The following is a 57,671-nucleotide window of genomic DNA, read 5'->3' as shown; positions in this document are numbered from 1 at the left end:
GATCGGTACAAAAGAAAACAGCTCCCTCACTCCGTAATAAGCGAACAAGCAAGCCTCAGCTTCTCTCGACTTATAGAGTAGGGAACTGTTATCACGATCCGTTTCCTTAGCCTTGTTCAGATTGATACAAAAAGCTCAAAGAATCGGTTACAATTTTATTCACGTCTTGAATAACGAGTGCAAGTTGACGCTCTGCTTCGAACAATGCAGTAATGTTTGGGTTCATGCTGATAACTTGGAACAACTTCTCCATTTCTTCCATCTCTTCTGGATTAGGCATTTCACCAGTCATCATTTGCTGTTGCATTTCAGCTTGACGCTTGCGGAAATTATCAAACATCTGCTTCGTTTCTGGTTCAGCAGCAATTGCCTTCATCGCTGTATCAACAGCAGCAGCCTCCTCAGATTGCTGAAGAGCCCGCGCCAAATCATGGGCTTTGTCATATACATTTGTCATAGTCTTTGAAACATTCCTCTCTGTACGCTCATGTACGACATCGTTGTATCGCATTCTGCATCTATAAACCTAAGAGCAGTATACATGAGCTGCATTCCTTTAGCTTGCATCTTTTAATATTACTGGATTACAAGGCGTCTGTCGAACTTGAGCAATCTAGATTAACCGATCGTGAGCAGAATGAAAGCTTGCACACCGCCGATAATACCACCCAACAATACGCCCAACCATGTAATCGCTCGAAATTCTTTACCTGATACACTAAGTATAATTTGCTCCAAACGTTCAATCGGGAATTTTTCGACTTGGGCGCGCACCACTTCTTCCAAACCGATGCTTTTCACAAGCTGATCTAAGTGCTGATCTAGCTTATTCACGCCAAACTGAACGATTCGTGGTATGAACGGTTCCCAAACTTGCCGATATCCCTGTACCCAATCTGCTGGACGCATGTCCGCTAGTCGCTGAGTTAGATGAGCAAAAGGAATTACATCGTTCAAACGCTCCACCACCCACAACTCAGGCTTATCCATGTCCGTTTGACCACTAAGCTCATGCACGAGTTCAGCTGGAGTTTTGACCATCCACTCCTCAAGCTTTCGTTCCACGATTCGCGCTACAGTACGCCGAACATCAGACGACTTGAGCTGTTCAGCCAATATAGGAATCATCCGGCTTACCAGCTTGTCTTCATCCACAAATATGGCAGCCATCGTCCCAAAAAATCCTTGCGAACGATCCATCACTTTGCTTAACATGTTTGCCAGCATACGCTGCCCTTCGAATGACTGAATTTGGCTTCCTACCGCATTTAGCAATGCTTGGGCAGCCTTATCAGCTGCGCGCGTGCGCACTTCAGACTGCAAACCTGGCAAAAGTTCATGGAGCGAGCGTTCACTCCACCGCTCTGATTGCCACAAATGCGCAACACCTTGTTGCGTGATCATTCGCAGCTTCTGCTCCCATTCCTGTAGGAGTACGGTGCGCTCTTCTTCTCCTGCATCTGGATGGATCCATTCCATCAACGTCTTCGGATTAGACGCCAATCGGTCTATGCTTGCAGTCAAGGTCTGTGTCAGCTGCTGCTGCAAACCAGGCTTCTCTAAAACAGAACGAAGCCCGTCTGATGTTACTAAGTACTGTGCCACTACTTCCCCTAACGATTCTGCGATATCTTGTTTGCGCTTCGGAATTAAACCTGGTGTGAAGGGCAATTTCCAAGAACCTATGTAGATTGGGCGCCGCGGATGAAATAACATTTTGATGGCAAAGTGATTAGTAACACCGCCAACAATAGCCGCTACCGCAATGCTAAAAATAATTAATACCCACGCTGACAAGAAAAGTCACTCCTTTTTACAAAATAGGTCAATCACCAAGGATAATATGTCCTCATATGATACATTAACATTTGCGGTTCACCTGTATGCGCATGGAGCGCTTACCACACTCATACGGCATCTGTTGTTGGAAGGAGATCCTTTATGTCTAAGTTGAAACTAACGCTCCAAGTTATGAGTCCAGGACTTATGCGAGAACAGACGATAATGCTCGGTGACGCTTACGTGAAGAAATGGAAAATCCCCGTTAAACAGCCAATCAACCTTCGCTTTGGCTCGCTTAAACTACCCATTTCGGTCACTCCCATTCCCCACTTCGATGGAATACGAATTAGCCAGCAGCTAGCTATAAAAATGGGGATGCATTCGGGCATTAAGCTGCGCACGATGTATAAGCCACAGGAGCGAACACTTAACCTAGGCCCACTGATTGGCATCTTGATAAGCCGCGATCGACCAGATGCACCAGACAAACCATTCGGACAAATTACAACGTTCTGTACAGAACTTGTAGAAGCTAGTCAAGATCAAGGAGCCTTCGTGTGTTTTTTTACACCGGACCATATTCAGGATCATGTAAACAGTATAACAGCATGGGTTCACCGCAGCGGGAATTGGATAAAAACCGAAATGCCCATTCCGAACATCGTCAACAATCGACTCACTTCGCGCAAGACAGAGAACAAACCTAGCGTACAGCATTTCATGAAAGAAGTAAAACTACGTTACCAATCCAGCATTTTCAACGAAAAGTTCCTTGATAAGACCGAAGTGTTCGATGCCTTAAAACATGATCTAAATGTCGCCAAATACTTGCCTGAATCGTACCTCCTTAAATCCTTCAATACCTTGAAAACAATGTGCAATCGTCATTCCCAAGTATTTCTCAAGCCCGCCCGCGGCAGTTTGGGCAAAGGAATTGTCAGAATTTCTCGTTCAGAGGACAATACCTTTTATGCCATGTACTCTACGGTTAACGGGACGAGGAAGCAGCATTTCCCCAGCCTTCTCAAATTGTTCTCAAGTTTAACAGGCAAGATGAAAACAAATCGCTATCAAATTCAACAAGGGTTGCAGCTTATGGAAAATGAAGGCCGACCTGTTGATTTTCGAGCACTTGTTCAAAAAAATGCGACCAATGAGTGGTCCATCACCTCCATCGTTGCCCGCACAGCCGGTACTCAGCATTTTGTATCCAATCTTGCACGCGGCGGCACTCTATCTACCGTAAAAGATGCCGTTACGAAGTCCAACCTTGCTCCCAATTCCCGAACAGATGTATATCTCCGGCTCAAAAATGCCTCTTTGGAAATCGCACAAGGTATCGATATGCACATTCCCGCTCACTTTGGTGAATTAGGCATTGACCTTGCTGTAGACACTTCTGGCAAGGTGTGGCTTATTGAGGTCAATTCCAAGCCTTCCAAAAATGACAACACCCCGCTGCAAGAGAACAAGATACGGCCGTCTGTCCGAAAAGTAGTAGAGTACGCACGCTACTTGTCAGGATTTTGACGAGCGAACGATAGGATGAATACGATGAACAGACTGAATCACAACACACTTGGCGTACTGCAAAAACAATCAACAGCGGCACTGCCGTTTACCGAATCCCATTTCTGCCGTCAACTCTGTATGGCTGGAGAAAAGTATGGCATTCCTGTTATCGTGTTTCACGCTGGTTTGATCGATTGGGACACTCGTACCGTAAGAGCTTATACGTACAAGAAGAACGCCTGGAAGCAACAACATTTTCCCTTGCCGACACTCATCTACAACCGTCTTTCCCGAAGTCATCATGAGCGATGTGAGCAGCAGCATACTCGAAATAGCCTGCAGCAATTGTATCGTGAAGATGTGCAGTGGCTCAGTAGACCGCTGCCTGGCAAATGGAATTTGTATCAAACGTTATCTCGCTTCGATTTTTTAAAGACGCACCTTCCCAAGACTTATCCGTATCATGGGCCAAGAAGCTTGTTACGCATCATAAAACAGCACAATGGATCGGTCTTCCTCAAGCCAAGCGGAGGACAGCATGGACGATCTGTCCTTCATATCGAAGCTTCAGCTTACGCGGCTTCCTCTCCTTGGTCCCCAACTTCAGTTACGATAACGGGGAGAACGAAACAAAATGATCACATTCATACGCATTTCACTACGATGATGGATGCTCTTAATTGGGTTCATCAATTTATTGACGGACGCCAGTATGTGATCCAGCCTTATCTGACACTTCTCAGTCAGCAGAAGGAGCCCTATGATGTTCGCGTGCTTATGCAAAAGGACGGCAGCGGGCATTGGAAATTAACAGGATCAGCTGCTCGCGTGGGCTCCTCAGGACACCTAACTTCCAACCTTCGCGGCGGCGGACGCGCCGAACCTGTTGAATCCTACTTGGAGCAGCAATTTAGCCGTAAGCAAGCAGAAAATATGTTGTCCTCCATTGCACATATCAGCAAGCAAATTCCATCAGCCATTGAATCTTGCTATGGCAGGTTAGTTGAGTTAGGGCTTGATTTTGGCATCGATCAGAAAGGTCGTATATGGCTTCTCGAAGTAAATTCGAGACCAGGCCGTTCCGTCTTCTCCTTAACCGGAAATGAGAAAGCCATCCGGCTGGCGGTAGAAAATCCCATCCTTTACGCACGCAATGTAATGGTCCGACATCTTAGGAGGGTTTGTCCATGAGTTTGACGCTGTGCAACGTGCATTTAACGCCAAATCCAGAAAAAACATTATACGTATCCACTCCATTGCTTAAGCAGCTGAACTTATCCGGCAAGAAACAAATTCGACTGCGTCTCGGTAAAACAAGTGTACCTACTGCCATTAAACCGATTAAAAAATCTGGTAAGCATCTTTATATAACAGCTGGACTACGCAGCCAATTCCGTATTCCGAAAGGTGGCAGTGTTTATGTCCTTAATGAGGTCGAAGGAGGTATCCATATCGGCCCTTTAATCGGCATTATGAGCGATTCTTCCAATCGCACGAGCACAAGTCCTTTCGGAGGAAGAACGAGCTTTATTAAACAAATATTGCGCACCGGAAATAAAAAAGCATTTGTATTTGCCTTCACTCCGCGTGATATCGACTGGCAAAAAGAGAACGTCTATGCCTATTTCCTTAACGATGCAGGCAATTGGGTTCGCCGCACCGTCCCTTTACCTGATGTCGTATACAATCGCCTACCCAGCCGTAAAGCAGAAATATCTTCGAATATGAGCCAGCTTCGCGAAAGGTTCAACCGCAAGCAGATCCCCTACTTCAATTGGAGCTTCTTCAACAAGTCAGATGTGTATGAGCTGCTCGAAGACGAAATGGAAGCCAATCAGCACGTTCCCGAATCGATAACCAATCCATCCCCAGATATGATTAAGGAAATGCTGGATCGTCATCAATTTGTTTATTACAAACCGACGGCAGGCAGCCTGGGCATAGGTATTTATCGCCTGACTTATTTGCCGAAAAAAGGGTACTTTGCACGCTACACCACCAATGGCAAAAATATTTTACTGCGGTTCAAACAGTTCTCTAGTCTTATTCGTACTTTAGAAGCCCGTCATGGCCGTAATCTTCGTGACTATGTCGTTCAGCAAGGTGTCAGATTGGTTGAAATCGACGGCTGCCCAATAGACTTTCGTTTCCATATGCATAAAGATGGAGATAACAACTGGGTCGTAGTAGGTATCGGAGCCAAAAAAGCTGGAAAAGGCAGCGTGACGACCCACGTAAAAAATGGCGGTCAACTGATGACACCCCAACAAGCGCTGGAGCGCGCGTTCGGCACTCGAGCGAAAGAAGTATTGGAACAGGCAAAAGTGACTGCTATCGATCTCGCCGAAGCCATCGAGCGCAATCACCCTCATTTGTTAGGTGAGCTTGGATTCGATCTTGGCATTGATCGAAACGAACAAGTGTGGATGTTTGAGGCGAATGCAAAGCCTGGGCGCTCGATATTCAACCACCCGCAACTTCGCGATGAAGGGCAATCATCTGTTGAGCACATTCTAGATCACTGCCTATACTTGAGCCATTTTCGCAGGGGGGATAACATGTGAGCGGTGCATCCCAACCCAACCTCCCCATTGTCGCTATATTAACGATCGAAGATGAGAAAGATTATTTCCGGGGCAACCGAGGAAATTTTGCCGACTTGCTCTCAACGGCCAAAAAAATGGGGTATACGTCTTACATCATCACGATTAAAGATTTAAAGCTACAAGCGAAAAGAGTAATCGGCTATCGTTATGTATCGGATAAAAATGAGTGGCGGCAGGAATGGTTCCCGCTGCCCCATATCTTATATAACCGGATCCCGCAAAGAGAAGATGAAATGCAGCCTGCTGTCAAAAAGAAACTGCAAGATATTATGAAGCATCCTACCATTCGCATGTTCAATCCAACCTTCTTCAATAAGTGGAAGCTATACAAATGGCTGAACAAGTCTAATGCAACTCGCCCCTATATTCCTCACACCTTAAAACTTACGAATGCCGAACAGTTAGGTAAAATGCTGAATCACCACTCCTATTTATTTCTCAAACCCGTCTCCGGCAAAGCAGGTATGGGTATTATGACCCTTCGTCTCAATCTAGACAACGGATTCAAGTACCGTTTGCGCATTCAAGATAAATCCAAAAATATCTCCTACAACTGCACCTCCATTTCTAAACTATGGTCAAGAATTATGAAACAGGTGGGTAGTGCAAAATATATCGTTCAGCAAGGCATAACATTAGCTTCGATAAACAAGCGACCATTCGATTTACGTGCACTCATTCAAAAAACAGAACAAGGCAATTGGGATATTACAGGTGTCGGAGCCCGCCTCGCGGGCAGCGCAAGCATTACGACACATGTCCCTCGCGGCGGAAGCATAGAAGACCCCTCAAAGCTGTTAACGAGTTTGTTCGGTGAGCAGGGCTCCGCACGTATTTTGGCGCGCATACGTAATACCGCACTAGTCCTAGCCAGGCAGATTGAACAGGAAGCCGGCAAGCCTCTTGGCGAAATGTCGATGGATTTAGGTGTTGACGCAGCAGGCGGCATCTGGTTCTTCGAAGCGAATGCGAAGCCAATGAAATTTGATGAACCTGATATTCGCAAACGCTCCTTGGAGCGAGTATATCAGTACAGTACGTTTTTAATGAAATCAGGCGGATAACAACGTGAAGAAGGTGAAGGCAATTGGCACAACCGGTTCTGGGCATTTTGACTTTATACTTAAACGAGCACAAACATCTTGAAGAGCGTCATATTTATCAAAAAATGATAGCGGCAGGCCAATCCATCGGTCTTCATGTATTTGTGTTTACGCCGCAAGATGTCGATCATAGGAAACATCGAATCTATTCCATGGTATACCATCACGATAAAAACCGCTGGTTTCGGCAATGGACCACCTTTCCGGACATCATATTTGACCGTTGTCGACTGCAGAATAGCTCTCGTTTTGAACAGCTTCGCCGCTTTCGAAAAAGGTACCCGGATCTGCTGTATTTGAACAAACCGCTCCGTAATAAATGGACCATCCACCAAGTACTTTCTGAAGATTCCTATCTGCGTCAGTTCCTTCCCCAAACGAAGTTGTATAACTCCCTTGCTGACGCTCAACAGGTACTCAAGCAGCATTCGCTCATTTACATGAAGCCCATTAACGGTACCGGCGGCAGAGGCATCTTGCGAGTGGAGCGATTGGCTCCTACCTTTATGCTGTATGTGCAAGGAAGAGATCAGAAACGCAAAATTATTAGCCCGCAGCGTATGACATGGTCCCAGCTTGCCACTAAGCTCAACTCTTGGCATGCGACTGGGAGATATATTGTACAGCAAGGGATATCCCTGAACTTGCCGAACGGGCGTGTTCATGATTATCGGATGCTCGTACAGAAAGATGAAACAGGAAACTGGACATTAACAGGCTGTGCAGGCAGAATAGGTGCAGCCAAAAGCATTACTTCCAATCTGCATGGTGGTGGCGAAGCTATTCCTATGGATGAAATGCTGCACAATTGGATTGGAGATGAACAGCTCATTGCAGAAGTGAAACAAGAAGCGGAGAAGATGGGTGTTGAAGTCGCTTCTTATCTAGAACGTAAATATGGAGCATTGTGTGAGCTTGCGCTTGATCTTGCGATTGATAAAAACGGGAAGATATGGATGCTGGAAGTAAATCCAAAACCTTCTCGGGAAGTATTTCAACTCATCGGTGATCAAGATACGTACCATAAATCTTTGCTAAAACCTTTACAATATGCACTCTGGCTATACCAACAGCAGCAACCTTTAATGCGTGGCGTTACTCCTGAAAATCCTCTCCCCGTAGAGACAGTTCAAGATTAAATACGACTCACCACTACGGTGAGGAGCAAATATTGCACCTTGTATGTACGTTCATTGATGTGAATATATAATAAGGCGCAGACACAATCTGAGTGTCTGCGCCTTGCGCTATTTATCATGAATTACAAGACTTGCATTTCTTCACTTGTCTCGTAAAGGTGTACAAGCTCCTTAAAATGCTGAATGAGAATATGAGCACCTTCTAACTCCTCGTCCCCACCGAATCCTGCATATGCACATCCGACGATCCCTAATTCATTCTCTGCGCCTGCTTCTATATCAGAAGAGCGATCACCAACCATCCATGCGCTCTTAATTTGGTGTTCATCTAACAAGATGCGAACCAGATCAACCTTAGATGCAGTCTTTCTTCCACCTGCACTATATAACTCTACAAAATATTCCTCTATACCGTGTGCACGTGCCACACTCTCCACATAAGGTGCAGGACCATTGCTCGCAACGAACAATTTCACCCCGTGCGCACGTAATGCTTGTAGTGTCTCTACTACAGCTGGATATAATTCTGAGCCGCCACTCTCAAGTCCGCGCACTTCTTCTTCTAAGAGAAGCACATCTGCCCTATTTCGCGCTTCCTCAGAAGCATCTGGCATAACACGCTTCCATATTTCCTCTAACAACATACCTAAGCTTCCAAGAATGCGCTCTACCGGAGGCGTCTCTTCTGTATATAGACCTTCTGCACGCAATCGGTCGAACAAACGGTTATAGGCCGGAATCAGTAATGTCTCTGTCTTGAATAATGTGCCGTCCATGTCAAATATAATTGCTTCTGGTTTCTTCATATTCGCATCCCGTCCTCTTCTATCAAGTTCATCTAGACCCCCTTACTATATCATAAATCTTACATAAGAATAGTCTGTATTCAAATTGGATTGTCGTGTTAATTCTGCTCGCTTTTCCTTGGCAATAGAAATTAAACTCGACTTATAATAAAATGACCTATATATTCGTTAGTAAATTATAATTGCATAGTTTGGAGGCATAACAACTATGGTACATCGCGTTATCATTATCGGTGCTGGCCCCTGTGGTCTATCCGCAGCAATCGAGCTGAAGCGTGCTGGCATTGAGGCACTTGTTATTGAGAAAAACTGCCTAGTACACTCTATTTATCGTTATCCGACACATCTTCAGTTTTTCAGTACGCCTGAATTGTTGGAAATTGGAGATTTACCATTTACAACTCCACATGATAAACCTTATCGTCATGAAGCACTCGTATACTATCGTAAAGCTGCTGAACGCTATCAACTAAATATTCGTACGTATGAGGAAGTAACTTCTGTCCATAAAGCAGACGGCAAATTTCAACTAATAACTAAAGCGATTAACGGGCATGAACTACATTACGAGGCTCAAAATGTCGTCATCGCCACTGGCTATTTTGACTATCCCAATATGCTGAACATCCCTGGTGAACAGCTTCCTCATGTTTCTCATTACTTCCAAGAAGCGCATCCATACGCAGGCAAACAAGTTGTCATTATTGGTGCCAACAATTCTGCAGTCGATGCTGCGTTGGAATTAATGCGGGTAGGAGCAGAGGTCACCGTAGTTTCGCGAGGAGCAGAATTATCAGGAAGTGTGAAGCCTTGGGTGAAGCCCATTTTTGAAAGCATGGTGGCGAAAGGCATTATCTCTCTTCGCACAAGCTCACAGGTACAAGAAATATTGCCTGATAAAGTAATCATTCGCGGACAAACACATGACGGCGAGACTTTGTATGAGCTTCCATGTAGCTTCGTGCTAGCATTAACCGGATTTAGACCTGATCGTAAAATGGTAAGCCAACTTGGTGTGCAGCTGCAAGAAGATGGTGATAAACCCGTGTTCGATCCTCATACGATGGAGACAAACATTCCAGGCCTGTATGTAGCAGGTGTCATTGCATCTGGTAAAAATGCGAATGAAATATTTATTGAGACAGGTCGGGACCATGGCAAATGGATCGCCCAGCATTTACTGCTGCAACCAAATATATAAAATGGATAATCCTCTGAATAACAATGATGGACCTAAACAATAACAAATATAGAGCTGTTCCTCTCGTGCTTCATACACTTTAGGAACAGCTCTATTGGTTAGTTAGAATTTTATTTTAATTTCCATTAAGCCAGCTTTTCGGATCGCATTATAAACAATAACGACCAAGGGTCCAATGAAGAAGCCAATGACTCCAACCAATTTGAAACCAACGTACAAACTGACAAGGGCAGGCAAAGCTCCAATGCCCACGGAATCCCCAACTACCTTAGGCTCAATGATACGACGTAATGCAGTAATGACGATGAACATAACCACAAGGCCAATTCCCGTAAATAAATCACCAGTAGCGATACAGTAAACCGCCCATGGCATTAGCGCTGAACCAACACCTAGTATAGGAAGTAGGTCTACGATCATAACGAGCAATGCAATAGCAAGCGGATAACTGGTACCTAGAATCAACAGCCCACATAGTGTAATCACGTAGGTGAACAAACACAAAATAATTTGTGCTCTGACAAAACCAAATACCGAGCTTTTTAGAGTCGTAATGACTTGATTCACTTGATTATGTGACTTGCTATCAAAGAAATGCAAAATAGCTGGACGTGTGCGATCCAAGCTAAAGCTGATGAGGAACAAAGCAACCATAAATACGATAAAGAAAATAAACATGTTCGGAAGTACTCCTGCTAACGACACCGCCTTGGCAGAAACAGTCGCGGCAGCATCTTGCAAATGACCCGACACCGTAACAAACAGTTGTTCAAACATGCCTTCCCAATGCTCAGGCATATTGACTTGCGCTTCAGACATCGTCTGTTCAAGCCATACGCGCACTCCTTCAATATATGTAGGAGAATTTTTGACTAACTCCACTAGCTGTTTAACAATCTGAATGACAATGTAATACATCCCTGACAGTAAAAACAGGGTAAATAATGTACAGCTTAGTACAGCAGCCGGAATACGGCCCCACTTAAACCAACGCATCCAAGCTTTTGTCAACGGCTCAAGCCCCATTGCAATGACACAAGCTAGCAAGAAAGGAGCTCCGACGGTAAACAGCCCGTACAATAATAGAAGCCCTACTGCAGCTAGAAACAAATGTTTGAACGACATAGTTCACTTCCTTTATCGATTCATCTTACAACCACACTATCGTATCGTTCATTTATCGTTGCCTATGTTCTACATCGCTGATCACTTCAGCATATTTCGCTTTATCGCGCCTACACAGAAATGACTGCCTTGCGTTCTTTAAAGTTTACATTCGGATAATACATCTCCGCCACAAGCAGATTCGGCCCACAACAACTAGCTTGCGGACAATAGCAGTCCACCGTTTTTGATAATGGATGTTGGTGAAGCCACTTATCGAATATACCATCGAGCCTATCCTCATAAATACTCCCGAAGGAAGGAATATCAGCAAAGTCTGTGACGAATACTTCCCCATTAAACATATTTACATTCAAACGGTTGCGCCCATCTGGGTCATTACGCACCGTTACATTTTTCTCGCTATACAATCGTTGGAGCAGCCTCGTATCTTCTTCATTGACACTACATCCGTAGAACGGCAGCGTACCAAACAACATCCACATATCTTGATGACGGAAGTCTAACAAGCTGTGAATGGATTGACGCAGTTCATTGATCGACAACACTGGCAAATGCTCAGCAAATGAGCTTGGATACATTGGATGTACTTCATGTCGCTGACAGCCCATTTCATAAATGAGCTGGTGAATGTCATTCATCTTGTCATGTGTTCGATAGTTGATCATGGATTCCGCTGATACGAAAAGTCCACCCTCTACTAAACGACGCGTATTATCAATCATCTGCTCGTAAAATTTGACCGTTAAATTGTTGGACAAATCCCGATCACGATGCACAAATCCAACTTGGCGGAAATCTTCCACATTCGTGTAGTTGAATGAAATATGCATGACATCCAAGTACGGCGCTATCATTTCATACCGTCTATAATCCAAGGTTACGTTAGAATTCAACTGAGAGCGAACCCCTCGCTCTCTTGCATATTTAAGCAATGGGATTACGTAATCTTTTACCGTAGAAAGATGGAATGTAGGCTCTCCACCAGTAATACTAATCGTCTCCAAATGCTCTACTTCATCAAGACGCTTCAACATTACATCAAGCGGAAGCAGGTCTGGCTCTCGCATCACAAGTGTATGGCCAACCGCGCAGTGTTCGCAGCGCATATTGCACACTTGCGCCACAGTCATTTCCACACTGGTTAGTCGATGCTCTCCATACTGTCTCAGTGATCGGATCGGATCCCAAGGGTCATATTGAGGTGTTATCGGTTGTAAGACCGGCGGTGTAATCACCGACACGTTCGCATGCTGTTCTTTACTCATTTCACTCACCTATTCTTCCTCTATTCGACGGTATCCTTCGAAGAAGCGAACTTCGCCCAACGCGGCGCCCACCAATTGGCTCGACCCATCAACTTCATCAGTGCAGGTACTAGGAACAATCGAATAAGCGTCGCATCCAGCAGCACGGATACCGACAATCCAAGGCCAATCGCCTTCATCAATTCATTGTCTGTAAAAATAAATGCCCCTACGACAACAATTAAAATAAATGCTGCACTCGTAATAATACTTCCTGTCTTCTTCAACCCTTCAGCCGTACTTCGTTCATTGTCTCCTGTACGTTCATATTCTTCTGCAATACGAGACAATAAGAATACCTCGTAATCCATAGATATGCCGAATACCACACAAAAAATGATAACAGGCAGCATCGCAACTACAACTCCTGTAGAAGTTACCTGCAATAAATCCGCCATGTATCCATGCTGGAAGACTAGCACGACTACACCCAAGCTTGCGCCTAAGCTAAGCACGTTCATAAATACAGCCTTTAATGGCAATATGACCGAACGAAATGCAATAAACAACACGACATAGGTAACTGCCAATATAAATAGTACCACATAAGGCAAAGCAGATGTAATTCGTTCTACAATGTCTAAGCGGTATGCAGCTGTCCCCGTAACTAATATATCTAATTCAGCAGACTCAAGCGAACGAAGATTACGAACTAGCTCGTAAGCCTCTTCTCCATCTGCACTTACATTAGACACCACACTTAACAACATATACGAATCGTTTACAAGATGGCTAGCTTTCAACTGCTGCTGTAATTGCTCATTTTGTAAAGCCTGCGACTTCGCTTGGGCGTTCGGCAAATCAGACAGTGCTGTTAAATAACTATCCACACGTTGAACACCTTGAACTCCTTTAAGAGATTCAGTCAGTTTAGATACTGTCTCAATCGTACGTTCCTCATGGAAGGGCTGTACAGACTTTACTATCAGTTGAATCGGATTAAGCTCACGCTCATCATAGACCTCTGTCATCAGATCCGAGCCATATCGAGATTCATATTTTGGCGGCAGCATTTTTGCATCAGGTATACCTATATTCATATTCAAAATAGGCCAAACACAAGCAATAAGCGCCGTACAAAGCAGCAACACGATCGGTATCGGCCGCTTCATAACACCATAAGCGACACGTCCCCAAAAAGAGCTGCCATCTCCATTACGATTAGGTTTCTTCCTCCGATTGCGCCATCGCTTAGGAATTACAGAATAACGATTAATCCGCTCCCCGAGCATGCCGAGTAAAGCTAGCAGCAGCGTGTTCCCTACAATGACAGACATCGATACAACGAGAACTCCGCCCAACGCTAAGGAGCGGAATAAAGCCAGGTCAATAAATGCCATCGCAATAAGTCCGATCAGAACAGCTACTCCCGAAAAGAATATGGATTTACCTGCCTTCTGCGCGGTCATAGCAACAGCTTGTCCAACATCGCTCTGCGTGGCAAGCTCTTCTCTGAATCGACTAACCATAAACAAAGCATAATCAATGCCAACTGCCAGTCCCAGCATACTGACCATGTTAGGTAAAAAATTACTCAAAGAATTGGTCCCTAAAGCAATAAAATAAATAATACCTAATGTCGTCGTTACACTCAACATCCCAACGACAAGCGGAAGGACACCTGCAAGCCATGTGCCAAATACAAGCAGCAGCACAATTAATGCAATAGGAAGTCCAATAATTTCAGACTTTATAATATCGCGCTTGCTCGCTTCTTGAACATCATAGAAGACCGCAGAATTGCCTGTAACATAAGCCTTCATATTAGGCGGATCTGGAATGAGATTACGAATCGAAGCAAACTTCTCAATGGCTTCATCTGCCTCAAGATTCATTGTAACGGTAACCACGGTAACATCATTCCGCGCTTCACTGCGACCAACATCTCGGAACGAAACATTTGATACATAAGACGTTTCCCGCAACGTTTGCAACGACACCATAATTTCGGTCCGGTTAGATTCTGATAATAATGATTCACCATTACTGCTCTCATATACAATATCAAGCATCACTGGTGCAATCTGCAACTGCTCCTGCATCAGCTTCAAACCACGATCTGACTCACTGCCAACGGGAGTAAATCCATTATCTTTGAGCATGGAAGGAGCCTGTACCGCAAAGATCCCCATACCTATAAATACGGCACACCATACTCCGAATACGACCCGACGATAACGATAAATGAAATGTCCCCATTTCCAGAAAACCCCTTGTTCATTCGTTTCGCGCAACTCGACTCCTCCCAGTCACTTTATGCTGATCTGCACTTCGTTCCGGCAATCGTTACTTCTATTCTACATCGACCATTTCTACAATCATAATATGAAGAAGCTGTGACAAATCCAGCTCCGTGCCTAAAGGAACTGACGCACCTTCCGCATCATACAACACTCTTATCATCGGGCGCTGCGGATAATCTGCATTGATTTCCGCGACGATACCGATCTCACCTGTGCTCAGCTTAACTGTCATACCAAGTGGATACACAGCAATTCGATCCCTAAATAGAGACAGCATCCACTGCTCATATAGAGTACCAGACCCTGTATACAAAATTTCTAACGCCTCATGAGGCAGCATAGCCGGACGATAAACCCGGTTAGTCGTCATCGCGTCATAAGAATCTGCAATGGCAATCCATTTCGCAAACTCATGAATATTATCAGAAGTTAAGCCCCTTGGATATCCAGATCCGTTCAAACGTTCATGATGCTGATAAGCACAATGAGCAACAATAGTCGGAATATTAGGATCTTTCCTTAGTATGCGATATCCATATTCCGCATGCTTCTTAATCATATCGAATTCAAGCTTTGTAAGCGGACTCGTCTTATTAAGAATATGAGGATCCAAATGCATCTTACCAACATCGTGCAGCAGGGCGCCCATCGACAACATTTTAAGGTCGTCTCTTTCATAGCCATGATATACACCGAATAGCGTCGAATATACACATACATTTAAGGAATGGCGATATACGTAATGATCCGTCGTCTGTATATCATTCAACATTACCATGGCTTTATTGTGCTTCGAAATATCATAAACAAGATTGTCGAGCATTCCCGATACGGATGCATCCATGTCTTGATCAGGCCTACGCTTACGTGCGCGTCCGTCAGACATATGCTGCATGAACTGCTGACGAATTGTTTTGTTAGCCATAATTCTAGTTTCATCACTTAATAGATCGGGAGCTACAATCCCTTCCGTTCGCTCATCTTCTACATAAATATAAGATACGTCCCTTTCAATCAAACGACGAATAAACGTATCCGTCATCTCAACTTGTTCTTGAAGCAGAACCATACCTTCTTCATTATAGATCTTTTTAGCAAGTCTCATGCCGGGACGGCAATTCATAATCGGTATCCACCGCACTGTCAGTCAACCCCTGATTCTTTCAAGATGATATTCGTTCCACTGGCAAGGAGTTATCTTATTATCATACCACATTGTTGCCGACTAAATGGTGATATGATGTTGGTGTTGGCCTTATTTCAATACATAATAATGAGCCAGAATAGGCCGGCGAGTACGAATCGATACATAGCGAAGTATTTCAATTTGATAGCTTGTATATATTTGAGGAATGAAATAACGACAATATAAGCTACTATAAATGAAACGATGAAACCTAATAGAAAGACAGCCAGACCGTCGCCGCTTATATATTGATAATTGTTAAGCAATTCATAGCCGGTCGCAGCAATCATTATAGGTATCGCAATCAAAAATGAAAAATCCGCAGATGCGCGATAGCTTACTCCACTCAGCAATCCACCGGAAATTGTTGATCCAGAACGGGAAAATCCCGGCCATAATACAGATATTATCTGATATACACCAATGAATAACGCTTGCTTATATGTAATTTGATCGATAGTATGTGCTGTTGGTTCTCGCTTGGAACTGAATGACTCAGCAAACCACATAAAAATACCGCCCACAACCAATGCCCACATCACTGTACTTGCACTGAACAACGACTTAATAAAGTCTTTTGCTAGAAATGCAACTACTAACGCAGGTACAATACCTAGCGCTACATGAAAAAGATTCAAAGTAGCACTTCTTGCCCCACCTCTCGCTACCGTGACAGGCCGAAGTCTAAACATAGTTAACAATCGGTCGCGATATACAATCGTAATTGCCAAAATAGCACCCAACTGAATCATAATCATAAACGTCTTTAACAGCGGATTATGTTCATCTAATCCGATAAATGATGCTGTCAAAATCATATGCCCTGTCGATGATACAGGAATAAATTCCGTCAGACCTTCTACAACCCCTAGAATAACAGCGATAAACACAGTCAACATGCGTACTCCCTCTTTCTCCAACAATGTAATAACATCCATGGTTTACTGGGATTTTTTGCAATCTTGGTGTGGATATATCGCCTGTCATGTACATCTAGCGTGCACATGTACAAGCATAGCAGAAAACCTACTAAAACTCTATGAATATGCAAGTTAGCCACAGCCATATAGGCACTTTCTTGTCTATTATTCAAACTTTCATCATTTGACAATTTTTTGATAAATACGACAAGCTTCTATCTTTAATTTGGTAAATGTTGTTGATAGCCACCTATATTATTGATATGATAAATGTATAACATTACGATAGGAACGGTGAATCGCACGATGCGTGTACTTGTGAATGATCTGCAAGCTGGGGACATTTTGCAGCACGATGTCTTCAATCAACATGGTGTTCATGTACTCTCTGCGGGTACAGTACTGAGAGAAAGAGACATCGGCATCCTTATCGGTCATTTGATTGACGATATAGACATCATAGCTTCTACACCATATAACTCACCACAAGAGCAACAAACTCATACTCCTACAACAAGAGATGCACAACTCAATTCTACCCATTCCATTTCAAGCTCTTCGAATGATATAAACAGCTACGAGAAACTATTCCCTTACTATCAAGATGCAGTCAAATCAACGAATCTGTTGTTTCATTATGCACTTACCAATGGGCGCCTAGTACAAGAAGCTGTAGACCTTACAATTACCCCGTTGTTGGAACAATTTCAACAAGAACGGGATGTCGTTTCCTTGCTGCTACGCCTTAACTCACAAGATGATTACACCTGCCAGCATTCTGTCCAAGTCGGAATGTTGTCTTACTATTTAGCAACATGGCTTGGCCATACAAAAGAAGATGCACTGCGTATTGGGAAAGCCGGATATTTGCATGATATAGGAAAGTGCCAAGTAGATCGTGAGATCTTAAATAAGCCAGCCCCATTAACGCAGGAAGAATATGAGCAAATGAAGCTTCATCCTCTTGCAGGTTATCAAATTATTCGTTCTACTTATGACGACAAATGGATCGCAATTGCTGCACTTCAGCATCATGAGCGTACAGACGGATCTGGATATCCAGAAGGGCTTACAAGTGAAAACATACATATGGTAGCCAAAATTGTCTCCGTTGCTGATGTATACAGCGCAATGATATCCTGCCGCACTTATCAAGATAAGAAAGACCTACTGATCGTGTTGAAGCAAATGTACCAGTTGAGCTTCTCAAAGCTCGATCCAGTCATTACGCATACGTTTATCCGCTACATGCTACCTAACTTCCTACATAAACGTGTCAAACTAACAGATGGTCGTGATGGCATCATCGTTATGAATCACGCAACAGATTTTTTCAGGCCACTTATTAGAGTTGGCCAAGAATTTATCGATCTTACGGTCAATCGTGATCTGGATATCGATTATGTATATGCGTAAGGACAAGGAATAAGAAGAATGCAAAAAAAGAATCCGCAGTAAATCGCGGATTCTTTTTCATTTATATTTTGAAAACAACATGGGTAGTTATTAGTAAGAACGTCATAGAATTTCCATCCAAATCTTCACGGCTGTTGCTAAAATTAAGATCCCCAGTATGCTTTGCAAAATTTTCGTATTAACTTTTTTTCCAATAGTAGCTCCTAATGGAGAGGCAAGTAAACTCGCTGCAACCATAATAAGCGAAGGCAGCAACAAAACTTGACCAGTTGCAATTTTTCCAGAAACCGCTCCAATTGATGAAATAAGTGTAATAGCTAAAGAAGAAGCAATCGTCATCCTTGTAGGTATCTTTAACACCACAAGCATTATCGGCACTAAGAGAAAGGCTCCACCCGCACCTACAATACCGGCCCCTACTCCCACGATGAAAGCAAATAACGATGCGAGCCACTTATTAAATTTCACTTGTTCCATAGGAATTTGATCAATCTCTTTTTTTGGAATAAACATCAAAACGACGGCAAGTAAAGCCAATACTCCGTATACAATATTGACTCCACTTTCCGACATGTGGGTAGAGCCAAATCCCCCAATAAAACTGCCCATTAATATACTAATGCCCATGTAAGCAATTAGCGTTTTATTTAAAAACCCACCTTTTCGGTAAGCCCAAACACCACCAATCGTTGCAAAAAACACTTGAATAGCAGTAATGCCGGATACTTCATGTGCCGTAAAATAACCTATTCCTAACATGACAGGAATATATAACAGCATCGGATAATTGATGATGGCTCCACCTATGCCTAGCATCCCTGAAATAAATGAACCTACAAATCCAATTAAAAAAATTGTAAATACAAGATTTATATCCATGTTTTCCCCTCTTTAGAAAAAAGGGAACCTTATTCGGTTCCCTTTTCCTTTCAACCTTTTTTAATCCAAAATGTAAACACTCCATTATCTTCTTCATGTTTCACCAATTCATGCCCTCCGGATTTAGCCCAGGCTGACAAATCACTTTTCGCCCCTTTATCCGTCGTATGGATTTCTAATACCTGACCTGTTTCCATTTCTCCTATTGCTTTTTTTGTCTTTACAATCGGCATTGGGCACGCCAACCCTTTAGCATCTAACACGTTAAAAGATTCCATATTCTAATTTCCTCCTCATTTTTACGATTAACGAACTGCACAGCGGTTTGGACCAATTTCCATCTCACGTTGCTGTTCCAAATCAGGACTAATTTTCCCCATATTTACTTCACGAATCTCTTGAAATGCATGGGGCTGTGGTGGTAAGTTTTCCGTTACTAAGTGTCTAAATTCAGTTTCATTTTCAATACGGAGCCCGTGATTGTTTGTAAATAAGGTGCCTAGCCTTTCTGATACACTTCCATCCTCATTTAGCTCGTCTATGATCATAAAATGTGCCGGTAGCACAATCAGTTCTTCTGACAATTGTCTGTAACGTTCATATAGCGTTTCTCTTAAATCACCTACCCAATCTTCTGCCATGCCTGCCAGGTCAGGCCTTCCGATGGAATCAATGAACAAAATATCTCCTGAAAGCAAAAACTTGTTACCAACCACAAATGAAGTGGAGCCAATGGTATGACCTGGTGAATACAAGGCTGCAATCGAAATAGTTGTGTTACCGATAACTACATCATGACCGTCTTCTAAAGGGCTGTAATCAAAAGTTACTTCTGTTGCATCCTTTGGTGGCAGCCAGTAAGCAGCACCTGTTTTTTCGGCTATGGTACGACCACCAGAAATATGATCTGCATGAAGATGGGTATCAAATACGTTCGTAATTTTCGCTCCTTTGCTTATAGCAAAGTCTAGGTAGATATCTGTCATACGTGTTGCATCAATTACGGCTGCCTCACCATCTGAAACTACCATGTAAGATAAGCAGCCTTTACCGACTCGAACGAATTGATACATTTCTCCACCATCGTCTAAGTCGCCCACTTTCACTGGTTCTATATGTTCGCTCCATGCTTTCATTCCACCCTTAAGGTAGAACACGTCTACCCCGTAATCAGAAAGCATTTCCGCCACCATCACGGATGAACCTTCCTTTGCACAAACAACTAGAACCTCTTTATGAGTGGGGATTTCTTTAATCATTTCTTCTACACCATCAAGCAGCTCAAAATAAGGAGTATTGATGTGCTCGAAGTTCTCTCCTTCTATCTTCCAATCTTTGAAATCACTTTCGTTACGTACATCAACAATAAATAACTCTTCCTTATTAAAAACTTTCATTGTCACTTCTTGTGCAGTCATTGCTTGAATGGTCATTTCTATACCCCCCGTAGTATTATTTGTGTCAAAAAAATATAGCTTCACACGTTAATGCGCGTGTGCATCTATTTCAAATTTTAATGATGTTGCTGCACCAGCATACGACTTGTGTTAGTCGATAATTCCAGTTGTTTCTCCATTCCATTGACTCATACCTGGCACTACATTCACTACGTAAGTAAAACCATTTTCAGTTAATTTCTGTGCAGCTAGGTCACTGCGATTTCCTGTTCGACAAACTACGTAAATTTCATCCTCTTTATTTAATTCATTTAATTTCCCTTCCAATTCACCTAACGGAATGGAGATAGCATTAGGAATATGATTAAAAGCATATTCTGCATATTCTCTTACATCAATGAGTACGATGTTTTTATTAATCTCTAACGATTTCTCTAACTCTTCATTATGAATAACTTTTTGATGTTTTTTTTCCATCGATTCATCGTTAGAGGACTTATGAAGATAATGCTTTAGAACTTTGCCTTCTTCAATTGTCCCTAAATATTGATGTCCTGAACTTTCAGCCCACGCCTTCATGTCGGCTTTAGAACCTTTATCAGTCGCTTGAATTTCTAATACTTGCCCTGGTTCGAGGCTATTCATTGCTTTTTTTGTTTTTACAATTGGCATCGGACACGCTAGTCCTGTTGCATCCAAAGTTAGGTTTGCTTTCAAGTTCTCCATTTCCATACCTCCTATTTTTATACCCCTCAGGGTATTCTTGCTGATAAAAAAATTTATTCCATTTCACCTTCCTAAGTTAGCATCCCACCAGTCATGTTAATCACATTCAGTTACTTCATCCACTTCGCGTACATCAATAATATTTAATGATTTTCCTTCGCTTAAGCATGTCTGTACTTTCATTTGCAGTGATTTGCATCATTTTGTAGCCCTTCCTATTTTAATTGCGCCAAGCCCTCATACCGCCTTTTACATTTGTTACGTTTGGAAATCCTAACTTCTTCAAGATTTTGCTGGCCCCTTGACTTCTCATGCCACTTTGGCATATCAAGACGATTTCTTTGTCCTTTGAAAGTTCTCTCCCTGCTTGTTGCGTAAGCTCATGAAGAGGAATATTTTTAAAACCTTTAATATGGTTCCCTTTATACTCTTCTACTGTACGGACATCAACAAACTGCTTATTCTTGTTATTATTCAATTCCGCTTTTAATTCTGTTGTTGTAATATGCTTCACACCTTTTGCCGGTACAAACCTTTTGAACATAAAAAATAGAAATAATACGATTATTAAATAGTTGATATAATCCATTTGTACCCCCCTTTTTAATAGGAAAAAACCCTAACGAATTCTATATAAATAAATTAACATTACCTTCTTCTGCATCCGCTAAATAGGCAGCCACTCCGGCATATTCAATGTTGTCTAGTAATTCTTCTTCTTTTAAACCTAACAAATCCATTGTCATCGTACATGCTACTAGTTTTACATCTTGCTCATGAGCCATTTCGATTAATTGTGGTAAAGGTATAGCATTATGCTTTTTCATAATATCTTTAATCATTTTAGGACCAAATCCAGCGAAGTTCATTTTTGAAAGCCCCATCTTATCGGCACCTCTAGGCATTAATTTGCCAAACATTTTTTCCATGAAGCCTTTTTTGACTGGAATAACTTCATCTTTACGTAAAGCATTCAATCCCCAAAACGTGTGAAAGATAGTTACTTCATGATCATAAGCAGCTGCACCATTAGCAATAATATAAGCAGCCATTGCTTTATCATAATCTCCGCTAAATAGCACAATAGTTGTTTTCTTCTTTTCTGTCATGTTGATATACCTCCGTGAATTAAAAACTTATACCCATATGGGTATTTTAAAGTTAAGAAAATGTCGTTATTTCACCAAAAACTTTCCTATGACGTTTTTTCACCTATAATACTATTACCCCTACGGGTATATGAGTAGTTAAAATAAAATAGGTATTACTCCTGTCATCTACAAGTATCATATTATACCCCTAGGGGTATAAAGTCAACTGTCATATTTCAACTACATAGAAATGACTACTTTCAGTAGTTTAAAAGTGAAACATAAAAGAAGGCGAACTTCAAAAGTTCGCCTTCTTCGTTAATGTGAATTCAGAGTTGGCATAAAGGTAGCACCGACCCCGAAGATTAGATTGTTTAACTAGTCAAAAAACGTTGTTGCACCAACATTTTTCGTAAGTTACCCGATAGAACCTTCCATCTCAAATTTGATGAGACGGTTCATCTCAACTGCATACTCCATCGGCAATTCTTTTGTGAATGGCTCGATGAAGCCCATAACGATCATTTGAGTTGCTTCATCTTCCGTCAAGCCGCGGCTCATCAAGTAGAAGAGTTGATCTTCAGATACTTTAGATACCGTCGCTTCATGCTCGAGCGTGATGTTGTCATTCAAAATCTCATTGTACGGAATCGTATCGGAAGTAGACTCGTTATCAAGGATAAGTGTGTCACACTTTACGTTCGCCTTAGCGCCATCGGAGTTGCGTCCGAATTGAGCAAGACCACGGTACGTTACTTTACCGCCATGCTTCGAGATCGACTTGGATACGATTGTGGATGTTGTATCTGGAGCCAAGTGAATCATCTTAGCACCCGCATCTTGGTGCTGACCTTTACCTGCTACAGCAATGGAAAGAACGGAGCCTTTTGCACCGCGGCCTTTCAAAATAACTGCAGGGTATTTCATCGTCAGCTTGGAGCCGATGTTACCATCAACCCACTCCATGTTTGCGTTCTCTTCACATACAGCACGCTTTGTAACCAAGTTATAAATGTTTGGTGCCCAGTTCTGAATCGTCGTATAACGAACGCGAGCGTTCTTCTTGACGATGATCTCAACTACTGCAGAGTGAAGGGAGTTTGTGCTGTAAATAGGAGCTGTACAACCTTCTACATAGTGCACAAAGCTATCTTCGTCAGCGATGATGAGCGTACGCTCGAACTGACCCATATTTTCCGAGTTAATACGGAAGTATGCCTGCAATGGAATTTCACACTTCACGCCTTTAGGCACGTAGATGAAGCTACCACCGGACCATACAGCACTGTTCAATGCAGAGAATTTGTTATCTGCGATTGGAACAACAGTACCGAAGTACTCTTTGAAAATTTCAGGATGCTCACGAAGCGCAGTATCCGTATCGGTAAAGATTACGCCCTGATCTTCAAGCTCCTTTTGCATGCTGTGGTAAACAACCTCAGATTCGTACTGAGCAGATACACCTGCAAGGAACTTTTGTTCCGCTTCAGGAATACCAAGCTTGTCGAACGTCTCTTTGATTTCCGTAGGAACTTCTTCCCACGTCTTACCTTGTTTCTCAGATGGACGAACATAATATTGGATATCGTTGAAGTCCAACTCATCCAAGTCGCCGCCCCAACGAGGTGTTTCCATTTTCTCGAACTGCTTCAAAGACTTCATACGGAAGTCCAGCATCCATTGTGGCTCGTTCTTAATGCGCGAAATTTCTTGTACGATTTCAGGCGTTAAGCCTTTACCCGATTGAAATATCGCTTGGTGATTATCGCGGAAGCCATATTTATACTCTTCCATTTCCGGCATTGATTTAGCCATCACCGCATACCTCCTTCAGTAATGTCACCTGAACCTTACTGGTTCAACTGACTTCGATCTATGATTCAATACCTTTGCGCAATGCGTTCCACGCAAGTGTTGCACATTTGATACGAGCAGGGAATTTCGACACTCCCGATAGAGCTTCGATATCCTCGGCTTCGTCCTCAAAGGTAACCTCTTCACCTTTTACCATGGCAGAGAATTTATCAGCCATTTCCAGTGCCTCTTCAAATGTCTTACCTTTAACAGCCTGAGTCATCATCGATGCACTTGACATACTGATTGAACAACCTTCACCCGTAAAACGAGCTTCTTGTACGATACCGTCTTCTACCTTGAGCTGCAAGGAAATACGGTCCCCACAAGTGGGGTTGTTCAAATCGATCGTCACCGCATCGTCTTCAAACAAACCACGATTGCGCGGTTTCTTGTAATGATCCATGATGACGCGACGGTATAGATCATCCAATTGCATCGCTAAAATACTCCTTCGTCTCCAGCAATCCTTTAACGAGCTGGTCAATGTCTTCCTCTGTGTTGTATAAGTAGAAGCTGGCACGTGCCGTCGAACTCACTTCAAGCCAACGCATAAGTGGCTGGCAGCAGTGATGACCTGCACGAATTGCAATTCCTTTCGAGTCAAGAACCGTTGCCAAATCATGCGGATGAACATCATCTAGATTGAACGTTATAAGACCTACACGGTTTGTAGATGGACCGTAGATCGTAATCCCCTCAACCTCGGAAAGTTTATCATATGCAAGAGATGCAAGCCTCTGCTCATGCTCATGAATCGCATCCATACCTACTTCCTGCAAGAAATCAATCGCTGCCGCCAAACCAACTGCACCAGCGATGATTGGCGTTCCGCCTTCAAAACGCGTGGGCGCATCTTTCCAAGTGGAATCGTAAAGATCAACCATGTCGATCATTTCGCCCCCGAACTCAATCGGTTCCATCTTGTTAAGTATCGCCTTCTTGCCGTACAATACACCAATTCCGGTTGGGCCGCACATTTTATGTCCAGCAATCGCAAAGAAGTCGCAGTCCAAATCTTGAACGTCAATCTTCATATGCGGCGTACTTTGTGCGCCATCCACGACCATAACTGCACCATGTCGATGCGCAATCGCCGCAACTTCTTTAATCGGATTAATAACGCCAAGCACGTTGGAAGCATGCGTCATCGCAACGACTTTTGTACGCTCCGTAACCGTTGCTTCCACATCTGCAAGCGTAATCGTCCCATCCGGCTGAAGCGGAATATACTTCAACCTAGCTCCCGTAGCTTTTGCAGCCTGCTGCCAAGGAATAAGATTGGCATGATGTTCCATAGGAGTAATGACAATCTCATCCCCTTCCCCACACACAGAACGTGCATAGGAAGAAGCAACTAGATTCAAAGCCGCTGTAGCACCGCGTGTAAACACGATTTCTTCAGTACTCTTCGCATTAATAAATCGCGCTACTTTTTCACGCGCACCTTCGTAAGCGTCCGTCGCACGTGAACCAAGAGTATGCACTCCACGGTGTACGTTGGCGTTGTCCCACTCATAGTATTTACGTACTGCATCGATAACACTGCGCGGCTTCTGGGAAGATGCCGCACTGTCTAAATACACTAACGGATGCCCATTAACGTTCTGATGCAAAATGGGAAACTGCTCACGAAGTTCGCGTTCTATCATTGTCCTAACTTCCTTTCGATATAACGACGAAGTAGCTTTTGCAGTTCTTCGTTAGGGAGTTCTGTAACAACTGGATCCAAGAAGCCGCGAATAATCAGCTTCTCTGCATCTTCGCGCTTAATACCACGAGACATCATGTAGAACACTTGCTCTTGATTCACTTGTCCCGCAGAAGCAGCGTGACCAGCTGTTACATCATCTTCATCGATAAGAAGGATCGGATTCGCGTCTCCACGAGCTTTAGGGCTAAGCATAAGCACACGCTCTGTTTGCTCACCGTTTGCTTTCGTAGCGCCTTTTTCGATCTTCGTAATTCCGTTAATGATTGAGCTTGCTTGCTCACGCATAACTGCACGCGTAATCATTTGAGAATCAGAACTCTTACCAAAATGTACAGCTTTCGTCGTGATGTTTAGCTTCTGTTCGCCGTTACCAACGCAGATTACTTTTGCATCAGACGTAGAGCCGTTGCCTTTCAAGATAGAAGTCGTCTCGGATACTGCATTACCGTTATGCATTTCACCTACGACCCACTCAATACGGCCATCATTCTCTACATGAGCACGGCGGTAAGAAATATCAGCCGCTTGCGCTCCCATATGGTGAATGGACGCATAGTTCACTTGAGCGCCACTCTTAACGAACACTTCAACTACGCCGTTAATAACGGATGGTTCGCTCATCTCTACAGAGATAAAGTTATCTACATAGTTCACACGACTGTTCGCATCAGCTACGATCAACACATGCGGCGCAAACGTTGCAGATGCATCGTCATGTCCGAACAATGCTTGCAATGGTACGTTTACTTCTACATTTTTTGGCACGTACAAGAATACGCCGCCGTTCCACAATGCAGCATGGATAGCTGCAATACGGTGTTCATCATGAGCTACTGCTTGGAACAAATACTCTTTAACGAGTGCTTCGTGTTCACGTACAGCTGTCTCAAGGTCTGTAAAGATAACGCCTTGCTGCTTCAAATCTTCTTGCAACTGGCTGTAAACAGCTCCTGAGTTATGCTGCACGACAACATTATTCAATTCCGTTGCTTCGTCTTCAAATACTTCACGAATGAAAGCTGGAACTTCGTTCCACGCCGTCACCGCATTTACGCTTGCTGGCGTACCGTATGCTTGAAGATTCCAACGGTCAATTTTTGTTTTTTCCACGATAGGCAGGTTTAGTTCTGCCGCTTTCTCCAACGCCTGCACACGAAGCTCAGCCAACCAGGCTGGTTCGTTCTTGCTGCGGGAGAGAGCTGCGACCGTCTCGCGGTCAACTGGTACGATCATTTCTGTACTCATCGGTCTATCGCTCCTCCTGTCCGTCATTGATTACGACTATTCGTCTTGTCCTACTGTCTCGTCTTCGATACCCAACTCTTCTTTAATCCAGTCGTAACCTTCAGCTTCTAGACGTTGAGCAAGTTCTGGTCCACCAGACTTCACGATGCGACCTTGCATCATAACGTGAACGTAGTCAGGTGTGATGTAGTTCAATAGACGTTGATAGTGCGTAATGATTAGGAAGCCGCGTTCTTCGCTGCGCATAGCGTTAACACCGTTAGCAACAATACGCAAAGCATCGATATCAAGACCGGAGTCGATCTCATCAAGTACAACAATTTTCGGATCCAACAGCATCATTTGAAGAATTTCGTTACGTTTCTTCTCACCACCGGAGAAGCCTTCGTTCAAGTAACGATGAGCGAACTCTTGGTTCATCTCAAGTTCTTTCATTTTGCCTTCCATTTGACGGATGAACTTGATAAGGGAAATTTCATTTCCTTCACCGCGACGAGCATTGATAGCACTGCGTAAGAAGTCAGAGTTCGTTACACCAGCAATTTCACTTGGATACTGCATAGCAAGGAATAGACCTGCACGAGCACGCTCGTCTACTTCCATTTCAAGTACATCTTCGCCATCAAGTGTTACTTTACCATCTGTTACTTCATATTTCGGGTGGCCCATCAATGCGGAAGCCAATGTACTTTTACCAGTACCGTTTGGTCCCATGATAGCGTGCACTTCGCCGCCCTTCATTTCAAGGTTGATACCTTTCAAAATTTCTTTACCTTCAATGGTCGCCTTCAGACCATCAATGACAAATTGAGTCGCCATGTGTGTAGTACCTCCACTAATTGAGAGTAAGTGTTGATTTTATTAAAAATGAGTTGTTCACAAATTATAGAAAGCAAAATTTCTATAACATTTATCACATAGTACTTATTATAAAGTGATTCTCAGTGATTCTCAATATGATTTTATAGGTTTAGGTCATGTATTTCAACTTTTCCAGTAAGCTTTCGCGAATTGAACATATAAGTAGCACTCGTTCGACAATTCCGCCACACTTTCATCCTAAACAGCTACGATACAAGCCAAACCGTCATGTAACTATAACATATACCGCCAACAGATGCTTGTTTACGGTCTATTCTATCAAAACTCGCGATTACTCAACCTTTTGACAAAAATATAGTGCGATATATCACGAATGATGCAATTCACATCCATAAATTAGAAGTTCAGCTTCCTTCAATAGAATATACAGTCTTTATGTAGACATAAAAAAACTCCCTTCATCGTCAAAACGACTCGGGGAGTTCCACTTTATTGATTTAATACAAACCTTTATAAATCATTCGATGATTTCGATCTTGAGGCAACCGATCATTATTTGGATACAGTGCTTTTAGATTTTGAATATGTGCCGCAGTCAATGTGATGGGCTCTTTGAATACGTACCATTGCACCCCTTCACAATAATCCGGCGTTGTTAGCGATCCATTGTAATGATAAAACGTTCCTTCCGGGATTAAATAATTTAAATTAATAACATCATTGAGCGTATAACTAGTATGAGGCACGGTAGGCAAATTATCGAAAATAGCTGCAAGTTCGCCGCTAGAGTTCCCCGCTTCAATAAATACAGCAACAACGACAGTGCCTCGCACTTTATTTGGATTCAATGGGTCTAGAGCTTCTTTATGAACAAAATGAATTTCTAGCGGATACTCTACAGCTGGCTGATGGGAAAGCTTCAGATGATGCTCTGCATTGGAGTGAAAGTGGAATCGCTCCAAAAAATAATCAACATGATTTACTGTGACTTTCCCTGAAGATGAAGGCTGGCTCACATTTTCAAAAATTTCAATCTCCCTACCCGTATTTTCAATAACTGGAGAAAAGGCCGGGTAATAAAACGAAATTTGTTTGGAAGTTGGCAGCAAAGTAAATGCAGGCTCGATAACGATCGGAGATTGAGATTGATTAGTAGGTGGTGTAGAGCATGGGGTTACAGACATTGTTGTTCCTTCTGCGGACACCCCAAACGCAGGTAGCATTACGGTCATCGATAATAAAATAACTAACAAATGAAACTTCGCCCGTTTACCGCTCATGATATCATCCCTTCCATAAGTAAACAATACAGCATCATATAGGTATGAACAGTTTCTAGTTGATATGTTATACACTTTCCAGAAACATCAAAAAGCGCACCCTTAATAAGGATGCGCTCGATATTATTCATATCTATTGAACACCATGCAATGGTAAGTAATGATTCGATTCTGGACTAGAGTTAACCCAAGTAAGCTTCAAACATCCAAATATGCTTCTCGAAATCAGCCTTCATACCTAGGAATACGTCCCCAGTAGCCTCATCATTTGCTTCTTCTGCTGCTTCCATAGCTTGTTCAAACTCGGAAACAAGTTGTTTCAAGTCAGCTACAAGCTGCTTCACCATTTGCTCTGCATTCTCATTACCAGTAGCTTCTTGAAGTGTAGTGTGCTCCACATATTGCTTTAATGTAGAGTGCGGTTTACCGCCAATTGTCAGCAAGCGTTCTGCAACATCATCCATTTTCAATGTGACTTCATTGTAAAGCTCTTCGAACTTCTCATGGAGCTGGAAGAACATCGGTCCTTTAACAAACCAGTGGTAGCTGTGGAGCTTCACATACAATACATTTAGGTTTGCAACTTGTTGATTCAAAAGGGATTTGATGTCTTGTTTTACGGCTGTGTTTGTCATAATGATTACCTCCAGTAATTAAACTCGTTTCTTATTAATAATTATTCTAATATAAAAATAAAACTAATTCAATGCTTTTTTTCATCTTTTAACTTGTAAAATGTTCCTGTCTATTGATACCATGTATATTGTTACATTTCTAGGCTTTGACTTCCCCAAAGTACTGTCATACTAATAGCTCGTGTCTCCAACTCCTATTCTCCCTTACCCGACTACAACTACACTGAAACATTTTTTAAAATATAGTATTCCCATCGGAAATAAAATCCTATATACTATTCCGAAAGCGTGTTTACAAGAAATACCTTTAATCACTGTGTATGATTATAGCTCAGGGGGTGCCGCACAGCCTATGACGGAGAACACATCTGCTTATCATCCGCTTACCGTCGAAGAAGCGATTAACGTGGCTAGGACTGTTACAAATGTATTTTATCCAACTGATGAATTGATATGTGATGAAATTGGTGACGGAAACTTAAATCTTGTGTTTCGTGTACGACTCGCTCATTCGGAGCCTGCTTCCCATACACCAAGTCTTATTGTGAAACAAGCACTGCCGTATGCCAAAGTTGTGGGCGAATCTTGGCCACTAACATTAGAACGCGCACGTATTGAAAGTGATGCCCTTCTGTTCCAAGGCAAGCTTGTACCACAGCTCGTACCGCATGTACATTACTATGATGCAGCGCTAGCTATGACGGTTATGGAAGATTTAAGTGACCATGTCATTATGCGTAAAGGGTTAATTGAAGGAAACCGTTATCCTTTGTTTGCTGATCATATTTCAGAGTTTTTGGCCCACACCCTTTTCTTCTCTTCTGATCTAGGCATGAATCAACAGCAGAAGAAATGGCAAGTACAGCGCTTTATTAATCCTGAGCTATGTAAAATTACAGAAGACCTTATTTTTGATGATCCTTATACAAATTCACCAAACAATAATATCGATGAACAACTGCTTACTGAGCATGCCAAACTTTGTTCGGATCATAAACTTCATCTTGAAGTCGCATTACTACGTGAAAAATTCCTTACGAGTGCGCAGGCTTTGCTGCACGGTGACCTTCATACAGGAAGCATTTTCATCACACCGCATTCTACGAAGGTTATCGATCCAGAATTCGCTTACTATGGACCTATCGGCTTCGATATCGGCGCCATATTTGCTAATTTGCTGCTTAATGCAGCAGGTCATGAGCATTGGAGCCTTAATAATCAAACTCGCGAAGAACATCGCACTTATTTACTATCTACGATCTGTGAAATATGGAATCGATTCGACGAGAAATTCCGCAATTTATGGGATGAACATGGCGTTGATCGAATATCCCGTACTAAGGGCTATCAAGATGTATATATGGAACAAATTTTGCAAGATACCGTTGGATATACCGGAAGTAAGATGATCCGACGCATCGTCGGGCTAGCTCATGTTGCTGATGTTGGATCTATTCCTGATCCAGCGGCCAAACTGCGTGCTCAGCGTATCGCTTTACAATTAGGTACAGCACTCGTGAAGTCTAATCGCCGCATTCGTTCAATTGAAGAGATGTTTACCATATGTGAACATGCTTATAAAGGAGTTTATACATCATGACGAACCCAACCAGCATATCTGTGTCACAGGAGCAATTAAATGTATCATCAAGTGAGAGACCAGGACATATTACTGGGGAGCAGTTGCAATCCGTCCGCTGGTCCGAAGACAATGTGCTTGAGCTTCTCGACCAAAGAGCATTGCCGAACGAGATTAACTTCCTTCGTCTCACTGATGTGCAAGAAGTATGGCAAGCGATCTATGATATGGTCGTCCGTGGAGCACCTGCTATCGGGATTACTGCCGCATATGGCGTCATACTTGGGATTCGCAACGATCAAATTGATCACGTTGAGGAATGGCTGCGCCAAGTGGAGCAGCACGCTGCATATTTAGCAACTTCCCGTCCCACTGCTGTTAACTTGTTCTGGGCCCTTGATCGCATGACTGCTCGTGCTCATGAATTAACAAATACAGAAATTGCACTTGAACAGCTTACTGAACAATTGCTGCAAGAAGCTATCACCATTCACAAAGAAGATGAAGAGATATGCAAACAGATTGGCGAGCATGCTCTTACTTTGTTTAGCGATGGCATGGGTATTCTTACGCACTGCAATGCAGGTGGATTGGCTACTGCCAAATACGGGACTGCACTTGCACCTATTTACTTAGCAAAAGAACGCGGCATTTCACTGAAAGTGTTTGCTGATGAGACAAGGCCTGTCCTTCAAGGCGCAAGATTAACAGCATTTGAATTGCAGCAAGCAGGTGTTGATGTCACATTAATTTGTGACAATATGGCTGCTATGGTTATGCGAAAAGGCTGGGTTCAGGCCGTTATCGTCGGGACGGATCGAGTTGCTGCCAATGGAGATGTGGCCAACAAAATAGGGACATATGGCCTAGCTGTATTAGCCAAAGCTCATAACATTCCTTTCTATGTCGCTTGTCCTATATCAACGATTGATTTGGACACACCTTCAGGGGACCTTATTCCTATTGAAGAACGACATGAAAAAGAAATTACAGAAGCGTTCGGGAAACGAACCGCTCCTGAACACATTCAAGTGTTCAATCCTGCCTTTGACGTTACGCCAAACGAGCTCGTTACAGCAATTATTACAGAGCGAGGAATTGTTAAAGCACCCTATCACATTACCTTAAAAGAGATTTTCGAATAGAAGCGGTTACAATAGTAGTAACTTAGAGAAGAGATGAGCGGACTAATCCATGTGGCCCGCTCTTTTTTTATCTATACTTCTTCAACCGATATCGTAAAACCTAAGATATAATGAGCATGGCATCTTTACCTGTCATTCCTACCTTTACTCCTATACTGGCAGCTTCATCTGTTATCGACTCCAACGGGGCCTCCCAGAGCTGTTCTAGTGTCTTTACACCTACTGCACGCCCAGCTAATATACGGCGGTCCTTTAACTTCTCATTAAGCAAACCTACATCGAGTGCTCCGCACATAATATATCCGCGTTCTGACGTTATAACTAACAATGTCGTTTTAGGCAGCAGCACTTCTATTCCGATAAATGTCTTGCCCTGCTCTGTTATCGGCACAATATGAACCACGGGTCAGCAACCTCCTTTTACACCGCTATCCAGCAGCATTTATACGGTCATCACAACATATGCAGAAACCCTATATATGTTGAAGAGGAAGGTGTTCGCCTCAATTGATTTTATGAAAAACACTATTTTTTAAACAAAAACCATAATATAATAAGATCGATCAAGCTACTCACCACTGTAAGGAGAACTAGGAACAATGACTCAGTTGAAGAAGGCACAACATTCGGTTTACAAATTTTCAATCGACATCTTAATACAGGGACCTTCTAACGCTGCCGCTATGGAGAAACTTCTCCACTTGCTGAACCGTGATGCTGACGTATTGGATATGAAGATCCAATCGGGTGCAGAACTCGGCTCACTACTAGACATGATGGAGTTGATGCAACAGCATAACCTTGCAGCTACCCCGTTTGGAAGCAGCAGCACTGGGCAGAAGTTGTTCAATCCAACCCCACATTCTAACGTTTTAGAGAAGCAACGTATTGAAGGTAATAACAATTTATCATCGTCACCAACGGAACAGGCAGCACCGCAACAGCAAGCACTTCAATCACCACCTAGCTTAATGGAACAAATTAATGATCATATTAAGAAGCAGCGACTTATTCGCTTGCATATTAACAAAGGCCATGGCGTAAAGCTCAGCATCCCCTGTAGAATTTTGAATTTTGATCCTGATTCGCAATTAATGAACGTTTACCACGTAGACGAGAAGCAAGTGTATGCTTACTACATAAATGAAATCGAAGAAATGATAATATAGCTGAATGATAGCTAAAAAGCCGCCTCCTGTATAAGGAAGACGGCTTTTTGTTTACTCGGCCTTATGAAGCCAGTTGATCTTGCAGCATGACTTCAATTTCTGGTCCGGGTATCGGGGGACTAAAGTAATAGCCTTGGATTTCATCACAAGCATGCGCTTGCAAAAATTGAAGCTGTCCTGTATTCTCCACACCCTCTGCAATGACATGGATATTCATAGTGTGACCCAGCGCGATAATGGCAGATACAATCGCAGCATCATTGGGATCATGTTCCAAATCACGCACAAAGGAACGATCAATCTTAAGGCGATGGATTGGAAAATTTTTGAGATAATGAAGCGAGCTGTATCCAGTTCCGAAATCATCTATGCTTATGGAAACACCCATTTGCTTCAACTGAGACAATACTTTGGAGGCACGATCCACGTCCAATGTCATCGTTTCCGTAATCTCCAGCTCTAAATATTGTGGGGGAAGTCCTGTTCGTCGCAATACCTCCTGAACCACTTCCATTAAGTTCTTCTGCTCAAATTGGCGAACGGATAAATTCACCGATACCGGTATTGGTGGCAGACCTGCGTCTTGCCATCTCTTATTTTGGAAGCATGCCTGTTCCAATACCCACTCACCCAATGTAACGATGAAGCCACTCTCTTCTGCTAGTGGGATAAACTCACTAGGAGGTATCCTGCCTTTGTGCGGATGATTCCAACGAATAAGTGCTTCCATACCGACAATTCGTTCTGTGTTCATCTCAACTTGCGGCTGATAATAAAGCTCATACTCATTGTTCAGCAGCGCGTTGCGCATTTCATGCTCCAATGTCAGCCCCTCAAGCGTAACCACATTCATTTCAGGCGTGTAGAACAAATAGCTATTTTTCCCCTGTTCCTTAACCTTAGACATGGCAGAGACAGCTTTCTTTACTAGAGAAGCCGCATCGTCTTGATGGATTCGACCGCCTTCCTCATTGCAGATCGTCACACCAATACTCATTGCAACGTGAACAGGAATATCTCTTAACAAAAATGGTTCATCCATCATATGAAGTAATTGTCGCGCTTGCTCAGCCACATGTTGATCCGAATGGATCGAAGTCAGTACACAAGCAAACTCGTCACCTTCCATTCTTGCCAATACATCATGTGGATTCATTTTGCGCAGCAATCGCTCAGCAATTTGCATCAGCAGCATATCCCCAAAGTCTGGGCCAAAAGTATCGTTAATTCGTTTGAATCGATCGATATCCATATAGAGCACTGAGATGTAAATCGGCTCTTCCTTCTCCTTCGCCATTCGCAACAAATCATTAATATGCTGCATAAGCTTCCTACGATTCGGAAGACCTGTCATATCATCATAGTATGACATATAGTGAATCTCTTCTGTCATATGCCTTTTCGCATGATGATCTTGAATATAAATGATACAACCTGCCTCTTGCTCCTGTGAAAAATGAAGCGGCTGGTGGATGTGAACAAGCCAATCTTGAGGATAACCTTCGTAATGCAATCCTTTAACCTCAATCGTGACATTCTGCTTATCCATTAGCACTTGCCGCATCTTCACCTGAAAACAAGGCAAATGAGCCGGATCAATAATACCTTCATCAGTCAAAGGTTGATGCTCGTTAACGCCTATCATATCTCGGAAGGCTCGATTAGTAGCCACAATCTGTCCTTTCTCGGACATGTATAACGCAGGTAACGGCATATTTTCGTATATAGAATTCCAGCGATTATTCGCTTCAGAAGTAGTTGGGTCGCCGAACGTGATCTTGTTGCCAACATCCATTGACGCGAGCGAATACGGCTCTACAAGCTGGGCACGGAAGTAGCGACTAACTATATAAACATTAACCAACTGAGCCAGCATCAGTACACTTAGTACATAACGCATTGCATCATTAGAAATGAACCAAATCGCTGTACATAAAATAAAAATGGCAGCGTTTATACCAACTACCCATCGAATCATGTTAGCAAGAGTCGCACTCCGTTGCGTTTGCTCTCGATGTTGTCCATCCCTGGATATCACTCTCATCTCGTCCTCTCCGGCCCCATGTACGTATCTATGAAGAACGTCTCGCAGCTAGAGCAAGCATGAGCCACCCAGCAATTAATGCGATCCCGCCAATCGGAGTAATAGCTCCCAGCACTTTTATACCAGTGAAGCACAATACATATAGGCTCCCTGAGAAGATTACGATGCCCAGTGTTATCAACCGTGCTGACCAGAGCACCTTGGTTCTGTTGCTTTCAGGCAGCCGCTCACTAAGCAAAGCAATAATGAGAAGAGCAAGCGCATGAAAAATATGATATTGCACAGCTGTTTCATAGGTCGCTAATCGTTCAGGTGTAAGCATGTCTTTCATCACATGAGCACCAAACGCACCCAGACCAACTGCGAGGGCAGCAGCAATACTGCCTATCTTTATGTAACGGTTTAACATGTTGCCAGCTCCTTTAGTTCTGTCGGCAATATTTACTAGAACAATTCCTTATTTATTTTATATGAACTGCATAGCTTTTTCCATAACTTATTCTAAGTATGAGCATTGTTTCACATATTGGAAACACAATTAGAGAGGCACTGCTGCATTACCTCTCTTTGACTATGCTGGAATTATGTTTACATCACATGATACACCCGTTCGGGTCGCCCTACTGTCCCATATACCACATCTGCTCGAAGTGAGCCTTGGGTAACCAGATATTCCAAATAACGACGAGCAGTCGAGCGGCTTATACCTACCATTCTTCCCAGCTTATCCGCCGATATGCCTTGCCCTGCGTATTGCAAATGTTCCATAATTTTATCCAGTGTTAATTTATCAATGCCTTTCGGGTAGTACGGCTCCTTCATTTTCTCAGAGCGTCCTCGTAATAATGCATCCACTTGCTGTTGGCTCACCGCTGTCATTTGGGAACTAAGCTGCTCCATCTCATGATGAAAATGTTTATATTTCTCTAACGTTTCTAACATCCGATCGTAAATAACGGGTTTGATAATAAAGTCGAACACCCCACTTTGAATGGCTTCTCTTATCGACTTCAAATCTTTGGCCGCTGTTATCATGATGACATCGACGTACGGATAGTTCTGTTTCATAAATCGAAGCAGTTCTAAACCGTTCATATCGGGAAAGAAAATATCAAGCAGCACAAGGTCTGGATCTAAAATATGAAGCTGTTCCTTTGCCTGTACTTCGTCTGTGGCGATTCCAACTACGCTGTAGTCAGGTACCTTCTCTACTAGTCGGCGATTGATTTCTGCAATGCGCACATCATCTTCAACGATAAGTACTCGAATCATCGTGCTCCCCCTCGCTTTCCCCCACTGAGCTTTTCTTCGGAATGATAACAACAAATACTGCTCCCGAGCCTTCTTCACGAGCATGATAGTGAATCATACCACCCAATTGTTCTACAGCCTGTTTGACTAGACTTAGGCCAAAACCACGATGCTCACCAACTTTAGTCGTAAACCCAAGATTGAAAATATTATTTCCATATTCAGCAGGGATTCCAACACCAGAATCCTCAACTTCAATCATCAATTCATTCCCCGTGTCTGACAGAAATATTCGGATTAGCCGCTCATGTTCCATTTGATGAACAGCTTCCAATGCATTATCTATTAAGTTTCCGATTATGGTAACCAGCTTATTGCGATCGACATGCTCTGGAACGTTTTGAAAACTGCTAGCAGCATCCACTTGCAGCTCGACATTCACCTCATGCGCGCGATTGAACTTACCAATAAGAAGGCCCGCCACGATCGGATCCGGAATTTCTTTCATCATAAAATGCATGAAGTTCTGGTGCATATTCGATTCTTTTGCAATCAAATCCAGTGCTTCTGAATAAGATTCTAATTGAATGAGACCAGCAATTAAATGAAGCTTATTTGAAAATTCATGTGTCTGTGAACGCAATCCGTCTGCGTAATTGCGAAGCTGCGACAGCTGCTCTGTTAGCATAAACATATCTGATTTGTTTCGGAAGCTCGAAACTGCTCCAATGACTTGATTGCGGCTATTAAAAATAGGCACACGGCTCGCTACCAATCTCCGGTCTCCTATTGTGAACTCCACATCATACTGAGAGCTTCTCGATTCAATCACATCTATTAATGTCGTCTGTGGAAATAGGCTCGTGATCGATATACCTGTCATATCCTGCGGCTGCAATCCCATTAGTTCAAAAGCCGCTGGATTCATCGTCGTAATATACCCTTTTTCATTAATAGCTATAATACCTTCACGAATCGATTCAAGCAGTGTTTTTTTCTCTTGATACAGCCGTCCGATCTCTACGGGCTCCAAGCCATGAATCGATTTTTTCACATTTTTCGTTATAATCACTGCGCCGCCCACACCAAGCAATATAGCAAGTGCCGCCAACCCAGAAATCGCTAGTTGATAAGGAAGAACTGCTTCTCTAATATCCTTTTTCAAAAACCCGACAGAAACAACGCCAATAATGCGGTTATTATCATCGAATATCGGCGCCTTCCCTCTCAATGAAGCTCCAAGGCTGCCTACAGCCTCAGATACGATAGCTTCCCCACGAAAAACAGCGTCATTGTCACCACCAACCATTGGCTTACCAATACGATCAGGTACTGGATGAGCTATGCGTATTCCATTTTCATCACCAACGACAATAAACTCTGCTTCCGTCTGCAGCCGAATTTGCTCTACTAGAGGCAATATAACAGCGGTTGGGTTGTCCTTCTGAAATGCCTGTTTTACCTGATCCATATTCGCAATCACTTTGGCCAATCGGAGCGCCTCTTCACCTGCTTGCGTCTTCATCGTTGACATCCACATAGCTTGGAACGTCCAAGATAGTCCGATAATAACAATAGATAATAAGGTACAAATAAGAAGCATTAACTTTGTCTGCAGCCTCATGGACTCTCCTCCTAATCAAACCTAGGCGTTGATTTTCTCTATCTATGATCTATCGCGGTAGAACAGTAACATCAATTGACCACAGCATATATAGTAAGCGCTTTCTGAAAACAGTAAATGTATGTACTATGCTCGCAATCCTAGTTATGCAACCTGACAATTTTCTAGTTTTTTCTACTATATCATCTGTGAAAGTTTTGTGAATACCAACAACTTTGTGAACTTTATGAACAAAATGAATTTAAAATGCAGAAATGCTAAATATGAACGGATACTATCTCAAAATTAGATCGTTTGGTAATATTATCATTGTAAGCGTTATCATTATGTTGTGGGGGATGAACTTATGAAAAAACGATTTACGTGGCAATTCGCTCTACTAGCTTTAATCACTGCGTTGACATTGAGCGCTTGTAGCACTGGTGGACAAAGTGCGAAGTATCCTGACAAAGCTGTTACGGTCGTAGCACCTTCAGGGGCTGGCGGTGGCTGGGATAAAACAGCACGCTCCATTACTAAGATTTTAACAGAAACGAAGCTCGTAGCTAACCCGTTAACCGTAGAGAATAAGCCAGGTGGCGGCGGCGTTGTATTCCTTGGCGAATACGTCTCCAAAGATGCGAATGACATGCACAAACTATTCGTCAACTCACCTCCTATTCTTATCAACAACTGGAAGAGTGAAGGCAAGAGCCCATATGGCTTCCGTGATGTTCAACCACTTGCACAGCTGACAACAGATTATGGCGCACTTGTCGTTTCTGCAAACTCTAAATATAACGATATCAATGAAGTAATTGCAGATATCAAAGCTGATCCTACGAAAGTAACCGTAGCTGGCGGCTCCGCTCCTGGTTCGATGGATCACTTGATCGCTGTACTTCCTGCTTACAAAGCAGGAGTTGATCCAAAGACAGTCAAATATGTCTCTTATGATGGCGGCGGCGAAGCGATGACAGCATTGCTTGGTGAAAATGCTGATGTAATCGCTACGGATGCTTCCTCTGTAGGTGAATTCCTTGAAGCAGGCAAGATTAAAGTACTAGCTGTTACTTCTAACGAGCGTCTTGGCGGTATTTTAAAAGACGTCCCGACACTCAAAGAAAAAGGAATTGACGCAGACTTCACCATTTGGCGCGGTGTGTTCGGTCCTAAGAAACTAAGTCAAGATCAATTGAAATATTGGGATGACGCATTCAAAGCTCTAAATGATAAAGAAGAATGGAAAAAAGAACTTGAAGCTAACGGTTGGGTTCCAGAGTACAAAAACTCTACTGACTTCACGAAGTTCCTTGAAGAGCAAGAAGTTACTATTAAGCAGCTGCTAACAGCGCTTGGCATGGCAAATGCTTAATCTATCTTACTATGAATAGGGGTTTGACATCATGATGAAGCGTTTTGACACATGGGCAAGCCTCGTCTTTCTTCTAATCGGTATCGCGTTTGTAGTAGGAAGTACACAGCTTAGCACCTCTGCCTTTGGCAGCAGCGTCGGTCCTGATATTTTTCCGATGGGTCTTGGCAGCCTACTCATCCTACTTAGCGCAAGATTAATGTTCGAGACATTCAAAGCGCCTGTTGCTCCAAAGCAACAGGCGCACGTTGAATCTGCTGCCACCGCTGAAGAAGAAGATGAAGCTATTGCGCCTTCCAAACCGAATTACAAAGGGTTTTTCCTTATTTTCGGCGCAGCCTTTTTATATGCATTTTTCCTAGAAGATATCGGTTATCCAATTGGAACTTTTTTATTCCTATTATTCGCCTTTCAAGTTATGGAACGTGGCAAGTGGCTCGTATCTACGATTATCGCCGCTGCCTTCTCCTTAGGTATCTATTTTGTATTCGTGAAAATTTTGCAGGGAACTTTGCCGGGCTTCCCGTCATTTATTCCGTTGTAGGAGGTGCCGTCAACGATGAGCGTATTTGAACATTTAATGAATGGCTTTGCAACCAGTTTCTTATGGTACAACATCTTATTCGCATTTGTAGGTGTTATCATCGGAACTGCTGTCGGCGTCCTTCCTGGTATCGGTCCGATGAGTGGCGTGGCTCTTCTTATTCCTGTTACAAGCACAGTTACAAGCGGTATCGGCTTAGGACCAGCTGAAGCAGCTACTAGCTCTATTATCCTACTAGCTGGTGTTTATTATGGAGCCATGTATGGCGGCTCAACAACATCGATTCTATTAAATACACCTGGAGAATCTTCATCTGTTGTTACCGCATTGGACGGTTATCAGATGGCGAAGAAAGGACGCGCAGGTGCGGCTCTTTCCATCGCAGCTATCGGTTCCTTTGTGGCTGGTCTCGTTTCATTAATCGGACTCGTGTTCCTTGCAGAACCTTTGTCCAATGTAGCCTTATCATTTGGCCCTGCTGAATACTTCTCACTTATGCTGCTTGGATTGTGCGCAGTAAGTGGTTTGGCTGGTAAGTCTATGACAAAAGCGCTCATAATGACTGTGTTCGGACTATTACTTGCAACAATCGGTATGGATAACGTTTCAGGTGTTGCTCGATTTACGTTTGATAACCCTATTTTATATGCAGGGCTGGAGTTCCTGACGATTGCAGTAGGTATGTTCGCCTTGGGCGAAGTATTTAAAACGATTATCGACAATGATAAATCTGCCGGTAAAATTGCAAAAATTGACCGTGTATTACCAACAAAGCAAGATATGAAAGATAGTGCTGGTCCGATTACACGCGGTTCTTTCCTAGGCTTCTTTATTGGTGTCCTGCCTGGCGCAGGTGCAACACTTGCCTCCTTCTTCAGCTACATAACAGAGAAGAAGCTCAGCAAAAACCCTGAAAAGTTCGGTAAAGGTGCAATTGAAGGTGTTGCAGCTCCCGAATCTGCTAATAACGCAGCATCTGGCGGAGCAATGATCCCACTTCTTACACTCGGTATTCCGGGATCGGGTACAACCGCTATTCTAATGGGCGCGTTCATGATGTACAACATTCAGCCAGGCCCTTTGTTATTCGATAAACACCCTGAAGTTGCTTGGGGCTTAATTGCTAGTATGTTTATCGGTAATGTGATGCTCTTAATTTTGAATATGCCACTTGTTAAAGTGTTCGCAAAAATTATTGATACACCGACTCGTTATTTATTGCCAATTATTGTTGCAATTTCGATATTTGGAGTTTACGCTGTACAAGTTAGTATATTTGATCTTATGGTATTATTAGGTTGTGGTGTTTTGGGTTATATATTTACCAAACACGACTATCCAATTGCACCGCTCGTACTGTCACTCGTTTTAGGTCCAATGATCGAGAACAACATGCGTCGTGCTTTGACTGCTTCCAACGGTGATTTCTCTATCTTCGTTACAAAGCCGTTGTCAGCTGTATTCTTAGTAGTCGCTGTGTTGTGGATCGCAATTCCGCTTATTTTAAAAATGAGAGGCAAAAAAGTTCTGGTTAACGATGAAGGATAACAACTTGATAAAAAGTGGTGATACTAATGGCAAATAAACCATTCAACGCTGGTTCGGGTAAAAGCTTTACATTGCGTGTAGAAATGCTCAACGAAGAAACTAATTTCGTCGTTATTGCTTCAGCCATTTGTGAGCACGGCGGAGACGTTGTCGCTATTGATATGATTCAGACGAATGTAGAAAAAACGATCCGTGATATTACGGTTACGGTTCAAGACACCGTCCAAATTGATCGCATCGCTACTTCGATTAGAGCCTTGGCTGGCGTTCAATTGCTTCATATTTCAGATCGGACGTTCCTTATGCACCTAGGCGGTAAGATTGAAATGAAAGCGAAGCATCCCGTTCAGAACCGTGATGATTTGTCCCGAGTATACACGCCAGACGTAGCTAGAGTATGTATGGCCATTCATGATGACCCACGCAAAGCTTTTACGCTCACAATGAAGCGTAACACCGTAGCTGTCGTTTCTGACGGCACTGCTGTACTTGGACTTGGTGACATCGGGCCATACGGCGCAATGCCTGTTATGGAAGGTAAAGCGATGCTCTTCAAACAGTTCGGAGATGTGGATGCAGTTCCAATCTGTCTTGATACACAAGATACAGAACAAATTATCCAAATCGTCAAGTCCATTGCACCTGGCTTTGGCGGTATTAACTTGGAGGACATCTCCTCCCCACGCTGCTTTGAAATCGAAGCTCGATTGAAAGAAGAATTAGATATTCCCGTGTTCCATGATGACCAGCATGGTACAGCTGTCGTCCTCTATGCGGGTTTAATAAATGCATTAAAATTGGTAAAGAAACGGATCGAAGATGTTAAGATCGTCGTAAACGGTATCGGTGCTGCCGGTGTCGCTTGCAGCAATATTTTGCTGAAGGCCGGCTGTAAAAATTTGATCGGTGTCGATATTGACGGTGCTATTGTCCGTACAAATACGTATCAACAAGATTCATGGAACCAATTCGCCCAACGTACTAACCCGAACTTGGAGTCAGGCAGCCTAGCTGATGTCATCAAGGGAGCCGATGTATTTATCGGCCTTTCCCGCGGAGGACTTCTCAAGCGTGAGCACGTGCTTACGATGGCTGAACGCCCTATCGTATTTGCGATGGCGAATCCAACACCTGAGATTGCTCCAGAAGAAGCCGTTGATATTGTAGCTGTCCTGGCAACTGGACGTTCGGACTATCCAAACCAAATTAACAATCTCCTTTGCTTCCCGGGTATTTTCCGCGGTGCACTGGATTGTCGCGCATCAACTATTAATGAAGAGATGAAGCTCGCAGCTGCTGAGGCAATTGCTGCTACGATTACGGATAAGGAGCGCAACTCGTCCTATATCATCCCAAGCGTATTCAATCCAACTGTTGTTGAGAACGTGCGCAAGCGTGTTATCGAAGCCGCATTGGAGACGAAAGTAGCTCGCCGTGTTCCTCGTGAATATCGCGAATAGTGATGGTTGAATGAAGAAGGTAGCAATTAGCTTGACGTTACGTTCAATGGGAAGAGCAATTTAGCAATAGCTGTTATCATCGATCGTTTGTGTATGAACTCTGCGGTTACAAACAAACGAAACTGATAATCGCTGTTGCGATTGTTTAAAACTATTTCTCACTCGTCAAGCAAGCTGCTGCATGAATTCATTTTTGATCATGATTTGGCCAAGCCTAGATCACCCCCCTGCCTCCCCCAGGAACCAGGGGGGTGATTATCGTTTTGAGACAACATACAAGAGTAACAAAGCACAGATGCTACTTACCTTTATTCACAATAGAACATATTGCAATTGTCCCTCTTTCCATGTTAGTCTATGTTCATCACAGCACCATCTGTGCGTCTTAAATCGTACAGTTGAAAGGAAGATCGTAGCGATGACTGAATCCGAACAACCGAAGAAGACAAGCATGGCGAATGCTGCCAAAGCTTTGTTAGCGAAGAAGAAAGAACAGCAAGGCCAAGGGAAGCAAGGCTTCCATGGCGACCAATCGACGAAGGCATTGAGAAGCCAAAACAACAAGAAGCCGAATAACCAACGCCGTCGTACAGGCGGATCCTAGACTGCAAAATACCGAGGAACCTTCATGACCACAACGATGTGGAACAGAAGGTTCTTTTTTATTCCCATCTGTTCTATCACATATCCCCTCCGAACTTGAATATATTGAATACAATAGCGATGGTGATTGTTCAGGAGGTGTGTTCATGAAAGATTTATCATATATTGTGTCACGAGAAGATTGGTCACTGCACCGGAAAGGGTACCAGGATCAAGACCGTCATCAGAAGAAAGTGCGTGAAGCAATCAAGCAAAACATTCCCGATCTCGTTACCGAAGAGAACATCATCATGTCGGATGGCAAACAAATTATTAAAGTGCCGATCCGCAGTCTTGATGAGTTCCGATTCGTATACAATTTCAACAAGAAGAAGCATGTTGGTCAAGGAAATGGCAAGAGTCGTGTCGGGGATGTACTCGGTACTGACAGTCAGCAGCAAGGACCAGGCAAAGGCCGCAAAGCAGGCGATCAACCAGGCTCTGATGTAGTAGAAGCCGAGATTAGCATTGCAGAACTGGAGCAGCTGCTGTTTGAAGAGCTTGAGCTTCCTAATTTGAAACAAAAAGATAAGGACCAGCTAGAAATTACAGATATCCGCTTTAATGACATACGTAAAAAAGGCATCATGTCCAACATCGATAAAAAACGCACCATTTTAGAAAATATTCGCCGTAATGCATTAAATGGTAACCCAGGCATTCATGGCATAAATCCCGATGATCTGCGATTCAAAACGTGGGAAGAGATTGTGAAGCCTCAATCCAATGCGGTCATTATTGCAATGATGGATACTTCCGGATCGATGGGCAGCTTCGAAAAATATTGTGCCCGCAGCTTCTTCTTCTGGATGACGAGATTTCTGCGCAAGCAGTATGAAAAGGTGGATATCGTATTTATCGCCCACCATACCGAAGCGAAAGAAGTAACGGAGGAAGACTTCTTTACTCGTGGTGAAAGTGGCGGTACGATCTGTTCTTCTGTTTACATCAAGGCTTTAGAAATCATTGAAAGTCGCTTCCCCCCTTCCCTTTACAACATTTATCCTTTCCATTTCTCAGATGGAGACAACTTAACAAGCGATAATGAAAAATGCGTGAAACTGATTCGCCAACTGCTGAGCGTTTCCAACATGTTCGGTTACGGTGAGGTTAACCAGTACAATCGCAGCAGTACGCTAATGTCTGCCTATCGCAACATTGACCTGCCTAACTTCATGTATTATGTCATAAAGGAAAAAACAGAAGTATACAAAGCTTTAAAGCATTTCTTCAAAAAACAGCCGGTAAATGGGGTGTTCTCATGACTTCAAACGATTTGAAGCAATTAGACTATGCAATTGCCGAAATTACGGAAATTGCCGACGGATTCGGTCTTGATTTCTATCCCATGCGCTATGAGATATGCCCCGCTGATATTATTTACACTTTCGGAGCTTACGGCATGCCTACACGCTTTCACCATTGGAGTTTCGGGAAAACATTTCACAAAATGAAGATGCAGTATGACTTTGGACTAAGCAAAATTTATGAGTTAGTTATCAACTCCAATCCTTGTTACGCCTTCTTGCTTGAAGGCAATTCACTAATTCAGAACAAATTAATCGTTGCACACGTCTTGGCTCACTGTGACTTTTTCAAAAACAACGTACGCTTCTCAACGTCCAATCGCAATATGGTGGAAAGTATGTCTGCAACGGCAGAACGAGTGTCCCAATATGAACTCGAATATGGCGCACAAGCTGTTGAAAGCTTCATCGATGCGGTATTGGCAATACAAGAACATGTTGACCCTCAAATCGTCCGCCCGCAGAAACTCGATAAGCAGCAATATATGGAGCTCAAAATACAGGAATCAAAAGAATCTAAACCATCAAAATCCATAAGCTCCTATGACGATCTGTGGGATCTTGATTCATCAGTGAAAGACGGCAAAGAATCATCCCGTAAAGAACAACAGAATCGAAGGTTCCCACCCGAACCAGAGAAAGATGTCGTATGGTTCATTCAAGAGTTCTCCACAGAGCTGGAAGACTGGCAGCGCGACATTATGTCCATGCTGCGAGATGAAATGCTGTATTTCTGGCCCCAAATGGAGACAAAAATCATGAATGAGGGATGGGCTTCTTACTGGCATCAGCGCATAGTACGGGAGCTTGATCTTACAACAGAAGAGTCTTTCGAATATGCAAAGCTGAATGCATCTGTCGTCCAACCTTCGCGCAACAGCTTAAACCCCTACTATCTTGGTCTGAAAATATTTGAAGATATTGAGAAACGTTGGGACAAACCGACGAAAGAAGAACAAGATCGGTTTGGAAGAAAGGATGGACAAGGACGCGCTAAAATATTCGAAGTACGGGAACTTGATTCAGACACTTCCTTTATTCGCAATTATTTAACAAAAAAACTGACAGATGATCTTGATCTATACGTATTTGAAAAAAAAGGGGTCGAGTGGAAGATTACAGATAAAGCTTGGGAAAATGTGCGGGATCAGCTTGTATACAGCCGTGTTAATGGAGGCTTCCCTTACATTGTTGTAACAGACGGTGATTATCAACGAAGCGGTGAGTTATACGTAACCCATCAATATGAAGGAGTCGAACTTGATCTCAAATATGTCGAGCGAACACTCCCATACCTATTTACGTTATGGGGGAAATCCGTTCACTTGGAAACGAAGGTGGAAGAAAAAGGTGTACTCTTCACTTATGATGGTAAAAAAGTTACGCGTAAATTCATTGGCTGAGCACATGTAAATAGAACAACATGCAACGAGCATCCCTCCCCCCGCTGCACTTAAGGGACGAGATGCTCGTTATACATATCCAGCAAGTAATAGCAATCTCCATATGTACTTTCCAAGTTAAACTGAAATTTTACTACCTATACGCTGGTTAATAATCCCGCGCGCTTGAACTAGTTGTTGTAAGACACGAGCCCATTGCTTCGCCTCTTCATTTGTGAGCAAGTCATAAGTGTGCCATACCACTTGCTCCCCATTAGCAAGCTTAAATACATAATGAGTGAAAATAGGTTGAAACAAAATGCCGATTCGAGTGTATACAACCGAAAACTGTTCAATACTCGACCATGGCACGAGATCACCATTCTCCTTATATATACCCGATTCATCATAAACAAATAGTTGAGCTTGTTTCCGTATCATCGCTCGCAGTGTGATCGAAAACAATCGACCGAAATAAACAATTCCCATAATAGACAATGCTGCAGAGCCTAACTTCCACATGAGATCAGGAATTTTCACAACGGCTGCGTAAGCCAGCCCCATGCTCCCAATAATACATAAAAGAGAAATCATCATTTTCCTCATAACGGTCATACGATTGTAATCGATAGTAATCATGAAGACCTCCTGCTTCAAGCACGTATATGATTATGTAACCCGTTCAACACTGAATGAAAATAGACTTTATATCATAGTATGATTATGTTAGATGGATTGCAATATATTACATCTCAGCCTTATGAAACCTATCCCTTCACTCACAATCATATGTTACAATCAGGGATGCAAGCTTATATGGAAGAAGGGGAGCAGCATGATTGCCATCATTTATGACTTGGAAATGACAGTTACACGCCGCAAAGGTCAAATATCCGAAATTATCGAAATTGGCGCCGTTAAATTAACGCATTCCGAAGGTAAAGCGGTTATCCTCGATACATTCCAAACCTTTGTCAAACCTACGCTGACTTCCCGGATTACCGAGGACACAACCTCATTTACAGGGATCAGCCAGCAAGATATTACTCTCGCTGATGAATTACCGGCAGCACTTGAGCGTTTCGTTGCCTGGATCGATGCGGAAGAATATGCCCTATGCTCATGGGGCCGTGATGACAAAGTGCAATTTACTAAGGAATGTAGACTTAAGAAAATACCTTTGCGTTGGCTAAAAAATTATACAGATGTGCAGCAGCAAATTTCAGCCTTGATGGGACGACCAAACAAACAGCAAATAGGCTTGAAAACTGCACTTGAAGAGTTGAATCTTCCTTTCGTCGGCTCACATCATCGTGCGCTTGATGATGCATACAATACAGCGTTACTGTATATCCATTTTGCAGAAAAGATCTCACTCCATCAAAATAAAACGACAGACCATGCGGCGTACGAGAGTGAAATCTACTACAAAGATACATCTAATGATGATAACGATTCACTTGCAAACAGCCCGTTTGCGGCACTACAACGATGGAAGAACGATACGGAGTAAATATGAATAGAGCAGTACACTAAATACCCGCCTTGCTACTTAGGCGGGTATTTAGTATGTGCTGTACTATACGACGTTGAAGTCCTCTGGGTCTGGACCAACACGTTTATCTTGATTGAGCTGATCAATAGTCGCCATCTCATCTGCCGTCAATTCAAAGTCGAACACATCGAAGTTCTCACGAATACGGGATGCTGTTACAGATTTAGGAATAACGATATTGCCTTTTTGCAAATGCCAGCGAATAACAACTTGAGCACCTGTTTTGCCATGGTTAGCCGCGATAGCCATCACATCGCGATCTTCTAAGATCTCTCCACCTTGCATGAGAGGACTCCATGCTTCAAGTACAATATTATGCTTATTGCAGAATTGTCTCAGCTCATTCTGAGCCAAACGTGGGTGACATTCGACTTGGTTAACAACTGGGACAATCGAAGTGTTATCCATCAAGCGCTCCAAGTGGTGAATATGGAAGTTAGAAACCCCAATAGCACGTACTCGTCCTTCTTCCAGCAACTTCTCCAATGCTTTGTATGTTTCCAAATACAAGTCACGTTCAGGAGTTGGCCAATGAACTAGATATAGATCAACATAGTCTGTGCCGAGCTTGCTCAAGCTCTCATCGAATGCTTTCAGCGTAGCTTCATAGCCCTGATCGGCATTCCATACTTTTGTCGTTAAGAAAATTTCCTCACGAGGTACGCCTGATTCTTTTATTGCTTTACCTACACCCGCTTCATTTTTATAAACAGCAGCTGTATCAATATGGCGATACCCAATTTGAAGCGCAGTCTTCACCGCTTCTTCGACTTGTGCACCTTCTTCAACTCGCCACACTCCAAGCCCTAACTGCGGCATATGTACTCCGTTGTTCAATGTAATAATCATGTTGTATCTCCTCTCAATTGTAGGTTGAACATCGTTACAATTCACTTTCAGACATGTCAACAAACCGGATAGCAAACCATCCTTACTGAGTATATTACTTCAATTTGTAACCGCGTACAAGAAGACCCCTTACTCTAACTGTTACGAATGCAATGGGATCACATTTAATTGAACACTACTTACCGCAGAACATTTAAGCAAGTTGAACAAAAGAACGGGCTATATAGCGAATATTCGAATTCAAAAATAGCCCTATTACCCTATTTCTCTATGTACCTTTCTGGCATTATGGGAACAAGTATAGGATTCCCTTCAGAAGCGTTGACACTCCATATCACACTTGATAAGATACATTCCAATAACATAGTAACTCAATCGGAATTGTTTTATTTAATTCCACATCGACCGGATCACCGGAGATACCAACATTACTCAAGCTCAGAAAATGAATGAAAAAAAGGGTGTCTTGGCTAATTTTCATGGATGAAAGAGGAGGGTTTACGATGAGCATGTCACCACAACGAGAAAATGATAACACTACTGGATGGTCTACGGAATCAATTCCACAGGCAGATGTTTGGCTTACTCGCATCGCAGAACATTTGGGTGACCTTCGTTATGGTTCGCTAAATATCGTCGTACATGATGGACGCATCGTTCAAATCGACCGCCTAGAACGCCATAGATACGACTTAAGCGATTCACTATCATCTGTTAAAGAGAAAGGGGTTCTCTCCCATGATCGCAAACCAAAAAAGAAAATGTAAAGCAGCTGTAATCTCCCTTTTGCTAATCAGCTTAACCGCCACCTTACTCGCCGGCTGCGGCAGTAAGAGCGCGAGCAATCAAGCGGGTAATAGCTCCGAGCAAACGAAGACGGAAATTGAAATTCAAAATGTTTCTTATGACCCAACCCGTGAATTTTATGAAGAATACAATAAAGCATTTGCTGCTCATTGGCAGAAAGAAGCCGGTCAACAGGTCACCGTGAAACAATCCCATGGCGGCAGTGGCAAACAAGCTCGCTCCGTAATCGACGGACAGCAGGCAGATGTCGTGACACTCGCACTTGCTTATGATATTAACGCTATTCAAAAGAAAGGACTTCTAAAGCAAGACTGGCAGAAATCCTTCGAAGACAACAGCGCTCCTTATTACTCCACGATCGTCTTCCTAGTTCGCAAAGGCAATCCTAAACAAATTAAAGACTGGAACGATCTTATACGCGATGACGTTTCCGTTATCACTCCTAACCCAAAAACATCCGGAGGCGCACGTTGGAATTACCTTGCCGCATGGGGTTACGCCTTAAAGCACAACAATAATGAGGAAGCTGCTGCACAGCAATTCGTACAATCCTTATTTAAGCGAGTCGAAGTATTAGATTCTGGTGCACGCGGCTCCACGACTACATTCGTAGAACGCAACATTGGCGACGTCCTGATCTCGTGGGAGAATGAGGCTTTCCTAGCGGTCAATGAGCTTGGTAAAGATCAATTCGATATCGTCGTACCTTCATTAAGTATATTAGCTGAGCCCCCCGTCGCTGTAGTAGACAATACCGTTGATAAACGTGGTACGAGAAAAGTAGCAGAAGCGTATCTGAAATATTTGTATACGAAGGAAGCACAAGAGATTGTAGCGAAGCATCACTACCGTCCTCGCCTTGAAGAGGTTGCGAAGAAGCATGAAAGCAAGTTCCCAAGTATTGAATTGCTGACCATTGATAAAGACTTTGGTGGATGGGAAGCTGCACAGGCGAAGCACTTTGCTGATGGCGGAATTTTTGACCAAATTTATGCCAAATAAGGCATTACGGAATCACTACGCTTGATAGAAAGCAGGTTACGTCTATGTCTAATTTACAATCTCAACTTAAGCCGAGCAGGAACGCCAAAAGCGTCCTGCCTGGCTTTAAACTTTCCATGGGCTTCACCCTTATTTATTTATCCTTCCTTGTTCTGATCCCGCTTGCTGCAATCGTGCTTCATTCCTTGCAAATGAGCTGGAGTACCTTTTGGGATCTTATATTGGATAAACGAGTGATAGCCGCCTATAAAATTAGTTTTCTGACATCGCTGACAGCAGCAATGATCAATGTCGTCTTCGGCTTCATCATCGCCTGGGTGCTCGTGCGCTACAACTTCCCAGGTAAGAAGCTTGTCAACGGCATTATCGACCTGCCTTTTGCGCTGCCAACAGCTGTTGCCGGTATCGCATTAACTGCTATCTACGCGAAAGATGGCTGGATTGGCCAATGGCTATATGCCATAAATATACCAAGTGCATATTCCGTAATAGGCATCACGATCGCCTTAACTTTTATTGGATTGCCATTCGTAGTTCGAACCGTTCAGCCAGTATTGGAGCAATGGGATCATGATGTCGAGGAGGCAGCTGCGATATTAGGCGCTTATCGCTGGCGGACGTTTATTCGTATTATTTTGCCGCAGCTGTTCCCTGCCATATTGACTGGGTTCGCGCTAGCCTTTGCTAGAGGACTAGGTGAATACGGATCTGTCATTTTTATCGCAGGCAATATGCCGTTCAAAACCGAAATTGCACCATTGCTAATGATGACGAAGCTGGAGCAGTACGATTATGCTGGCGCCACTTCCATTGCACTAGTCATGCTTGTGATCGCGTTCGTGCTTCTACTATTGATGAATGCCATTCAATGGAGCTTCACAAAACGCTGGGGTTCGTTATAGCCTAATAAACCTAATAATCTGTCATTCAAAAGTACAACAATAAAGAGGTACATGCTTATGACCATCTCTCATCAACCACTTCCATCTGCTCACGCAGCAGCAGTAGCACCAGCCACTGCGTCACGGCGTTCAACACCATATCGCTCTGTGACAAGTGAGCCTGCATGGGTAAGACGGGTTTTAATTGGAATTGTGCTGTTATTTGTAATCGTTATGTTAATATTGCCGCTTATCACGATCTTTTCACAAGCGTTCAAACGCGGCTTTGAGGTATATGTCGCTGCACTGGAAGATCCAGATGCTTGGGCAGCCATCAAACTGTCTTTGTTAACGGTAGCCATTGTCGTACCGCTTAACGCTATATTCGGCATCGCCGCCGCTTGGTGCATAACCAAGTTTAGCTTTCGCGGGAAACAATTGCTTGTATCCTTGATAGATGTTCCCTTCTCGGTCTCCCCTGTTATTGCTGGATTTATGTTTATTCTGCTATTCGGTGCACAGGGATGGTTCGGACCTTGGCTGCAGGAAAATGGTATAGCCATCATCTTTTCATGGCCTGGTATTATGCTTGGAACTTTGTTTATTACGTTCCCATTTGTAGCACGAGAACTGATTCCGCTCATGCAAACACAAGGCATTCAAGAGGAAGAAGCCGCCATCACCTTAGGCGCTAACGGATGGAAGCTGTTCTGGCGTATTGCACTGCCTAATATGAAATGGGGACTGCTGTACGGCATTATCATTTGTAATGCGAGAGCACTTGGTGAATTTGGTGCCGTTTCCGTCGTCTCAGGCCATATTCGTGGGGAAACGAATACGATACCGCTTCATATTGAAATTCTCTATAACGAGTATCAGTTCTCAGCAGCATTCGCAGTTGCTTCCATCCTTGTATTTGTAGCCTGCCTTACCTTAGTATTGCAGCATTGGTTCGACCGCAAGCGGCGTGAACAACAGCATTCATAGAAATAAAAAAATTGCTGACTCCTTGAACCGACCGCCTCAGATTGTGAGAAAATGAACAAAACTCCCTACAAGTTATGTAACCAGTCGTCAAAATGCTAATGGCGGCTGGTTAATTCACTTTGAAGGTATTTCAATCGGTCCCACAGTATAGGGATAGATTCTATTCTCATTGGATATAAATTTGATCTATGTATATTGGTAAGTCTGGTGAGCTTTTGCAAAATGCGTATGCGTGCCAAACAGTTGATTCACTACATCATCCACCACAGAGGCAGCTGCGTCTGGCTTTGCCAATTTTCGCATCGCCCGTTTCATTTCTTGCAGCCTCAATGGATGAAGATAAACCTCCTCTATTTCCTTAACTAGCTCACTTTCCCGCTTCACGACTACTGCTCCACCTTCATTCATTAAAAAGTGTGCATTTTCCAGCTCTTGACCTGGCTGTGGCCGGGCTATAAAAACAGGAACATTCATGACAAGCGCCTCAGACAGCGTAATTCCGCCTGCTTTCGTAACTAGCACATCCGCATTAGCCATCAACGCAGCAACATTGTCCACATAACCAAGGACATGCACCGTAGGTATATGTGCAAATACTTTTTCCAACTCCTGCTTGCGTCGTTCATTACGACCACACACAATAACAACTTGCTGACCCTCTATAACTGCCAATTGCTGCAGCCAACCATCATGAGATTGCCGAATACCATATCCACCTGATAAAACGAGTGTCGTCTTTAAAGCAGGATCAAGACCATATCTCTCCTTATCTCCAGCCCCCTGCATCCTATTTGAAAAAATGCCCCGAACAGGAATACCGCTAACGATAATTTGCTCCTTCGCTATACCGCGCGAACGAATACCTTGCTTCAATAGTTCCGTTGCCACATAATAGCGATCATTGGGTGAAAGGATCCAGCGCTGATGTAAATCAAAATCGGTAATAATCGTAAACGTCTTTACATCCATCCCTAAATTGCTGCACACCTGAGAAACATCAAAGTACGGAAATGTGCTGATAACAGCATCAGGACGCTCGTCTTTCAGCAACTGCTTCAACTTGCCAGAGCCTATCGAGAAACCCGCCGTTACTAAAGGATTTTTACGGGTAATTTTACGAGTGCTGTAATAGCTCCAGCCATAATAATCAATACCGAGTGCTGCCCACTTCGAACTTTGCAAATATATATATTTGACGAAAGAGTCCCAGTGCGGATGGGCTTCCTCCATTAAATTAATAATCCGGACATCTACTTCATATCGCTTGAACTGTTCCTTTATTGCATTGGCTACTTGAACATGGCCATCGCCATAGGAGGCCGTTAATATAAATATTTTCGGACGTTTCATACAATCCCCCAACCAATTTTCAATTAGAATTCTAGCTCATCACCATCATATTATTATCCCTATTTCAACTAAGATCATCATAGCCGAATTGTAGCTCTTCTGCATTACAATCACAGAAAACTCACAAAAAAAGCATAATATGCCCATATTTATAATATAACATTTCACTTTTCAAGCTAAACAAAACCCTTTGGAACGTAAGCATCTGCCAACATCCCAGAGGGTCGTTATGTGCGAAATACAATTGTATGTTTCCTACCTAGTTGGTGCAGTACCAGGAACACCCGGATAAGAATAAACAAGCGGCTCATTGAATGTTGCGTAGTCTAAATTGACCATGAGCAGCAATGTGCGCTGTCCTGTTGTTGGATCACTAATGATGATATGATCGCGTCCAGCTGCCTCGAGCACACCGCGGAATACTTTTGCGTTCCATTCAGAGTTATTTTCATAGGTCATATAGAACGTTCCTACTTTACCTAAGTTCAATCGCAAAATATTTTCAACATAGGATTGTTCAAAATTTTGCATTTGTATCACAGCACCACTTGGTGTCATGACAGCCCCACTGCTTACTTGCGGAGGAACAACGGTTGTTTGCTGCTGTTGCTGCGGTGGGATCACCATGGTTTGCTGCTGTGGTGCTAAATATGGCACTGCCATTCCACCTCCACCTCCCCATTGTCCAGATGGTCTCGCATTACCGATCTGACCGGCAATACCACCTTGATGTATAGGATAGCCGTAATTCATATTTGTCATTGTACTCTCTCCTTTCAAATCTTTGCTGTTTATCTATATAACTGCTGCATTTCTAACGAACATGTATTTGTCTTTTGCATAGTTACTAGTAAGTGTTATACACATTTGGACAATCTTCACCAGTTGGGGTGAAGAAGCAATGAGCCTTATAGCGTCCTGAATTCTGCTGATTGTACCAAGTAGCCGGACAAGCCCCAGCAGGGCGGAAAAACCATAATGCGTATGAAGCTGGCCATACTCGTTCCCCATTAATCGCTCGCTGCGCCAATCGAATATCACGATCACGGGCTTTTTGATAAAAATAGCCTTTTTGTATCGCCTCAAAACCACCCGGACTTTGATACACCATATCGCCTACTGATCGTATGTTCAAAAAATCCAAACAATTACCTAATATTCGATTGACACCGACATTACCAACCATCATCATTCCTTGTTCGCCTTCACCCTCTGCTTCGGCACGCATAAGACGCGCAAGCAGCTTTACATCTTCTGAGTTCGCCTTAATAACGGCCATTCCCGTCTGCTCCCTCCCTTCATTCGATATCATCATATGTGCAGGAGCCCAATTGGTTACACAAAAAAAGCAGAACCCTCTCACTAGGAGAAGATTCTGCTTATATAGCACATTTAGAACTTAGAACTTAGAACTTAGAACTTAGAATTACAACTCTTATTACAATACTTGCTTAGCAAGCTCTTCAGCACGTTTTTTCGCTTCTTCCAACAATGCTGGCGCTTGATCTGGAGCAGCATTAACACCTTGAACGACCAAGTTGCTATAGTCTGTAATACCGATAAAGCCCATCGCTGCTTGCATGTAGTTGTGTGTAAATTGTAGAGCTGGCATCACTGTATAATCGCCACCACGAGACTCAACAAGAACAACTTTCTTGCCACCTGCTAGACCTTGCGGGCCTTCAGCTGTGTACTTGAATGTACGGCCAGCGATTGTAATGTTGTCAATGTATGCTTTCAACAATGGCGGATAGCTCAAATTCCACATTGGCACTTCAAATACAACTACATCCGCAGCCATAAATTGATCCAAAATTTCATTCATACGAGCTACTGTTGCTTGCTGCGCGTCAGACAGAGCCGCACCTGCAGCCAGCTTGCCCCATGCATCAAGTACAGATCCATCGATCAATGGGATTGTTTCTTCATACAAATTGACTTGTGCTACTTCTACTTGGTCAAGCTGCTCCACGAAGTGTTTGCCAAGCTGACGGCTGTAAGACAGCTCAAGTGGTTTAGGGTTACTGTTAACTACTAATACTTTTGTCATAATTAAATTCTCTCCTTATTCGTTCAGTCAAATTCTAATTTGATTGTGTACTATAAAAATTTATATATTTAATGCCTTACAGTACTTGTTTCGCAAGTTCTTCGGCACGTTTCTTCGCTTCTTCCAACAATGCTGGTGCTTGATCTGGAGCTGCTGCCATACCTTCAACTACTAGGTTGTGGTAGTCTGTAATACCGATGAAGCCCATCGCTGCCTGCATATAGTTGTGTGTGAATTGTAGAGCTGGCATTTCAGCGTATGCGCCACCACGTGCTTCAACGAGAACGATTTTCTTGCCGCCTACTAGACCTTGTGGGCCTTCTGGTGTGTACTTGAATGTACGGCCAGCAATTGTAATGTTGTCGATATATGCTTTGAACATTGGAGGGTAGCTCAAGTTCCACATTGGCACTTCAAATACAACAACGTCTGCAGCTAGGAATTGCTCAAGAATCTCATTCATACGGCCTACTGTTGCTTGCTGTTCAGCAGAAAGTGCTTCACCTGCACCAAGTTTGCCCCATGCATCAAGTACAAGACCGTCGATCATTGGAATTGTTTCTTCATACAAGTTTACTTGTGCTACTTCCACTTGACCAACTGCTTGAAGCTGATCTACAAAATGTTTACCAAGTTGACGGCTAAAAGAAAGCTCAAGCGGTTTGGGATTACTATTAACTACTAATATCTTTGTCACGATATATTCTCTCCTCTTCATTTCCCTCGAATTAAAATATCTTTATTAATCAATTAATATTAATAATAAACTAACTTTATGTAAGTAATAATATCTTGATATCTAACTATTGTCAACACTCATTTATAACTGTTCACAGTAAGAGAAGCGGCCTATGTTACAGCCGCTTCTCTGTCTTCCAATTTTATTTACGAAGTATGCGTTTGACCTGTCACGCTCTGCACTTGGCCTGTTGGGATAAAATTCGTTAAGGAAGCATCTTGATATGCACCTTGCGAATGCGCTACATAGCTATGCACTTGACCCGTAGATTGATAATGATGCGGCACTACATCTTGTTGTGCTCCATGTGTTTGTGCAGTGATGCTTTGCACTTGGCCCGTTGGCTGGTACGATTGCGGCACTACATCTTGTTGCACTCCATGCGTTTGTGCAGTGATGCTTTGCACTTGGCC

General features: G+C 43.1%; 56 protein-coding genes. 22 read left to right on the top strand and 34 right to left on the bottom strand.

Translation table 11 applies throughout. The annotated features are described in order from the left end of the window. Positions 1-106: 106 nt before the first annotated feature. Together H580_RS0107480 and H580_RS0107475 are read right to left on the bottom strand one after the other, a co-directional pair. A complete protein-coding gene (locus H580_RS0107480; RefSeq protein WP_028594225.1) occupies positions 107-457 on the bottom strand; it encodes a YlbF family regulator in 351 nt (116 codons plus the stop codon). Positions 458-618: 161 nt separating this feature from the next. Continuing rightward, positions 619-1,797, bottom strand: a complete 1,179-nt coding sequence (locus H580_RS0107475; protein WP_028594224.1) for a DUF445 family protein — start codon at positions 1,795-1,797, stop codon at positions 619-621. Between the two features lie 144 nt (positions 1,798-1,941). Between H580_RS0107475 and H580_RS0107470 the strand changes: the two genes are divergently transcribed. The 5 genes from H580_RS0107470 to H580_RS0107450 are packed head-to-tail and all read left to right on the top strand — an operon-like array spanning position 1,942 to position 8,142. Continuing rightward, entirely contained in the window at positions 1,942-3,312 is a 1,371-nt protein-coding gene (locus H580_RS0107470) for a YheC/YheD family endospore coat-associated protein (protein WP_028594223.1), read from the top strand. A 24-nt stretch (positions 3,313-3,336) separates the two neighbouring features. Continuing rightward, complete coding sequence (locus tag H580_RS0107465) at positions 3,337-4,485, top strand: YheC/YheD family endospore coat-associated protein (protein ID WP_051217324.1); 1,149 nt, start codon at positions 3,337-3,339, stop codon at positions 4,483-4,485. After that, positions 4,482-5,858: a YheC/YheD family endospore coat-associated protein gene (locus tag H580_RS0107460; protein WP_028594221.1), complete on the top strand. Its 1,377-nt coding sequence runs from the start codon at positions 4,482-4,484 to the stop codon at positions 5,856-5,858. Before H580_RS0107465 ends, H580_RS0107460 begins: the two co-directional genes overlap by 4 nt. Further along, the gene (locus tag H580_RS0107455) at positions 5,855-6,964 is read left to right on the top strand and encodes a YheC/YheD family endospore coat-associated protein (protein ID WP_028594220.1); all 1,110 of its coding nucleotides are present in this window, start codon (positions 5,855-5,857) and stop codon (positions 6,962-6,964) included. The genes H580_RS0107460 and H580_RS0107455 overlap by 4 nt, the downstream gene beginning before the upstream one ends. A gap of 23 nt (positions 6,965-6,987) precedes the next feature. Next, positions 6,988-8,142: a YheC/YheD family endospore coat-associated protein gene (locus tag H580_RS0107450; RefSeq protein WP_028594219.1), complete on the top strand. Its 1,155-nt coding sequence runs from the start codon at positions 6,988-6,990 to the stop codon at positions 8,140-8,142. 122 nt (positions 8,143-8,264) lie between these two features. On the opposite strand, the gene H580_RS0107445 is transcribed toward H580_RS0107450, so the two are convergent. Next, positions 8,265-8,948 carry an HAD family hydrolase gene (locus tag H580_RS0107445; protein WP_028594218.1) on the bottom strand — a complete coding sequence of 228 codons (684 nt, stop codon included), beginning with the start codon at positions 8,946-8,948 and terminating at the stop codon, positions 8,265-8,267. Between the two features lie 208 nt (positions 8,949-9,156). Here H580_RS0107445 and H580_RS0107440 point away from each other — a divergent pair, with 208 nt between their 5' ends. Beyond that, on the top strand, positions 9,157-10,149 hold the full coding sequence (locus H580_RS0107440; protein ID WP_036604853.1) for a YpdA family putative bacillithiol disulfide reductase: 993 nt from the start codon (positions 9,157-9,159) through the stop codon (positions 10,147-10,149). A gap of 102 nt (positions 10,150-10,251) precedes the next feature. Here H580_RS0107440 and ytvI read toward each other — a convergent pair whose 3' ends face one another. The 5 genes from ytvI to H580_RS0107415 form a co-directional block, all read right to left on the bottom strand. Further along, positions 10,252-11,274, bottom strand: a complete 1,023-nt coding sequence (gene ytvI / locus H580_RS0107435) for a sporulation integral membrane protein YtvI (protein ID WP_028594216.1) — start codon at positions 11,272-11,274, stop codon at positions 10,252-10,254. 110 nt (positions 11,275-11,384) lie between these two features. Continuing rightward, positions 11,385-12,542: a radical SAM/CxCxxxxC motif protein YfkAB gene (yfkAB, locus tag H580_RS0107430; RefSeq protein ID WP_157282776.1), complete on the bottom strand. Its 1,158-nt coding sequence runs from the start codon at positions 12,540-12,542 to the stop codon at positions 11,385-11,387. A 20-nt stretch (positions 12,543-12,562) separates the two neighbouring features. Further along, positions 12,563-14,815 (bottom strand): MMPL family transporter, encoded by a 2,253-nt coding sequence (locus tag H580_RS0107425; RefSeq protein ID WP_211224393.1) that lies wholly within the window; start codon positions 14,813-14,815, stop codon positions 12,563-12,565. Positions 14,816-14,873: 58 nt separating this feature from the next. Next, positions 14,874-15,965, bottom strand: a complete 1,092-nt coding sequence (locus tag H580_RS0107420) for an HD-GYP domain-containing protein (protein WP_028594213.1) — start codon at positions 15,963-15,965, stop codon at positions 14,874-14,876. A gap of 119 nt (positions 15,966-16,084) precedes the next feature. Next, the gene (locus H580_RS0107415) at positions 16,085-16,909 is read right to left on the bottom strand and encodes an undecaprenyl-diphosphate phosphatase (RefSeq protein ID WP_028594212.1); all 825 of its coding nucleotides are present in this window, start codon (positions 16,907-16,909) and stop codon (positions 16,085-16,087) included. Positions 16,910-17,236: 327 nt separating this feature from the next. On the opposite strand from H580_RS0107415, the gene H580_RS0107410 reads away from it, so the two are divergent. Then, positions 17,237-18,346, top strand: a complete 1,110-nt coding sequence (locus H580_RS0107410; protein WP_028594211.1) for an HD-GYP domain-containing protein — start codon at positions 17,237-17,239, stop codon at positions 18,344-18,346. Positions 18,347-18,448: 102 nt separating this feature from the next. Here the strand turns inward: H580_RS0107410 and H580_RS0107405 are convergent, their stop codons facing one another. From H580_RS0107405 to H580_RS0107345, 13 genes are all read right to left on the bottom strand, one after another. Further along, complete coding sequence (locus H580_RS0107405) at positions 18,449-19,225, bottom strand: sulfite exporter TauE/SafE family protein (RefSeq protein WP_028594210.1); 777 nt, start codon at positions 19,223-19,225, stop codon at positions 18,449-18,451. A 50-nt stretch (positions 19,226-19,275) separates the two neighbouring features. Beyond that, positions 19,276-19,503: a sulfurtransferase TusA family protein gene (locus tag H580_RS0107400; protein ID WP_028594209.1), complete on the bottom strand. Its 228-nt coding sequence runs from the start codon at positions 19,501-19,503 to the stop codon at positions 19,276-19,278. 27 nt (positions 19,504-19,530) lie between these two features. Continuing rightward, positions 19,531-20,658 carry an MBL fold metallo-hydrolase gene (locus tag H580_RS0107395; RefSeq protein ID WP_028594208.1) on the bottom strand — a complete coding sequence of 376 codons (1,128 nt, stop codon included), beginning with the start codon at positions 20,656-20,658 and terminating at the stop codon, positions 19,531-19,533. A 114-nt stretch (positions 20,659-20,772) separates the two neighbouring features. Then, positions 20,773-21,348 (bottom strand): sulfurtransferase TusA family protein, encoded by a 576-nt coding sequence (locus tag H580_RS0107390; RefSeq protein WP_028594207.1) that lies wholly within the window; start codon positions 21,346-21,348, stop codon positions 20,773-20,775. A 220-nt stretch (positions 21,349-21,568) separates the two neighbouring features. Beyond that, complete coding sequence (locus H580_RS0107385; protein WP_028594206.1) at positions 21,569-21,937, bottom strand: rhodanese-like domain-containing protein; 369 nt, start codon at positions 21,935-21,937, stop codon at positions 21,569-21,571. 40 nt (positions 21,938-21,977) lie between these two features. Beyond that, positions 21,978-22,457 carry a DsrE/DsrF/DrsH-like family protein gene (locus tag H580_RS0107380; protein ID WP_028594205.1) on the bottom strand — a complete coding sequence of 160 codons (480 nt, stop codon included), beginning with the start codon at positions 22,455-22,457 and terminating at the stop codon, positions 21,978-21,980. 399 nt (positions 22,458-22,856) lie between these two features. Next, positions 22,857-24,254: a Fe-S cluster assembly protein SufB gene (gene sufB / locus H580_RS0107375; RefSeq protein WP_028594204.1), complete on the bottom strand. Its 1,398-nt coding sequence runs from the start codon at positions 24,252-24,254 to the stop codon at positions 22,857-22,859. A gap of 58 nt (positions 24,255-24,312) precedes the next feature. Continuing rightward, a complete protein-coding gene (sufU, locus tag H580_RS0107370; RefSeq protein WP_028594203.1) occupies positions 24,313-24,732 on the bottom strand; it encodes a Fe-S cluster assembly sulfur transfer protein SufU in 420 nt (139 codons plus the stop codon). Continuing rightward, positions 24,719-25,945, bottom strand: coding sequence for a cysteine desulfurase (locus H580_RS0107365; protein ID WP_028594202.1), 1,227 nt, complete (start codon positions 25,943-25,945; stop codon positions 24,719-24,721). The genes sufU and H580_RS0107365 overlap by 14 nt, the downstream gene beginning before the upstream one ends. Then, positions 25,942-27,252, bottom strand: a complete 1,311-nt coding sequence (gene sufD, locus H580_RS0107360) for a Fe-S cluster assembly protein SufD (protein WP_028594201.1) — start codon at positions 27,250-27,252, stop codon at positions 25,942-25,944. The genes H580_RS0107365 and sufD overlap by 4 nt, the downstream gene beginning before the upstream one ends. 36 nt (positions 27,253-27,288) lie before the next feature. Beyond that, positions 27,289-28,071: a Fe-S cluster assembly ATPase SufC gene (gene sufC, locus H580_RS0107355; protein ID WP_028594200.1), complete on the bottom strand. Its 783-nt coding sequence runs from the start codon at positions 28,069-28,071 to the stop codon at positions 27,289-27,291. A 500-nt stretch (positions 28,072-28,571) separates the two neighbouring features. Continuing rightward, on the bottom strand, positions 28,572-29,354 hold the full coding sequence (locus tag H580_RS0107350) for a carbonic anhydrase family protein (protein WP_028594199.1): 783 nt from the start codon (positions 29,352-29,354) through the stop codon (positions 28,572-28,574). A 182-nt stretch (positions 29,355-29,536) separates the two neighbouring features. Then, positions 29,537-29,989: a Dps family protein gene (locus H580_RS0107345; protein ID WP_028594198.1), complete on the bottom strand. Its 453-nt coding sequence runs from the start codon at positions 29,987-29,989 to the stop codon at positions 29,537-29,539. 352 nt (positions 29,990-30,341) lie between these two features. On the opposite strand from H580_RS0107345, the gene mtnK reads away from it, so the two are divergent. Continuing rightward, positions 30,342-31,589: an S-methyl-5-thioribose kinase gene (mtnK, locus tag H580_RS0107340; RefSeq protein WP_028594197.1), complete on the top strand. Its 1,248-nt coding sequence runs from the start codon at positions 30,342-30,344 to the stop codon at positions 31,587-31,589. Next, the gene (mtnA, locus tag H580_RS0107335) at positions 31,586-32,713 is read left to right on the top strand and encodes an S-methyl-5-thioribose-1-phosphate isomerase (RefSeq protein WP_084509050.1); all 1,128 of its coding nucleotides are present in this window, start codon (positions 31,586-31,588) and stop codon (positions 32,711-32,713) included. The genes mtnK and mtnA overlap by 4 nt, the downstream gene beginning before the upstream one ends. Before the next feature lie 100 nt (positions 32,714-32,813). Here the strand turns inward: mtnA and H580_RS0107330 are convergent, their stop codons facing one another. Further along, positions 32,814-33,116 (bottom strand): YunC family protein, encoded by a 303-nt coding sequence (locus H580_RS0107330; RefSeq protein WP_028594195.1) that lies wholly within the window; start codon positions 33,114-33,116, stop codon positions 32,814-32,816. Positions 33,117-33,312: 196 nt separating this feature from the next. On the opposite strand from H580_RS0107330, the gene H580_RS0107325 reads away from it, so the two are divergent. Further along, positions 33,313-33,882 carry a hypothetical protein gene (locus H580_RS0107325; protein WP_028594194.1) on the top strand — a complete coding sequence of 190 codons (570 nt, stop codon included), beginning with the start codon at positions 33,313-33,315 and terminating at the stop codon, positions 33,880-33,882. A gap of 61 nt (positions 33,883-33,943) precedes the next feature. On the opposite strand, the gene H580_RS23670 is transcribed toward H580_RS0107325, so the two are convergent. The 4 genes from H580_RS23670 to H580_RS23665 form a co-directional block, all read right to left on the bottom strand. Further along, positions 33,944-35,926, bottom strand: coding sequence for a putative bifunctional diguanylate cyclase/phosphodiesterase (locus H580_RS23670; protein WP_051217323.1), 1,983 nt, complete (start codon positions 35,924-35,926; stop codon positions 33,944-33,946). Between the two features lie 28 nt (positions 35,927-35,954). Continuing rightward, entirely contained in the window at positions 35,955-36,335 is a 381-nt protein-coding gene (locus H580_RS0107315) for a DUF423 domain-containing protein (protein WP_028594192.1), read from the bottom strand. Positions 36,336-36,514: 179 nt separating this feature from the next. Beyond that, positions 36,515-37,198, bottom strand: coding sequence for a response regulator (locus tag H580_RS0107310; RefSeq protein ID WP_028594191.1), 684 nt, complete (start codon positions 37,196-37,198; stop codon positions 36,515-36,517). Continuing rightward, positions 37,176-38,801, bottom strand: a complete 1,626-nt coding sequence (locus H580_RS23665) for an ATP-binding protein (RefSeq protein ID WP_051217322.1) — start codon at positions 38,799-38,801, stop codon at positions 37,176-37,178. The genes H580_RS0107310 and H580_RS23665 overlap by 23 nt, the downstream gene beginning before the upstream one ends. A gap of 346 nt (positions 38,802-39,147) precedes the next feature. Here H580_RS23665 and H580_RS0107300 point away from each other — a divergent pair, with 346 nt between their 5' ends. From H580_RS0107300 to H580_RS0107265, 7 genes are all read left to right on the top strand, one after another. Next, entirely contained in the window at positions 39,148-40,155 is a 1,008-nt protein-coding gene (locus tag H580_RS0107300) for a tripartite tricarboxylate transporter substrate binding protein (RefSeq protein WP_028594190.1), read from the top strand. A 31-nt stretch (positions 40,156-40,186) separates the two neighbouring features. After that, positions 40,187-40,699 (top strand): tripartite tricarboxylate transporter TctB family protein, encoded by a 513-nt coding sequence (locus tag H580_RS0107295; RefSeq protein WP_028594189.1) that lies wholly within the window; start codon positions 40,187-40,189, stop codon positions 40,697-40,699. A gap of 15 nt (positions 40,700-40,714) precedes the next feature. Then, positions 40,715-42,247: a tripartite tricarboxylate transporter permease gene (locus H580_RS0107290; RefSeq protein WP_028594188.1), complete on the top strand. Its 1,533-nt coding sequence runs from the start codon at positions 40,715-40,717 to the stop codon at positions 42,245-42,247. 26 nt (positions 42,248-42,273) lie between these two features. Next, complete coding sequence (locus H580_RS0107285) at positions 42,274-43,707, top strand: NAD-dependent malic enzyme (RefSeq protein ID WP_028594187.1); 1,434 nt, start codon at positions 42,274-42,276, stop codon at positions 43,705-43,707. 418 nt (positions 43,708-44,125) lie between these two features. Beyond that, complete coding sequence (locus H580_RS0107280; protein ID WP_028594186.1) at positions 44,126-44,311, top strand: hypothetical protein; 186 nt, start codon at positions 44,126-44,128, stop codon at positions 44,309-44,311. A 145-nt stretch (positions 44,312-44,456) separates the two neighbouring features. Further along, the gene (gene yhbH / locus H580_RS0107270; RefSeq protein WP_028594185.1) at positions 44,457-45,614 is read left to right on the top strand and encodes a sporulation protein YhbH; all 1,158 of its coding nucleotides are present in this window, start codon (positions 44,457-44,459) and stop codon (positions 45,612-45,614) included. Further along, a complete protein-coding gene (locus tag H580_RS0107265) occupies positions 45,611-47,059 on the top strand; it encodes a SpoVR family protein (RefSeq protein ID WP_028594184.1) in 1,449 nt (482 codons plus the stop codon). The genes yhbH and H580_RS0107265 overlap by 4 nt, the downstream gene beginning before the upstream one ends. A 117-nt stretch (positions 47,060-47,176) precedes the next feature. Here the strand turns inward: H580_RS0107265 and H580_RS0107260 are convergent, their stop codons facing one another. Then, a complete protein-coding gene (locus tag H580_RS0107260; protein WP_028594183.1) occupies positions 47,177-47,677 on the bottom strand; it encodes a hypothetical protein in 501 nt (166 codons plus the stop codon). Positions 47,678-47,873: 196 nt separating this feature from the next. On the opposite strand from H580_RS0107260, the gene H580_RS0107255 reads away from it, so the two are divergent. Then, positions 47,874-48,551 carry a 3'-5' exonuclease gene (locus H580_RS0107255; RefSeq protein WP_028594182.1) on the top strand — a complete coding sequence of 226 codons (678 nt, stop codon included), beginning with the start codon at positions 47,874-47,876 and terminating at the stop codon, positions 48,549-48,551. Positions 48,552-48,617: 66 nt separating this feature from the next. On the opposite strand, the gene H580_RS0107250 is transcribed toward H580_RS0107255, so the two are convergent. After that, complete coding sequence (locus H580_RS0107250; protein WP_028594181.1) at positions 48,618-49,442, bottom strand: aldo/keto reductase; 825 nt, start codon at positions 49,440-49,442, stop codon at positions 48,618-48,620. Positions 49,443-49,945: 503 nt separating this feature from the next. Here H580_RS0107250 and H580_RS0107245 point away from each other — a divergent pair. From H580_RS0107245 to cysW, 4 genes are read left to right on the top strand one after another with little or no spacing between them, the layout of a single operon-like run. Then, complete coding sequence (locus tag H580_RS0107245; RefSeq protein WP_084509048.1) at positions 49,946-50,209, top strand: DUF2292 domain-containing protein; 264 nt, start codon at positions 49,946-49,948, stop codon at positions 50,207-50,209. Then, the gene (locus tag H580_RS0107240) at positions 50,181-51,251 is read left to right on the top strand and encodes a sulfate ABC transporter substrate-binding protein (protein ID WP_036604849.1); all 1,071 of its coding nucleotides are present in this window, start codon (positions 50,181-50,183) and stop codon (positions 51,249-51,251) included. The genes H580_RS0107245 and H580_RS0107240 overlap by 29 nt, the downstream gene beginning before the upstream one ends. 44 nt (positions 51,252-51,295) lie before the next feature. Further along, entirely contained in the window at positions 51,296-52,153 is an 858-nt protein-coding gene (gene cysT, locus H580_RS0107235) for a sulfate ABC transporter permease subunit CysT (RefSeq protein ID WP_051217321.1), read from the top strand. A gap of 57 nt (positions 52,154-52,210) precedes the next feature. Beyond that, positions 52,211-53,119, top strand: a complete 909-nt coding sequence (gene cysW, locus H580_RS0107230; RefSeq protein WP_157282748.1) for a sulfate ABC transporter permease subunit CysW — start codon at positions 52,211-52,213, stop codon at positions 53,117-53,119. Positions 53,120-53,305: 186 nt separating this feature from the next. Here cysW and H580_RS23660 read toward each other — a convergent pair whose 3' ends face one another. The 6 genes from H580_RS23660 to H580_RS26380 form a co-directional block, all read right to left on the bottom strand. Further along, the gene (locus H580_RS23660) at positions 53,306-54,469 is read right to left on the bottom strand and encodes an MGDG synthase family glycosyltransferase (protein ID WP_051217320.1); all 1,164 of its coding nucleotides are present in this window, start codon (positions 54,467-54,469) and stop codon (positions 53,306-53,308) included. A 255-nt stretch (positions 54,470-54,724) separates the two neighbouring features. Next, positions 54,725-55,222: a spore coat protein GerQ gene (gene gerQ / locus H580_RS23655; RefSeq protein WP_425414118.1), complete on the bottom strand. Its 498-nt coding sequence runs from the start codon at positions 55,220-55,222 to the stop codon at positions 54,725-54,727. A 94-nt stretch (positions 55,223-55,316) separates the two neighbouring features. Next, positions 55,317-55,748: a cell wall hydrolase gene (locus tag H580_RS0107215; protein WP_028594176.1), complete on the bottom strand. Its 432-nt coding sequence runs from the start codon at positions 55,746-55,748 to the stop codon at positions 55,317-55,319. 159 nt (positions 55,749-55,907) lie between these two features. Further along, a complete protein-coding gene (locus H580_RS0107210) occupies positions 55,908-56,519 on the bottom strand; it encodes an FMN-dependent NADH-azoreductase (protein WP_028594175.1) in 612 nt (203 codons plus the stop codon). Between the two features lie 76 nt (positions 56,520-56,595). Continuing rightward, positions 56,596-57,216 (bottom strand): FMN-dependent NADH-azoreductase, encoded by a 621-nt coding sequence (locus H580_RS0107205; RefSeq protein WP_028594174.1) that lies wholly within the window; start codon positions 57,214-57,216, stop codon positions 56,596-56,598. A 188-nt stretch (positions 57,217-57,404) separates the two neighbouring features. Next, the coding region (locus H580_RS26380; RefSeq protein ID WP_036604848.1) for a hypothetical protein at positions 57,405-57,671 on the bottom strand (267 nt) is incomplete at its 5' end.

It is taken from the genome of Paenibacillus assamensis DSM 18201 (assembly GCF_000422445.1).
GTDB lineage: Bacteria > Bacillota > Bacilli > Paenibacillales > Paenibacillaceae > Paenibacillus_B > Paenibacillus_B assamensis.
Note: the sequence above shows the minus strand (reverse complement) of the source record. Positions and strands in the feature narration are given on the sequence as shown.

Bases quoted from the DNA above. Each gene is read 5' to 3' on its own strand.
- H580_RS0107445 (WP_028594218.1), bottom strand. From the start codon at position 8,948: ATGAAGAAACCAGAAGCAATTATATTTGACATGGACGGCACATTATTC.
- yhbH (WP_028594185.1), top strand. From the start codon at position 44,457: ATGAAAGATTTATCATATATTGTGTCACGAGAAGATTGGTCACTGCAC.
- H580_RS0107470 (WP_028594223.1), top strand. From the start codon at position 1,942: ATGTCTAAGTTGAAACTAACGCTCCAAGTTATGAGTCCAGGACTTATG.
- H580_RS0107300 (WP_028594190.1), top strand. From the start codon at position 39,148: ATGAAAAAACGATTTACGTGGCAATTCGCTCTACTAGCTTTAATCACT.
- H580_RS0107350 (WP_028594199.1), bottom strand. From the start codon at position 29,354: ATGAGCGGTAAACGGGCGAAGTTTCATTTGTTAGTTATTTTATTATCG.
- H580_RS0107410 (WP_028594211.1), top strand. From the start codon at position 17,237: ATGCGTGTACTTGTGAATGATCTGCAAGCTGGGGACATTTTGCAGCAC.
- cysT (WP_051217321.1), top strand. From the start codon at position 51,296: ATGTCTAATTTACAATCTCAACTTAAGCCGAGCAGGAACGCCAAAAGC.
- H580_RS0107265 (WP_028594184.1), top strand. From the start codon at position 45,611: ATGACTTCAAACGATTTGAAGCAATTAGACTATGCAATTGCCGAAATT.
- sufB (WP_028594204.1), bottom strand. From the start codon at position 24,254: ATGGCTAAATCAATGCCGGAAATGGAAGAGTATAAATATGGCTTCCGC.
- H580_RS0107390 (WP_028594207.1), bottom strand. From the start codon at position 21,348: ATGGAGAACTTGAAAGCAAACCTAACTTTGGATGCAACAGGACTAGCG.
- sufD (WP_028594201.1), bottom strand. From the start codon at position 27,252: ATGAGTACAGAAATGATCGTACCAGTTGACCGCGAGACGGTCGCAGCT.
- H580_RS0107245 (WP_084509048.1), top strand. From the start codon at position 49,946: ATGAGCATGTCACCACAACGAGAAAATGATAACACTACTGGATGGTCT.
- H580_RS0107405 (WP_028594210.1), bottom strand. From the start codon at position 19,225: ATGGATATAAATCTTGTATTTACAATTTTTTTAATTGGATTTGTAGGT.
- yfkAB (WP_157282776.1), bottom strand. From the start codon at position 12,542: ATGAGTAAAGAACAGCATGCGAACGTGTCGGTGATTACACCGCCGGTC.
- H580_RS0107280 (WP_028594186.1), top strand. From the start codon at position 44,126: ATGACTGAATCCGAACAACCGAAGAAGACAAGCATGGCGAATGCTGCC.
- mtnK (WP_028594197.1), top strand. From the start codon at position 30,342: ATGACGGAGAACACATCTGCTTATCATCCGCTTACCGTCGAAGAAGCG.
- H580_RS0107365 (WP_028594202.1), bottom strand. From the start codon at position 25,945: ATGATAGAACGCGAACTTCGTGAGCAGTTTCCCATTTTGCATCAGAAC.
- H580_RS23660 (WP_051217320.1), bottom strand. From the start codon at position 54,469: ATGAAACGTCCGAAAATATTTATATTAACGGCCTCCTATGGCGATGGC.
- H580_RS0107250 (WP_028594181.1), bottom strand. From the start codon at position 49,442: ATGATTATTACATTGAACAACGGAGTACATATGCCGCAGTTAGGGCTT.
- ytvI (WP_028594216.1), bottom strand. From the start codon at position 11,274: ATGTCGTTCAAACATTTGTTTCTAGCTGCAGTAGGGCTTCTATTATTG.
- H580_RS0107460 (WP_028594221.1), top strand. From the start codon at position 4,482: ATGAGTTTGACGCTGTGCAACGTGCATTTAACGCCAAATCCAGAAAAA.
- H580_RS0107260 (WP_028594183.1), bottom strand. From the start codon at position 47,677: ATGATTACTATCGATTACAATCGTATGACCGTTATGAGGAAAATGATG.
- sufU (WP_028594203.1), bottom strand. From the start codon at position 24,732: ATGCAATTGGATGATCTATACCGTCGCGTCATCATGGATCATTACAAG.
- H580_RS0107440 (WP_036604853.1), top strand. From the start codon at position 9,157: ATGGTACATCGCGTTATCATTATCGGTGCTGGCCCCTGTGGTCTATCC.
- H580_RS0107415 (WP_028594212.1), bottom strand. From the start codon at position 16,909: ATGTTGACTGTGTTTATCGCTGTTATTCTAGGGGTTGTAGAAGGTCTG.
- H580_RS0107315 (WP_028594192.1), bottom strand. From the start codon at position 36,335: ATGTTAAACCGTTACATAAAGATAGGCAGTATTGCTGCTGCCCTCGCA.
- H580_RS0107325 (WP_028594194.1), top strand. From the start codon at position 33,313: ATGACTCAGTTGAAGAAGGCACAACATTCGGTTTACAAATTTTCAATC.
- sufC (WP_028594200.1), bottom strand. From the start codon at position 28,071: ATGGCGACTCAATTTGTCATTGATGGTCTGAAGGCGACCATTGAAGGT.
- H580_RS0107310 (WP_028594191.1), bottom strand. From the start codon at position 37,198: ATGATTCGAGTACTTATCGTTGAAGATGATGTGCGCATTGCAGAAATC.
- H580_RS0107255 (WP_028594182.1), top strand. From the start codon at position 47,874: ATGATTGCCATCATTTATGACTTGGAAATGACAGTTACACGCCGCAAA.
- H580_RS23665 (WP_051217322.1), bottom strand. From the start codon at position 38,801: ATGAGGCTGCAGACAAAGTTAATGCTTCTTATTTGTACCTTATTATCT.
- H580_RS0107380 (WP_028594205.1), bottom strand. From the start codon at position 22,457: ATGACAGAAAAGAAGAAAACAACTATTGTGCTATTTAGCGGAGATTAT.
- H580_RS0107295 (WP_028594189.1), top strand. From the start codon at position 40,187: ATGATGAAGCGTTTTGACACATGGGCAAGCCTCGTCTTTCTTCTAATC.
- H580_RS0107285 (WP_028594187.1), top strand. From the start codon at position 42,274: ATGGCAAATAAACCATTCAACGCTGGTTCGGGTAAAAGCTTTACATTG.
- H580_RS0107395 (WP_028594208.1), bottom strand. From the start codon at position 20,658: ATGACCATTCAAGCAATGACTGCACAAGAAGTGACAATGAAAGTTTTT.
- H580_RS0107480 (WP_028594225.1), bottom strand. From the start codon at position 457: ATGACAAATGTATATGACAAAGCCCATGATTTGGCGCGGGCTCTTCAG.
- mtnA (WP_084509050.1), top strand. From the start codon at position 31,586: ATGACGAACCCAACCAGCATATCTGTGTCACAGGAGCAATTAAATGTA.
- H580_RS23670 (WP_051217323.1), bottom strand. From the start codon at position 35,926: ATGAGAGTGATATCCAGGGATGGACAACATCGAGAGCAAACGCAACGG.
- H580_RS0107210 (WP_028594175.1), bottom strand. From the start codon at position 56,519: ATGACAAAAGTATTAGTAGTTAACAGTAACCCTAAACCACTTGAGCTG.
- H580_RS0107240 (WP_036604849.1), top strand. From the start codon at position 50,181: ATGATCGCAAACCAAAAAAGAAAATGTAAAGCAGCTGTAATCTCCCTT.
- gerQ (WP_425414118.1), bottom strand. From the start codon at position 55,222: ATGAATTACGGCTATCCTATACATCAAGGTGGTATTGCCGGTCAGATC.
- cysW (WP_157282748.1), top strand. From the start codon at position 52,211: ATGACCATCTCTCATCAACCACTTCCATCTGCTCACGCAGCAGCAGTA.
- H580_RS0107465 (WP_051217324.1), top strand. From the start codon at position 3,337: ATGAACAGACTGAATCACAACACACTTGGCGTACTGCAAAAACAATCA.
- H580_RS0107400 (WP_028594209.1), bottom strand. From the start codon at position 19,503: ATGGAATCTTTTAACGTGTTAGATGCTAAAGGGTTGGCGTGCCCAATG.
- H580_RS0107290 (WP_028594188.1), top strand. From the start codon at position 40,715: ATGAGCGTATTTGAACATTTAATGAATGGCTTTGCAACCAGTTTCTTA.
- H580_RS0107385 (WP_028594206.1), bottom strand. From the start codon at position 21,937: ATGGATTATATCAACTATTTAATAATCGTATTATTTCTATTTTTTATG.
- H580_RS0107215 (WP_028594176.1), bottom strand. From the start codon at position 55,748: ATGGCCGTTATTAAGGCGAACTCAGAAGATGTAAAGCTGCTTGCGCGT.
- H580_RS0107345 (WP_028594198.1), bottom strand. From the start codon at position 29,989: ATGACAAACACAGCCGTAAAACAAGACATCAAATCCCTTTTGAATCAA.